63 protein-coding genes and 2 tRNA genes (2 of these 65 running past the window's edge) are annotated in these 52,619 nt (G+C 63.2%); 42 read left to right on the top strand and 23 right to left on the bottom strand.

Annotated features, from left to right (window positions below):
- The 5 genes from WIX39_RS22660 to WIX39_RS22640 all read left to right on the top strand — a co-directional run.
- Positions 1-91 carry the 3' portion of a hypothetical protein gene (locus tag WIX39_RS22660; RefSeq protein ID WP_409195881.1) on the top strand. The gene continues 257 nt to the left of window position 1, outside the view, so the window shows 91 of its 348 coding nt (coding positions 258-348); its start codon lies beyond the left edge, outside the window; the stop codon is at positions 89-91.
- An 11-nt stretch (positions 92-102) separates the two neighbouring features.
- A complete protein-coding gene (locus WIX39_RS22655; protein ID WP_409195880.1) occupies positions 103-462 on the top strand; it encodes a hypothetical protein in 360 nt (119 codons plus the stop codon).
- Positions 459-653, top strand: a complete 195-nt coding sequence (locus WIX39_RS22650) for a hypothetical protein (RefSeq protein WP_409195879.1) — start codon at positions 459-461, stop codon at positions 651-653. Before WIX39_RS22655 ends, WIX39_RS22650 begins: the two co-directional genes overlap by 4 nt.
- 140 nt (positions 654-793) lie before the next feature.
- Complete coding sequence (locus WIX39_RS22645; protein ID WP_409195878.1) at positions 794-1,138, top strand: hypothetical protein; 345 nt, start codon at positions 794-796, stop codon at positions 1,136-1,138.
- Positions 1,139-1,167: 29 nt separating this feature from the next.
- Positions 1,168-1,347 (top strand): hypothetical protein, encoded by a 180-nt coding sequence (locus WIX39_RS22640; protein ID WP_409195877.1) that lies wholly within the window; start codon positions 1,168-1,170, stop codon positions 1,345-1,347.
- A 63-nt stretch (positions 1,348-1,410) separates the two neighbouring features.
- Here the strand turns inward: WIX39_RS22640 and WIX39_RS22635 are convergent, their stop codons facing one another.
- Complete coding sequence (locus WIX39_RS22635; RefSeq protein ID WP_409195876.1) at positions 1,411-1,680, bottom strand: hypothetical protein; 270 nt, start codon at positions 1,678-1,680, stop codon at positions 1,411-1,413.
- Between the two features lie 163 nt (positions 1,681-1,843).
- Between WIX39_RS22635 and WIX39_RS22630 the strand changes: the two genes are divergently transcribed.
- From WIX39_RS22630 to WIX39_RS22580, 11 genes are all read left to right on the top strand, one after another.
- On the top strand, positions 1,844-2,974 hold the full coding sequence (locus tag WIX39_RS22630; protein ID WP_409195875.1) for a tyrosine-type recombinase/integrase: 1,131 nt from the start codon (positions 1,844-1,846) through the stop codon (positions 2,972-2,974).
- Positions 2,971-3,126 (top strand): hypothetical protein, encoded by a 156-nt coding sequence (locus tag WIX39_RS22625; protein ID WP_409195874.1) that lies wholly within the window; start codon positions 2,971-2,973, stop codon positions 3,124-3,126. Before WIX39_RS22630 ends, WIX39_RS22625 begins: the two co-directional genes overlap by 4 nt.
- 62 nt (positions 3,127-3,188) lie before the next feature.
- On the top strand, positions 3,189-4,679 hold the full coding sequence (terL, locus tag WIX39_RS22620; RefSeq protein ID WP_409195873.1) for a phage terminase large subunit: 1,491 nt from the start codon (positions 3,189-3,191) through the stop codon (positions 4,677-4,679).
- 39 nt (positions 4,680-4,718) lie between these two features.
- The gene (locus WIX39_RS22615; protein ID WP_409195872.1) at positions 4,719-6,344 is read left to right on the top strand and encodes a phage tail fiber protein; all 1,626 of its coding nucleotides are present in this window, start codon (positions 4,719-4,721) and stop codon (positions 6,342-6,344) included.
- Positions 6,345-6,352: 8 nt separating this feature from the next.
- The gene (locus WIX39_RS22610; protein WP_409195871.1) at positions 6,353-6,946 is read left to right on the top strand and encodes a hypothetical protein; all 594 of its coding nucleotides are present in this window, start codon (positions 6,353-6,355) and stop codon (positions 6,944-6,946) included.
- Between the two features lie 3 nt (positions 6,947-6,949).
- Positions 6,950-8,929 (top strand): phage tail fiber protein, encoded by a 1,980-nt coding sequence (locus WIX39_RS22605; RefSeq protein WP_409195870.1) that lies wholly within the window; start codon positions 6,950-6,952, stop codon positions 8,927-8,929.
- Entirely contained in the window at positions 8,926-10,230 is a 1,305-nt protein-coding gene (locus tag WIX39_RS22600; protein ID WP_409195869.1) for a LamG-like jellyroll fold domain-containing protein, read from the top strand. Before WIX39_RS22605 ends, WIX39_RS22600 begins: the two co-directional genes overlap by 4 nt.
- Positions 10,231-10,274: 44 nt before the next feature.
- Positions 10,275-10,529, top strand: a complete 255-nt coding sequence (locus tag WIX39_RS22595; RefSeq protein WP_409195868.1) for a hypothetical protein — start codon at positions 10,275-10,277, stop codon at positions 10,527-10,529.
- Positions 10,526-10,738: a hypothetical protein gene (locus WIX39_RS22590; RefSeq protein ID WP_409195867.1), complete on the top strand. Its 213-nt coding sequence runs from the start codon at positions 10,526-10,528 to the stop codon at positions 10,736-10,738. The genes WIX39_RS22595 and WIX39_RS22590 overlap by 4 nt, the downstream gene beginning before the upstream one ends.
- Complete coding sequence (locus WIX39_RS22585) at positions 10,728-11,153, top strand: glycoside hydrolase family protein (RefSeq protein ID WP_409195866.1); 426 nt, start codon at positions 10,728-10,730, stop codon at positions 11,151-11,153. Before WIX39_RS22590 ends, WIX39_RS22585 begins: the two co-directional genes overlap by 11 nt.
- Before the next feature lie 18 nt (positions 11,154-11,171).
- Positions 11,172-11,990, top strand: a complete 819-nt coding sequence (locus tag WIX39_RS22580) for a hypothetical protein (RefSeq protein ID WP_409195865.1) — start codon at positions 11,172-11,174, stop codon at positions 11,988-11,990.
- Between the two features lie 10 nt (positions 11,991-12,000).
- On the opposite strand, the gene WIX39_RS22575 is transcribed toward WIX39_RS22580, so the two are convergent.
- The 4 genes from WIX39_RS22575 to WIX39_RS22560 all read right to left on the bottom strand — a co-directional run bounded on the left by WIX39_RS22575 (position 12,001) and on the right by WIX39_RS22560 (position 14,809).
- Positions 12,001-12,666, bottom strand: a complete 666-nt coding sequence (locus WIX39_RS22575; protein ID WP_409195864.1) for a hypothetical protein — start codon at positions 12,664-12,666, stop codon at positions 12,001-12,003.
- A gap of 10 nt (positions 12,667-12,676) precedes the next feature.
- Positions 12,677-13,177 (bottom strand): hypothetical protein, encoded by a 501-nt coding sequence (locus WIX39_RS22570; RefSeq protein ID WP_409195863.1) that lies wholly within the window; start codon positions 13,175-13,177, stop codon positions 12,677-12,679.
- A gap of 187 nt (positions 13,178-13,364) precedes the next feature.
- Positions 13,365-14,123 (bottom strand): 3-hydroxyacyl-CoA dehydrogenase, encoded by a 759-nt coding sequence (locus WIX39_RS22565; protein WP_106933854.1) that lies wholly within the window; start codon positions 14,121-14,123, stop codon positions 13,365-13,367.
- Between the two features lie 134 nt (positions 14,124-14,257).
- Entirely contained in the window at positions 14,258-14,809 is a 552-nt protein-coding gene (locus tag WIX39_RS22560) for a phasin family protein (protein WP_081268643.1), read from the bottom strand.
- 182 nt (positions 14,810-14,991) lie between these two features.
- On the opposite strand from WIX39_RS22560, the gene WIX39_RS22555 reads away from it, so the two are divergent.
- Positions 14,992-15,918, top strand: a complete 927-nt coding sequence (locus tag WIX39_RS22555; RefSeq protein WP_409195862.1) for a histone deacetylase family protein — start codon at positions 14,992-14,994, stop codon at positions 15,916-15,918.
- On the top strand, positions 15,915-16,358 hold the full coding sequence (locus WIX39_RS22550; RefSeq protein WP_081268645.1) for an acyl-CoA thioesterase: 444 nt from the start codon (positions 15,915-15,917) through the stop codon (positions 16,356-16,358). The genes WIX39_RS22555 and WIX39_RS22550 overlap by 4 nt, the downstream gene beginning before the upstream one ends.
- 71 nt (positions 16,359-16,429) lie before the next feature.
- Here WIX39_RS22550 and WIX39_RS22545 read toward each other — a convergent pair whose 3' ends face one another.
- Positions 16,430-16,837 carry a hypothetical protein gene (locus tag WIX39_RS22545; protein WP_081268646.1) on the bottom strand — a complete coding sequence of 136 codons (408 nt, stop codon included), beginning with the start codon at positions 16,835-16,837 and terminating at the stop codon, positions 16,430-16,432.
- Between the two features lie 52 nt (positions 16,838-16,889).
- Entirely contained in the window at positions 16,890-17,123 is a 234-nt protein-coding gene (locus WIX39_RS22540; RefSeq protein WP_081268647.1) for a CsbD family protein, read from the bottom strand.
- Positions 17,124-17,303: 180 nt separating this feature from the next.
- On the opposite strand from WIX39_RS22540, the gene pncB reads away from it, so the two are divergent.
- The 5 genes from pncB to WIX39_RS22515 are packed head-to-tail and all read left to right on the top strand — an operon-like array spanning position 17,304 to position 23,553.
- Positions 17,304-18,524 carry a nicotinate phosphoribosyltransferase gene (pncB, locus tag WIX39_RS22535; RefSeq protein ID WP_081268648.1) on the top strand — a complete coding sequence of 407 codons (1,221 nt, stop codon included), beginning with the start codon at positions 17,304-17,306 and terminating at the stop codon, positions 18,522-18,524.
- Between the two features lie 49 nt (positions 18,525-18,573).
- On the top strand, positions 18,574-19,986 hold the full coding sequence (locus WIX39_RS22530) for a sodium:proton antiporter (RefSeq protein WP_409195861.1): 1,413 nt from the start codon (positions 18,574-18,576) through the stop codon (positions 19,984-19,986).
- A 28-nt stretch (positions 19,987-20,014) separates the two neighbouring features.
- A complete protein-coding gene (locus WIX39_RS22525; protein WP_106933858.1) occupies positions 20,015-21,001 on the top strand; it encodes a 2-hydroxyacid dehydrogenase in 987 nt (328 codons plus the stop codon).
- Between the two features lie 24 nt (positions 21,002-21,025).
- Positions 21,026-22,393: a DNA recombination protein RmuC gene (locus WIX39_RS22520; protein WP_106933859.1), complete on the top strand. Its 1,368-nt coding sequence runs from the start codon at positions 21,026-21,028 to the stop codon at positions 22,391-22,393.
- Positions 22,390-23,553, top strand: a complete 1,164-nt coding sequence (locus WIX39_RS22515; RefSeq protein WP_106933860.1) for an MFS transporter — start codon at positions 22,390-22,392, stop codon at positions 23,551-23,553. Before WIX39_RS22520 ends, WIX39_RS22515 begins: the two co-directional genes overlap by 4 nt.
- A 30-nt stretch (positions 23,554-23,583) precedes the next feature.
- Here WIX39_RS22515 and WIX39_RS22510 read toward each other — a convergent pair whose 3' ends face one another.
- The 3 genes from WIX39_RS22510 to earP form a co-directional block, all read right to left on the bottom strand.
- Positions 23,584-24,447 (bottom strand): TIGR00730 family Rossman fold protein, encoded by an 864-nt coding sequence (locus tag WIX39_RS22510; protein ID WP_081268653.1) that lies wholly within the window; start codon positions 24,445-24,447, stop codon positions 23,584-23,586.
- 119 nt (positions 24,448-24,566) lie between these two features.
- Entirely contained in the window at positions 24,567-25,121 is a 555-nt protein-coding gene (efp, locus tag WIX39_RS22505; protein WP_081268654.1) for an elongation factor P, read from the bottom strand.
- 153 nt (positions 25,122-25,274) lie between these two features.
- Entirely contained in the window at positions 25,275-26,345 is a 1,071-nt protein-coding gene (gene earP, locus WIX39_RS22500; RefSeq protein WP_409195860.1) for an elongation factor P maturation arginine rhamnosyltransferase EarP, read from the bottom strand.
- A gap of 74 nt (positions 26,346-26,419) precedes the next feature.
- Between earP and WIX39_RS22495 the strand changes: the two genes are divergently transcribed.
- The 4 genes from WIX39_RS22495 (at position 26,420) to WIX39_RS22480 (ending at position 31,413) form a co-directional block, all read left to right on the top strand.
- Positions 26,420-27,847 carry a M20/M25/M40 family metallo-hydrolase gene (locus tag WIX39_RS22495; protein ID WP_409195859.1) on the top strand — a complete coding sequence of 476 codons (1,428 nt, stop codon included), beginning with the start codon at positions 26,420-26,422 and terminating at the stop codon, positions 27,845-27,847.
- 87 nt (positions 27,848-27,934) lie between these two features.
- Positions 27,935-29,902 (top strand): excinuclease ABC subunit UvrC, encoded by a 1,968-nt coding sequence (gene uvrC / locus WIX39_RS22490; RefSeq protein WP_409195858.1) that lies wholly within the window; start codon positions 27,935-27,937, stop codon positions 29,900-29,902.
- Positions 29,903-29,962: 60 nt separating this feature from the next.
- Positions 29,963-30,529 (top strand): CDP-diacylglycerol--glycerol-3-phosphate 3-phosphatidyltransferase, encoded by a 567-nt coding sequence (gene pgsA / locus WIX39_RS22485; protein ID WP_106933864.1) that lies wholly within the window; start codon positions 29,963-29,965, stop codon positions 30,527-30,529.
- Entirely contained in the window at positions 30,526-31,413 is an 888-nt protein-coding gene (locus WIX39_RS22480) for a DMT family transporter (protein ID WP_106933865.1), read from the top strand. The genes pgsA and WIX39_RS22480 overlap by 4 nt, the downstream gene beginning before the upstream one ends.
- A 20-nt stretch (positions 31,414-31,433) precedes the next feature.
- Here WIX39_RS22480 and WIX39_RS22475 read toward each other — a convergent pair whose 3' ends face one another.
- Positions 31,434-32,393 (bottom strand): LysR substrate-binding domain-containing protein, encoded by a 960-nt coding sequence (locus WIX39_RS22475; protein WP_106933866.1) that lies wholly within the window; start codon positions 32,391-32,393, stop codon positions 31,434-31,436.
- 38 nt (positions 32,394-32,431) lie between these two features.
- Between WIX39_RS22475 and WIX39_RS22470 the strand changes: the two genes are divergently transcribed.
- The 6 genes from WIX39_RS22470 to WIX39_RS22445 all read left to right on the top strand — a co-directional run bounded on the left by WIX39_RS22470 (position 32,432) and on the right by WIX39_RS22445 (position 37,850).
- The gene (locus WIX39_RS22470; RefSeq protein WP_106933867.1) at positions 32,432-33,376 is read left to right on the top strand and encodes an alpha/beta fold hydrolase; all 945 of its coding nucleotides are present in this window, start codon (positions 32,432-32,434) and stop codon (positions 33,374-33,376) included.
- Complete coding sequence (locus tag WIX39_RS22465) at positions 33,373-34,458, top strand: tartrate dehydrogenase (protein WP_106933868.1); 1,086 nt, start codon at positions 33,373-33,375, stop codon at positions 34,456-34,458. The genes WIX39_RS22470 and WIX39_RS22465 overlap by 4 nt, the downstream gene beginning before the upstream one ends.
- Positions 34,459-34,678: 220 nt before the next feature.
- A complete protein-coding gene (locus tag WIX39_RS22460; RefSeq protein WP_007830705.1) occupies positions 34,679-34,951 on the top strand; it encodes an HU family DNA-binding protein in 273 nt (90 codons plus the stop codon).
- Between the two features lie 30 nt (positions 34,952-34,981).
- A tRNA-Val gene (locus WIX39_RS22455) sits at positions 34,982-35,057 on the top strand.
- Between the two features lie 77 nt (positions 35,058-35,134).
- Positions 35,135-37,060: a SurA N-terminal domain-containing protein gene (locus WIX39_RS22450; RefSeq protein ID WP_106933869.1), complete on the top strand. Its 1,926-nt coding sequence runs from the start codon at positions 35,135-35,137 to the stop codon at positions 37,058-37,060.
- A 115-nt stretch (positions 37,061-37,175) separates the two neighbouring features.
- Positions 37,176-37,850: a histidine phosphatase family protein gene (locus WIX39_RS22445; protein WP_106933870.1), complete on the top strand. Its 675-nt coding sequence runs from the start codon at positions 37,176-37,178 to the stop codon at positions 37,848-37,850.
- Positions 37,851-37,877: 27 nt separating this feature from the next.
- Here the strand turns inward: WIX39_RS22445 and WIX39_RS22440 are convergent, their stop codons facing one another.
- Both WIX39_RS22440 and WIX39_RS22435 read right to left on the bottom strand, forming a co-directional pair.
- Positions 37,878-38,222 carry a hypothetical protein gene (locus WIX39_RS22440; RefSeq protein ID WP_106933871.1) on the bottom strand — a complete coding sequence of 115 codons (345 nt, stop codon included), beginning with the start codon at positions 38,220-38,222 and terminating at the stop codon, positions 37,878-37,880.
- Entirely contained in the window at positions 38,222-38,470 is a 249-nt protein-coding gene (locus tag WIX39_RS22435; RefSeq protein WP_081268666.1) for a GlsB/YeaQ/YmgE family stress response membrane protein, read from the bottom strand. The genes WIX39_RS22440 and WIX39_RS22435 overlap by 1 nt, the downstream gene beginning before the upstream one ends.
- Before the next feature lie 149 nt (positions 38,471-38,619).
- Between WIX39_RS22435 and WIX39_RS22430 the strand changes: the two genes are divergently transcribed.
- The 3 genes from WIX39_RS22430 to WIX39_RS22420 all read left to right on the top strand — a co-directional run bounded on the left by WIX39_RS22430 (position 38,620) and on the right by WIX39_RS22420 (position 40,030).
- Positions 38,620-39,252 (top strand): YbhB/YbcL family Raf kinase inhibitor-like protein, encoded by a 633-nt coding sequence (locus tag WIX39_RS22430; RefSeq protein WP_106933872.1) that lies wholly within the window; start codon positions 38,620-38,622, stop codon positions 39,250-39,252.
- A gap of 85 nt (positions 39,253-39,337) precedes the next feature.
- A tRNA-His gene (locus WIX39_RS22425) sits at positions 39,338-39,413 on the top strand.
- Positions 39,414-39,685: 272 nt separating this feature from the next.
- Positions 39,686-40,030, top strand: a complete 345-nt coding sequence (locus WIX39_RS22420) for an H-NS family nucleoid-associated regulatory protein (RefSeq protein WP_081268668.1) — start codon at positions 39,686-39,688, stop codon at positions 40,028-40,030.
- 90 nt (positions 40,031-40,120) lie between these two features.
- On the opposite strand, the gene WIX39_RS22415 is transcribed toward WIX39_RS22420, so the two are convergent.
- On the bottom strand, positions 40,121-41,107 hold the full coding sequence (locus WIX39_RS22415) for an NADPH:quinone oxidoreductase family protein (RefSeq protein WP_081268669.1): 987 nt from the start codon (positions 41,105-41,107) through the stop codon (positions 40,121-40,123).
- A 127-nt stretch (positions 41,108-41,234) separates the two neighbouring features.
- Between WIX39_RS22415 and surE the strand changes: the two genes are divergently transcribed.
- From surE to rlmD, 5 genes are all read left to right on the top strand, one after another.
- Positions 41,235-41,993, top strand: a complete 759-nt coding sequence (surE, locus tag WIX39_RS22410) for a 5'/3'-nucleotidase SurE (protein ID WP_106933873.1) — start codon at positions 41,235-41,237, stop codon at positions 41,991-41,993.
- A 1-nt stretch (position 41,994) separates the two neighbouring features.
- Positions 41,995-42,768: a protein-L-isoaspartate(D-aspartate) O-methyltransferase gene (locus WIX39_RS22405; RefSeq protein WP_409195857.1), complete on the top strand. Its 774-nt coding sequence runs from the start codon at positions 41,995-41,997 to the stop codon at positions 42,766-42,768.
- A gap of 11 nt (positions 42,769-42,779) precedes the next feature.
- Positions 42,780-43,697, top strand: a complete 918-nt coding sequence (locus WIX39_RS22400) for a peptidoglycan DD-metalloendopeptidase family protein (RefSeq protein WP_409195856.1) — start codon at positions 42,780-42,782, stop codon at positions 43,695-43,697.
- A 121-nt stretch (positions 43,698-43,818) separates the two neighbouring features.
- Complete coding sequence (locus WIX39_RS22395; RefSeq protein WP_409196359.1) at positions 43,819-44,727, top strand: sigma-70 family RNA polymerase sigma factor; 909 nt, start codon at positions 43,819-43,821, stop codon at positions 44,725-44,727.
- Positions 44,728-44,768: 41 nt separating this feature from the next.
- Positions 44,769-46,205: a 23S rRNA (uracil(1939)-C(5))-methyltransferase RlmD gene (gene rlmD, locus WIX39_RS22390; protein WP_409195855.1), complete on the top strand. Its 1,437-nt coding sequence runs from the start codon at positions 44,769-44,771 to the stop codon at positions 46,203-46,205.
- 59 nt (positions 46,206-46,264) lie between these two features.
- On the opposite strand, the gene WIX39_RS22385 is transcribed toward rlmD, so the two are convergent.
- Positions 46,265-46,966, bottom strand: a complete 702-nt coding sequence (locus WIX39_RS22385; protein ID WP_081268675.1) for a Bax inhibitor-1/YccA family protein — start codon at positions 46,964-46,966, stop codon at positions 46,265-46,267.
- Between the two features lie 177 nt (positions 46,967-47,143).
- Here WIX39_RS22385 and WIX39_RS22380 point away from each other — a divergent pair, with 177 nt between their 5' ends.
- On the top strand, positions 47,144-47,551 hold the full coding sequence (locus WIX39_RS22380; RefSeq protein WP_081268676.1) for a GlcG/HbpS family heme-binding protein: 408 nt from the start codon (positions 47,144-47,146) through the stop codon (positions 47,549-47,551).
- Between the two features lie 186 nt (positions 47,552-47,737).
- Here WIX39_RS22380 and hemP read toward each other — a convergent pair whose 3' ends face one another.
- From hemP to WIX39_RS22340, 8 genes are all read right to left on the bottom strand, one after another.
- Positions 47,738-47,947, bottom strand: a complete 210-nt coding sequence (gene hemP, locus WIX39_RS22375) for a hemin uptake protein HemP (protein WP_081268677.1) — start codon at positions 47,945-47,947, stop codon at positions 47,738-47,740.
- 94 nt (positions 47,948-48,041) lie between these two features.
- Positions 48,042-48,455: an ExbD/TolR family protein gene (locus tag WIX39_RS22370; RefSeq protein ID WP_081268678.1), complete on the bottom strand. Its 414-nt coding sequence runs from the start codon at positions 48,453-48,455 to the stop codon at positions 48,042-48,044.
- A 5-nt stretch (positions 48,456-48,460) separates the two neighbouring features.
- A complete protein-coding gene (locus tag WIX39_RS22365; protein ID WP_081268679.1) occupies positions 48,461-49,174 on the bottom strand; it encodes a MotA/TolQ/ExbB proton channel family protein in 714 nt (237 codons plus the stop codon).
- Positions 49,175-49,196: 22 nt separating this feature from the next.
- Entirely contained in the window at positions 49,197-49,886 is a 690-nt protein-coding gene (locus tag WIX39_RS22360; RefSeq protein ID WP_431197050.1) for an energy transducer TonB, read from the bottom strand.
- A 113-nt stretch (positions 49,887-49,999) separates the two neighbouring features.
- Positions 50,000-50,272 (bottom strand): (2Fe-2S)-binding protein, encoded by a 273-nt coding sequence (locus WIX39_RS22355; protein ID WP_081270483.1) that lies wholly within the window; start codon positions 50,270-50,272, stop codon positions 50,000-50,002.
- 114 nt (positions 50,273-50,386) lie between these two features.
- Complete coding sequence (locus WIX39_RS22350; protein ID WP_106933879.1) at positions 50,387-51,067, bottom strand: Fe2+-dependent dioxygenase; 681 nt, start codon at positions 51,065-51,067, stop codon at positions 50,387-50,389.
- A 94-nt stretch (positions 51,068-51,161) separates the two neighbouring features.
- Positions 51,162-52,532 carry a sulfite reductase subunit alpha gene (locus WIX39_RS22345; RefSeq protein ID WP_106933880.1) on the bottom strand — a complete coding sequence of 457 codons (1,371 nt, stop codon included), beginning with the start codon at positions 52,530-52,532 and terminating at the stop codon, positions 51,162-51,164.
- Positions 52,529-52,619, bottom strand: the 3' end of a protein-coding gene (locus tag WIX39_RS22340; RefSeq protein ID WP_409195854.1) for an FAD:protein FMN transferase. 812 nt of this gene lie beyond the right edge of the window; only the last 91 of its 903 coding nucleotides appear in the window; its start codon lies beyond the right edge, outside the window; it ends in the stop codon at positions 52,529-52,531. The genes WIX39_RS22345 and WIX39_RS22340 overlap by 4 nt, the downstream gene beginning before the upstream one ends.

The raw sequence follows: 52,619 nt of genomic DNA, 5'->3' as shown, positions 1-52,619 counted from the left end.
CCGGTTGGATGAGTACAAGTGGCAGTTTGAGTTGATGGGCAAGGAGATGAAGAAGCTCGAAAAGGCCGAGAAGAAGGCAGGTGCAGCATGAGGGAAGGCCGAATGCAAACCTCATGGGGTAACGAAGCGCCTCCGTTCCGTCGTCTGATCGATCAGCGTGATGAGCTGATGTCGGATGAGCTTCGGCAGCAGTTGATCGACGACTTGTGGAAGCGAGCGGAGATCGACTCACACGCTCTCAACGAAGCGTCCTGGGCGTTGGTTGAGCAGTGGGATACCGCGCTCCATGAACTCAATGGGTTCGCGGTTATTGGTTCTCCCGCATTCCAGTGGCAGCTCAATCGTCTCAAGGAGATCGATCAAACGATTGAGAGCATGGAGGTTCCGACCCCGTTGTCCAAGAAGGAGCGGAAGAAGGCGTTCAAGAAGATCGCGAAGCGGATGAAAGGAGCTGCAGCATGATCGATGTGTTCACTGACGAGTGGGTGTTGATCGATGGTGTGCTCTACAAGAATCCACATCCGAAGAAGGGCGAGCCACCGCCTGCCCCACTCGACTTCGACCACGACTGCCCACATTGGCGCTCATTGGATGATAGTGAACGAGAAGAAGAGCTGCACCACATTGAAGGAGAGCGCGGACTCAACATCTGAAACTGGAAGTGTTTCTCGCTGGGGAACTGAGTAATTTCTTCGGTTTTCTGGCGACCTTCTCTAAATAAATGGGTCGGTGAGAACAGCACATGTGGTGCTCGACTCCCGACCCATTCATTTTTCTTGAGGAGCAAACAAAAATGAGCAACAACGCAGCAAGCAAGCACCCAGTCATCACGATCCGCGTGACAGAAATCTTCGGCCACATCGTCAAATACAAGCTCTGGCATGTCGGTGAGAAGGGCAAGGAGTTCTCGTTCGCTGGAATGATCCAGTCGGACAGAGACACGATTGCAACGATGGAGCCAGGTCGTGGCTATCAGGTTGTGCAGTCGGTGGACTCATTCAACTGCACGCACTGGACGGCGGCACACCCATACGCGGGCGGCAAGACAATCAAGGCAGACGCAATCATCGAACGTGTTGCGGCGAAGAAGGCAGAGCGCAAGTACAACGAAGCGTGGCTGGACACGGTTGAGTTCTGAGCCATAAGTACAAGATCAAGGAGAACAACATGAACGAACGATTGAAAAGCGACTTCGAGGACTGGAAGAGGCAGCCGGAAAACCAAGCGGGCGAAGTAACGTCAAGCCAGTTACGGCAGGCGACACAGAAGCTGAAGCAGTACGACTCAGATGGTGTGCCGGTGATGACCGCAGCGCTCGCAACGTTCCTGTTGCAGTACGAACAATAAAAAGGGGCCGCAAGGCCCCTTCGCTTTTGGTGGATGTGCTTCAGTACAGGACGTGCTGGCTTGTCAGTATTCGTCTGGCAGCAGCACCGTCGTCACTGATCGATCCCACTCAGTGATGATCCAGACCTTGACGTTCGTCCGTGGCAGGACATACGCGCTCAGCACACGCATCCCACCTTTGACAGCAGCATCATTCGCCTCGCTGTCTTCCTGATCGACAACGCCCCAATCGCCTTTCGCATGTCTCGTGATGTACGTGACAGGGTTCTCTCCGCTGTCATCGAACGCCCCGATAGCGCCTTTCGTGGCAACCACTTTTCCTAGATCAAGCATGTGCTCTCCTTGTTGATGAAGGGAGCACCGTCCTAGCTGAACCCTATTTCAACAACTGGGATCACCGCCGCGGTTTCGCTGGGGAGGGCAAGTCATTCCCGTTGTCCTTTTCATAAATACAGGGGAGGGTAGACCTACTCTCCACAGCAATGAAAGGCAACCAATGATTCGCAAACCGAAGAACTCATCGAACTTCCACTACAGGTTCAACTACAAGGGCAAGACCTACTCGGGATCTACAGGCACATCGAGCCGCCACCTCGCTACTCAGTACGAAAGCAAGGTTCGTGACGATGTGTTCAAGAAGGTTGCGCTCGGTGAAGTGGAAGAGCCTGATCGCATTACCCTGAGCAAGGCAATTGCTCTGTATCTCCACGACAACCGCCACACAACGATCCCGACGACGTACACCACATGCAGCACGAAGCTGTTCGGTCGCAAGCGATGCAACCGCACACACAAGATGGTTCGCATCTATGGCCTGAGAGACGAATCAATCGAGACGTACAAGGACAAAGACATCCAGAAGCTGATCAACGAACGTCGCAATGAGGGGAACAAGAACACGACGATCCTCTACGAACTGGTGTTCCTCAGTGTTGTGTTCAAGCACGTCAAGCGTCTCGGCTACCAAGTGCCAGACATCGACTTCGACGAACTCAAGAAGGCGAACAAGCTCAATGCGAACAGGGGGCGCCTGCGCTTTCTCTCAATGGCAGAAGAGAAGATGTTGCTGATTGAACTGTCGCGCACGCTCGAAGCCGACAACGATTTCACTAAGCTCTGTCGCGTCAACGCACTTCACTTCGCTGTGATGTTGCTCGACATCGGCTGCCGGATGGGTGAACTTCAGAAGCTCAAGTGGTCAGACATCGACATGGAAAAGCGACAGATTCAGCTGTATCGCTCGAAGGTCGACAACGAATCTGCTCTGGCGATGACGCACCGGGTGTATGAAGTGCTGGCAGATCGTCTTGCATCGAAGGCTGCAGATCAGACATTGGTGTTCGAAGGAATGACGAGCCGGACGAAGAACAAGCAGGCCAGCTTGCTGAAGTGCCGTGCCGCATTCAACAGCGCGTGCGAGAGAGCTGGCATCAAGGGTTGCTCTTTCCACACTCTCAGGCATACGCACGCATCACGTCTCGTTCAGGCAGGTGTCTCGCTGTACGTCGTTCAGCACCAGCTCGGCCATTCATCCCCAACGACTACGACCCGGTACGCACACCTCGCGCCACAACAGGCGACGCTGCAAGCGGCGAACGTCCTCAATCAGATTCAGGAAGCAGCATGACCAAGATCAAATCCGCGATGAACACGTTCTTCATGGGCGTCATGTACTTCCTTCTCATCTGCCTGTTCATCGACATGGCATGGATGTCGGTGAAGTGGGCTGTCAGCATCTGGGGTTCGCTGATCAATCTCGTCGTCAGTCTGTTCGCGTAGACCGCGTCCCTCGCTTTCCATAAATACCCCCTCGATGGCTACGGCCTCAGGGGGTATTTCTTTTGGCGAATAAGAAGCAAAGCTCGATCACATACGAGCAAGTTGACGGCACGACAGTAGGTTTCAGGGAGTTCTATGCGGTGTATGCCGTCATGGAAGGGTTCAGTTCCGTCCCGTCCTTTCACTGGGACATGGTTGACTTCCTGGAGAACGACGACCAGTGGCTGAACAACGTAGGGGTGATGCAGTGCTTTCGTGGGGCGAGCAAGTCATCCCTGACCGCAGCATGGATCGCGTGGCGTCTAGCGAAAGATCCAACGCTGCTGTTCCTGATCCAGTCTGCGGACGACGGCTTGGCGATGAAGATGTCTTCCGACATCTCCAAGATCATTTCGAACCACCCTCACTGCCAGCACCTTCTCAGCTCAAAGAACAAGTGGACGGAACGTGGCTTCCGGGTACGCGGAGCTACATCAGGCCGAAACCTCAGCGTCACAGCACGCGGCATCTTCTCCAACGTCACGGGCTTCCGTGCACACATCCTCGTCTATGACGACTGCGAGGTTCTGAACACGGCCAGGTCTGAGCCGCTGCGTGAAGACCTCCGCACGCGCATCTCTGAATCTGCGCGCCTGTTGCACCCGAACGGCAAGCGCTTGTTCATCGGTACGCCTCACGCCGTCGATTCGATCTACCCGGAGATGATTGACCGGGGAGCTTCTTCGTTCCGCGTGCCGTTCCTTGAGAACCTGACGGGCGAATGGCCGACGTGCACGGGTGTATCGAACTGGCCCGAGCGCTGGCCGCTGGAGCTGATTGAGCAGGTTCAACGAGCATGCCGGGGAAGGGCTGAGTTCTATTCCCAGTATCAGTTGATCCCGACGTTGGCGGAAGACAGCTACCTCGACCCTGCATTCATCCGCACATACAAGAGCGAACCCGAGTTCATTGAGGCGAATGGAAGCAAGCTCTATCGGATTGACGGCAAGAAGATCACTGCGCACTGTGCGTTCTGGGACCCTGCTAAGGGAAAAGTTGGCAGAGATAGTTCTGTGCTGGCGATTGTCTTCTGTACTCAAGAGGGCGACATCTACATCCACCGCACTGCTTCATTACAGGGGGAAGTGGATCGTCAGTGCGAGCAGATTCGAAAGCTGTTGATCGACTTCTGTGTCCCTACCTGCTACATCGAAACGAACGGTGCGTACTTCCTACCTGACTTGTTGCTCAAGCACACGGCAGGGCTAGGGATCGCCATCGACGGCAGGCATACGTCCACCAAGAAGTCCGAATCGATACAGACGGCCTACGAGACGCCGCTCAGTGCGGGCATCTTGTACGTGCATGAGAGCGTGATGGACACGCAGTTCCTCTCACAGCTACGTGACTTCAACCCTCGATTCATGAAAGGCAATGACGACTTCATTGACGCCCCAGCAAAGGCGATCCACTTGCTGCCTGTCAGGATCAGTCGCATCGCTCCAGACCCAGCGGGATTCGAACCCTACCGCCTGTACGGAACTGAGATTGAGATTGAGCGTGAGTACGCATGAGCGGCTACCCATAAATAAGTAAAACAACAAGGGGGGACGATGACAGTCTCAGTACAAGACCCAATCAAGAAATACATGGGCAATGGCTCGGCGGTGAGCTTCGCATACCCGTATCGCCTGCTCGATGCGGAAGACATGAAGGTGTACCTGAACGGGGTACTACAGGCATCCGGCTACACGATCACAGGTATCGACAACGCATCAGGTGGTGCAGTCATCTTCTCCACGCCTCCGGCGAATGGTGTGCTCGTGATCTTGCAGCGTCTCGTTTCGCTCGACCGCGACACCGACTACCAAGAAGCAGCAGCGATCCCTACCGATACGCTCGACCGTGACTTCGACCGCCTTTGGTTCGCGGTGCAGGACGGTCGTGCTGCTGCTCTGGAAATCGTTGGGGGTGACATCCTCGATGCGAAGAACCAGCGGATCATCAACCTTGCGAACCCGATTAATGCACAGGATGCAGTGACCAAGGTATGGACTGAGACGGCGATGACCTCTCAGTTGACGCAGGCTACGACGCAGGCTGGGATTTCTACAACCAAGGCGGCGGAGTCGGCAGCAAGTGCCGCAGCGGCGTTGGCGTCACAGAACGCGGCAGCAGCTTCCGCCTCAACCTCCAGCACGCAAGCCGGCATTTCGACAGCCAAGGCCGTAGAGGCAGCAGCAAGTGCGGCAGCAGCATTGGCATCACAGAACGCGGCAGCCACGTCAGAAGCAAACGCACTAGCGTACAAGAACACCGCAACTACACAAGCCGGCATTGCTACAACGAAGGCAGCAGATGCAGCCAGCTCTGCAGCGGCAGCGGCGGCGGATGCAGCGAATACAGCAGCGACATGGGAAGACGTTGTTGAAGCTTTGGCAAACGGCTCTGTTGCTGCGGTCAACGGTCGTGGTGGTCTCGTCATTCTGACCAAGGCTGATGTGGGGCTGACGAATGCGGACAACACGTCCGACATCAACAAGCCGATCAGCACTGCACAGCAAGCAGCGATCACTCAGGCGGCACCACCAGGTGCTGTCATGCACTTCGCAGGAACAGTGGTTCCTGCTGGCTGGTTGAAGCGAAACGGTGCGGCGATCTCTCGTACGGCCTATGCAGCGTTGTTCGCTGCAATCGGTACGACATTCGGCTCTGGGGATGGATCGACCACGTTCAATCTACCAGACGACCGTGGCAACTTTGACCGTGGCTGGGATGATGGGCGAGGCATTGACGCTGGCCGTGCGTTCGGTTCCGAGCAGGCATCAGACAACCTCGTGCACACGCACACAGCCAGCGATCCGGGGCACACGCATTCGACATCTGATCCCGGCCACGCACACGGAGTCTATGACCCGGGCCACGCACACAGCGCTTGGACAGACGCGCAGGGTCATCACGATCACTACTACACGACAGCACAGGTGTCAGGTGTTGGCACTGGAAGTGCAGGTCTCTTTGGGCGTTTGGTAGATGGCGACGTAGGGCGGAACACCAACGGCGCCGGTAGCCATGGTCACAACGTCGGCATAGGTGGCGCTGGAACCAACATCGGCATCTACGGCGCAGGAACAGGTCTGTCGATCGTTGCTCGTGTCACAGGCATCACAAATCAGAACTCAGGTGGGTCTGAAGCACGTCCTCGCAATCGTGCCTACATGCCCATCATCAAATACTAAGGCCAAGAATGACAAAGATCGTTCACTCCTTCCATCCAGACACACGCCTCTACACGGGGCCCATCACGCTAGACGATAGCGACCTCTCTCCACTTGAGCCGGGTGTGTACCTCATCCCCGGAGATTGTGTCGAAGCAGAACCGCCGTCATTCAATACCGGCCAGCGCATTCGTTGGTCAAAGGGGGCATGGGTCGTTGAGGACATTCCTGTACTTCCAGCTCCGATTGGCGTCAGCTCGATAGAGCCAGCTCCTATCAAGATCGATCCTGCCTCTTTCCTCAACCTTCCCACTCCAGCAGCCGAGACAACTGAGGACGAGAAGAAGCGACTAGTCTCCGCTGTGCAGAAGTACATGGACACAATGGCGCAGGGCTTTGGCTACGACAACATCAACAGTGCTGTTACGTACGCAGAAGAGCCAGCGGTCCAGAAGTTCCAAGAGGAGGGCCGCGCCTTTCGCGAGTGGCGTTCTGTCGTTTGGGCGCGCTGCTATGAATTGTTTGATGACGTTCAGTACGGACGTCGCTCGACTCCAACCGAGCAAGAACTGATCGCATTGCTTCCGCTCTTCGATCCCAACAAAGAACAAAAACAAGGGTAAGCGATGACGATCAGCGTTCAGAATCCAATCAACGAGTACTTGGGCAACGGCTCAGCTAAGACGTTCAACTACTCGTTCTACATCACAACGTCGGCGGACCTGAAGGTATACCTCAATGGCGTGCTGCAAGGCTCAGGCTTTACGGTCACGGGTGCAGACAACCAAACTGGTGGAACGGTGTTGTTCACCGTTGCACCTTCCAGCGGAACCCGTGTTCGTCTTCAACGTCGCATCGAGCTTGAGCGGAGCACCGACTATCAAGAGGCGGCCGCGATTCCAACGGCAACGCTTGACCGTGACTTCGACCGTCTATGGATGGCTGCACAGGACACGCGCATCGGCACATTGACGCTCAACCTCAGCAACACATGGGACGCGGGTGGCTATCGCATCGTCAATGTCGGTGACCCGGTCAATGCACAAGATGCTGTCACAAAGCACTGGATCGAAACGGCGCTGACAAGCCCAGTGGTTCAGGCGGCAGCAAGTGCCGCTGCCGCTCACACCAGTGAAGTCAATGGTGCATCGAGCGCCGCTGCTGCACTAGCATCTGCATCCGAGGCTGCAAATCGAGCAAACATAGCTAGCATGAAGGCCGATAGTGCTTCACTGTCAGCAGCCAATTCGGCAAGCAGTGAGACGGCTGCGGCGAACAGTGCCGAAGCGTCTGCCCTCAGCGCCGCGTCGATTGTTGCAAGCGTGGGTGATGCACAAGGGTATGCAAATGCTGCTGCGGTGAGTGCTGCTGACGCAAGTGCTTCAAAGAACAACGCTGCCGCTTCAGCCGTCGATTCTGCCGGTTCTGCTTCCGCTGCGTTGATCTCCAAGAACAGTGCGGCGACATCGGCAACAAGTGCCGCGAATGCTGCGACATCTGCTTCCGCATCGGAGGCAAGCTCACAAGCGATCCTCGAAGAGATCGAAGGATTGATCGGTGAGGGGTTTGCAGTCACGTCTGTGAACGGCCAGAGCGGTGATGTTGTTGTTGGAAAGGGAGACGTTGGCCTTGGCAATGTGGATAACACATCTGATGCGAACAAGCCGATCAGCACAGCCACACAGACGGCACTGAACGCCAAGGTTGCCTCTTCTGCGGTCGGTGTATCTGTAGCAAGCCTTGTCGGTGGTGTCGTCCCAGCTTCCCAGCTTCCCAGCTATGTAGACGATGTGATTGAGGCTGCGAGCTTTGCAGCGCTACCAGCTACCGGCGAGTCGGGAAAGCTGTACGTCACGTTAGACGACAACAAGATCTGGCGGTGGAGTGGATCAATCTATGTGGACATGACTCCGGCTGCCGGTGGCACTGTGGCAAGCGTGAATGGAAAGACCGGCGTTGTCGTTCTCGTCAAGGGCGACCTGAGCCTTGGAAATGTGGATAACACATCTGACGCGAACAAGCCGATCAGCACAGCCACACAGACGGCACTGAACGCCAAGGAAGGAACTATCGCTGTCGGTACAACTGCTCAGTACTGGCGTGGTGACAAGAGCTGGCAGACGTTGAATGCCACTGCGGTTGGTCTTGGAAACGTTACGAATACATCGGACGCGAACAAGCCTGTGTCCACTGCTCAACAAACGGCATTGAACTTGAAGGCGAACCTGGCAGGCGGCACGCCATTCACTGGCGCCGTGACGATCTCGTCCGCCGGATCACTTGTCGTTTCATCGAAGGCGCTCACGCAGCCCGTGACTGTGACGTATGGCACCACAACAACGATCAACTCAGCTTTGTCGAACGTCTTCCGCGTTGCGCTGACAGGGAACATCACGACACTCACGATCAGCAATGCTACAGATGGGCAGACGATCAGCATTCGCTTTGCACAGGATGCGACCGGGGGGCGTACGGTTGCTATTCCTTCTTCCGTCAAAGCAGCGGGTGCAATTGAAACGGGAGCGAACCGCGTTTCCGTGCTGACGCTTACCTATGTCTCAGCGGCTTCACGCTGGGAGGGTGGATGGAACGTGGTGCCAGCATGACCTTCTGCACACTTCCCTACATGGCATTTGGGACTGCTGCTCCGGTTGTCGATCCGTATGCTAGCTATGTTCGTTCCTTGATGCACTTCGACGGCAGCGGCACAGCGCTTGTCGATGTCTATTCTGGGAACACATGGGTTTCAAGCGGCACGGCCACACAGTCCACGTCGTCTCCGATCTACGGTAGCGCAAGCCTTCTGGTCGACAGCTCGGCAGATAGCAGCGCCCGGACATCGAACGCACCAGCGAACTTCAACTTTGGCACAGAGGACTTCACAGTAGAGATTGCGTTGAAGCTCGATGTCAGCCAACCCAGTTCGTTCCCCGTACTAATCGAGGCGTACAACGGATCTGCCGGGGGGGCCTATGACGATGGCAAAGTCGTCTGGCAGTTGTACTTCAATAACAACGCGGCAGGAAGCTACGACTTCTACTGGTGGACGCCTATTGGCGTTACGGTCAACAGTTCTTTTGTCACCTCTCCGCTTTGGGATGGCAACGTGCACTACGTTGCGTACAGCAGGGCAAGCGGTACAGGCTACCTGTACATCGATGGAGAGCAAGTAGGGTCAGGTTCAGACACGATCAACTACACAGGCGGCACTCGGCTGACGGTCGGGAGAAGCGATGGCGACAGCAATCAAGTGGTTGGTCTGATTGATGAGCTTCGCATCACCAAGGGGATCGGTCGGTACAGCGATTCGTCTTATACGGTGCAGACCACTGCGTTCCCTGACGCCGGAGTGGTCTATGTGCCGCCAGGGCCGATCACGACCGGTTGGGTCTCTCCTGGCACGGTTGCCGATTCAGGATCGACATGGACAAACCCCAACAACATCAAGGTGACAGACGGGAGCGAAACCGTTGGTGCAGTGACAGGCTGGTTGCTCGCTGGCTCGACGCTACGCCTCTCGAACTTCAACTTCGCATTGCCATCAAGCGCGGTTGTGTCGAAGGTCGAATACGAGTTCGTTGGATGGATCACTGCGAGTGCTGGCATCACTGCTGACTACGGCACCGACCTTTTCTTGCAGAAGGACGTAACGGCAGCAGGGGGCAACAACATGCCTGCTGTTCGGAACTTTGCGAATGCGACCAGTGCGACGTACGTACTGGAGGTTCCGCAGACGGCGACATTCAATGACGGATCGACGGTCAGTTCGGTTACTGCGGCCCAGTTCAACGCATCGTCTTTCGGTGTGCAGGTCAGCACGGGTTCAACGACTAGCAACCCGTTCAGCGGCGGCACTGTCACGATTCGGATCGACTCGCTTCGTGTGCGATTGACATACACGGCTTGAGAACGGGAACCATAAATAAGGGGATAACAACTATGTACATTTCTATGGCCACTCCTAACCCACAAACGATCAGCCTCACCAAGGCGGCTGCATCGATCCTCGTTCCTGTCATCACCGCTCTCATCATCGGCGGCTTCACTTTGATCTGGAAGATGGACAAGCTGACTGAGAACTTGACGTACCGTTTTGGCACGGCAATGTCTCAGATCAGAGTGCATGACGCCAAGCTCGAAGAGCTTGATCGCCGCATTCGTCTAATCGAAATCGAGATCGCGATCAACGCAAGAGGTCGCCGATGATCGTTATTCCCAACTTCTGGAAATCATGGAGCTGGCTCGCCGCAACTGTTGGCGTGTTGCTTCCTGAGATTCTTGAGATCGTTGCTGAGCACTCAGCACTGATTCCGTTCATCGAGCCGGAGTACAAGGATGCGATTCGCCTCTTGTGCTTGGTGCTCGTTGTCATCTTGCGCCCGATCCCTCAAAGGAGTCTTCGCAATGAAGGCTGAGCTGACGAAACAACTTCGACGCGATGAGGGCGAGGTGCTGTCCGCGTATCAGGACAGCCTCGGCTACTGGACGATTGGTGTTGGCCGTCTGATCGACAAGCGCAAAGGGGGAGGGCTGACCGTTGAGGAAAGCGCCTACTTGCTCAACAACGACATCGACAAACGAGTGGCCGAACTACGCAGTCGTCTGCCATGGACGCAGAAGCTAGACGATGTTCGCTTCGGTACCTTGGTCAACATGTCGTTCCAGCTTGGCGTCGATGGCTTGCTCGGTTTCAAGAACACACTCGCGCTGATCGAAGAGGGCAAGTACACATTCGCAGCCGACAACATGCTCAAGTCGAAGTGGGCAGAGCAAACGCCAGCACGCGCAAAGCGCCTGGCAGTTCAGATGCAAACTGGCGTCTGGCAATAACTTGATACGATGCCGTGCATGGCATCAAACCTCGACCGATTCAAGGCAGACCTCGATAAGCTAGCAAAAGAGGGCGACCGGTTGCTCATGATGATGGACTATGAATGCCGGCCTGATCGTATCAATGCCGCGTGGATTAAGGAGCACGGCCAGGAGGAGGGCGAAAGAATGATCGCGCGGGTCAAAGCCTTACCCAGTTTCAGGGCTGGATACCAGTCTTGGTACTCGGAGGCATTGGCCGTTGTCCGGCAGCTACTTCCGGATCGAACTGCAGACTTTGTTCGACATTACGAAAAGCCAAAAACTCGCAAAAGCCTCACGAATGAGAACTATCGGATCGAGGATTACCTACAGGGTTTGACGGTAAGTTCCCCCCTTGGTGAGGTTATCGTGAAAGTGTCCGCTGCGATGCCGCATTTTGAGCAGCAGGTAGCGATTCTGAAGTCCGCGTCCGCTCGGTTTGAAAGCTCGCTCTTTGACATCAAGCACATAGTTCAGGCTGATCTGCTTGACTCTGAGATTGAGACTGCTGAAGAGCTTGCGAAGTACAAATTTGTCAGAGCCGCAGGCGCGGTGGCAGGCGTCGTACTTGAACGCCACCTTGGGCTGGTTTGCGCGGATCGCAAGTGTTCGCCTCCCAAGAAGAATCCTACGATCTCAGATTTCAACGACGCGCTTAGAAACGCTGGCGCTATCGATGTGCCGCAGTGGCGGTTTATCCAACACTTGGCTGACACCCGTAATCTTTGCGATCACAGCAAGGTGCCCGAACCCACCAAGGAGCAGGTGGATGACTTAATCGCAGGGGTAAAGAAGATCGCGAAGACTGTCTTCTGAGCGGACCTGATCAGCTCTTTCTCGCTTTCCGCAACAGCGTGCGAGTGAGACGTTCTGATGCTTCCACATACGCAACCGCAGCTTCGACAGTGGGGATGGTTCTTGTGTGAACAACCTGATTGCGAAGTTCGAACATTTCTTTGAGCACTGTGATTTGCTCGTCATTTAAGACGCGCTCCTTTTCAAGCGCAACGATCCACGTGCCAGGTGAGCTTGTATGTCTTGGAGCAACGTAGACACCCCTTTCGCTGATCAATGAAAGCATTGCCCTCTGGATGTTCTCCCACGCGATCTGGATGGCGGCACCGGGATTCGCATAGAGCAGCAGTTTGTTGACTGGCTGGATAAGAGGCGAGGTGCTGACGGTGGCTTCTGAGAAATCAATGGGGGCGTGCTCTACGCCGGGTTCTGGCGGAGGCTCCTGTACTGGGGGGGGCTCTGGTTGGGGCAGCGCTGGATCAGTAACAGCCTCGACCTTATGTAGCGTCTCCTTGGCGGCAACCTCGAATTCACCTTCCAAGATTCCAAGCTTGAGCTTCTTCAGTGTTGGCATCAGTGCGAGCAGTTCCTTTCGGAAGAGCAGCACTGTTGTCAGAGCGACAGCAGGCCATGCCAGTGAGCCAACAAATTTTTCTATGAACTCGAGCCAGATCTTTAGAAGTTCGTGTTGTGGCATGGGCTATCGTTCAGAAGTCTTTGATGCAGGTGCTGCGGACTGTGTACGCAATCGAAGCGCCGCGCTTGAATCGTAGTGCGCCTTGTCCGTCCCGGCTTTCTGGCGAGGTACTCAGGCTGATCCTGTCGCCTTGGCTGTACCACTTCAAGAAAACTTCCGGAATGTATTGGCCTGGGGCTTGATAGACGGGCAACCGACGCACGACCACAGTTGGCTGACCATACTTGTCCAACATGTCGCTGAGTACGTTCGTGTAGTCCACGTCAGGGTCAATCGAGCGGTAGTAGTTGACCACGATCCCATTGCAGACAGTGAGCGAGCTATCAATCTGTTGCTGGTCCAGCTTTCCCATGATGTAGTTCAAGCCGTCGCCGGACTTGAGTTGCCACCCTTGCCGTGTCGCGTGAGTACTCAGTTCTTGAACTGACATGCCGGAGCGGATTCCATCGACATTGAAAGCATGAGCACTGGTCGCGAAGAGAACCGCGAGAGTGCAGGCCAGAAGTTTCATGAGGTGTCTGTCGGTTGACCCAAAGAAAAGGGGGATCGAAATCCCCCTGTCAAATCAGTGATCCCAATTTCAGCGCCTGCTCATCACGCATGATTCGTGGCGTTGATCAAAAGGGTAACCGCGATAGTGGCCCTGAATCAAATGGTAAGTAGTTGCTTCTCTACAACACCGCATGAACTCAGGGAATTCACCTAGGAGCCAGTCGAATCGCTCCGTCCAGACGAATCACCTCGCCGTTGAGCATGTCGTTCTCGATGATGTGCCTGGCCAGCTTGGCGTAGTCCTCGGGCGTGCCCAGGCGGGAAGGGAAGGGCACGCTGGCGGCCAGGGCGTCCTGCACTTCCTGCGGCATGCCGAAGAGCATGGGCGTGCCGAAGATGCCGGGGGCGATGGTCATGTTGCGGATGCCGCTGCGCGCGAGGTCGCGGGCGATCGGCAGCGTCATGCCGACGACGCCGCCCTTGGAGGCGCTGTAGGCCGCCTGGCCGATCTGGCCGTCGTAGGCCGCGACGGAGGCGGTGGAAATCAGCACGCCGCGCTCGCCGGTGGCTTCGGGCTCGTTCTTGCCCATGGCGTCGGCCGCCAGGCGGATCATGTTGAAGCTGCCGATCAGGTTGACAGTGACGGTCTTGCTGAACACCGCCAGCGCGTGCGGGCCGTTCTTGCCCACGGTCTTCTCGGCCGGCGCGATGCCTGCGCAATTGACCAGCCCGACCAGCTTGCCGAGCTTGAGCGCGGCGGCCACCACGGCCTGGCCGTCGGCTTCCTGGCTCACGTCGCACTTGACGAACACGCCGCCGATGTCCTTCGCAACGGCTTCGCCTTTGTCAGCCTGCATGTCGGCGATGACCACCTTGCCGCCGTTGGCGGCCAGCATGCGCGCCGTGCCTTCGCCGAGGCCCGAAGCGCCACCGGTCACGATAAAAACCTTGCCGTCGATCTGCATAAAAAGTCTCCTGGGATAAGCCTTTCATTATCGAAGACGCCCGCCAGGCCAAAAAAAAGGCCTCATCCGAAGATGAGGCCCTGAATTGGATCCGTGAGGACCCAAGGAGACAACTGGTGGTGGTGGTCGGCGGCTTAGCGCTTGCGCGAAGCGGTCGCGGTCTTCGCGGCGGCGACGGCTTGGTTCGACACGGCGTTGAAGTTGGCTTCGGCGACGTCCGACGCCTGCTTGACGGCCTTCTGAACCGATTCGAAAGCGTTGTTGGCTGCTGCCACGGCGCTCTTCATCACGGCGACGGCGGTTTCCGAACCGGCCGGGGCATTCTTGGAAGCGCTGTCGACGAGGCCGACGAAGGCTTGCTGGGCTTCGGTGGCCTTGGCTTCGAAAGCCTTGCCGAACTCGGCGCCGGTGCCTTGGGCGATGTCGTACAGGTGACGGCTGTAGGCGGCGGTCTTTTCAGCCAGGGGCTGGAACAGGCTGGCTTGCAGCGTGAGCAGTTCTTGCGCGTCCTTCACGCTCAGGGCGGCCTGGGCGGTGCTCTGGGCTTCGGCCAGGGCTGCCTTGGAAGCGGTCACGTTCAGTTCGACCAGCTTTTCGACGCCTTCGAATGCCTTGGTGGTCAGGCCGAACAGGGTTTCGAGGTTGGCTTTTTGGGCGGCGAGGATTTGGTCAGCGGTCAAGGCCATTTGAGATCTCCAGAAGGGATGATTGGGTGGTCGGTTCACGTTGCGCTGTCTCGCCGTCTATGTTGCGGTGCAGCATGGCCTCAAGTATAGGCAGCTGGTTTTTGCGGGCAAGGGGTTTTTGCTGCTCTGCAGCAATTTAGAACCCGTCTTCTAAATTCGGCCTGCCGCTCCAGAATGCAGCCATGCGCGCTTTCTATTCCGGCCAGTTCGTCCTGCCCCTGCCCGAGGGCCATCGCTTTCCCATGTCGCGCTACGCCATGCTGCGCGACCGCCTGCTGGAGCAGCTTCCGGCCGTGGTGATGGACGTGGCCCCGCGCGCCGGCGACGACGAACTGGCGCTCGCCCACACGGCCGAATGGATCTCCGCCGTCAGCGACGGCAGCGTCAGCCCGCAGGCGATGCGAGAGATCGGCTTTCCCTGGAGCGAGGCGATGGTGGAGCGTTCGCGCCGTTCCGCCGGCGCCACCGTCGCGGCCTGCCGCGCGGCCTTCTCGGAGGGCGTGTCGGCCAACATGGCCGGCGGCACGCATCACGCCTACGCGGACAAAGGCAGCGGCTTCTGCGTCTTCAACGACGCTGCCGTGGCTGCCCGGCTCATGCAGGTGGAGCACGCACGTGCCGGGCAGTTGCTCCGGGTGGCAGTGGTCGATCTCGACGTGCACCAGGGCAACGGCACCGCGAGCATCTTCCAGGGCGACCCGAGCGTGTTCACGCTCTCGCTGCACGGCCAGAAGAACTTTCCCTTCCGCAAGGAGACGAGCGACCTCGATGTCGAATTGCCCGACGGCTGCGGCGACGCCGAGTACCTTGCAGCGCTGGAGCACGCCCTCGGCGAGCTCGACCGGCGCTTCGCCCCCGGCCTCGTGATCTATCTCGCCGGCGCAGATCCCTTCGAGCGCGACCGCCTGGGCCGCCTCAAGCTCAGCTTCGACGGGCTGGAGGCGCGCGACCGGCGCGTGTTCGACTGGGCCTGGCAGCGCCGCCTGCCGATGGCGTTTGCCATGGCCGGCGGCTATGCCAGCGACATCGCGGAGACGGTGCAGGTGCAGGTCGGCACCTTCAGGGTGGCCCTGGAGTACTGGCGCCGCTGGCAAAATGCCGCGCGATGAGCGCCACCACCAAACCCACCCCGCACACACGCGACGGCTATCGCGCCTTTCGCAGCATCCCGACGCGCTGGGCCGACAACGACATGTACGGCCACGTCAACAACGTCGTCTACTACAGCTGGTTCGACACTGCGGTCAACGCGCTGCTGATCGAGCGCGGCGCGCTCGACATCCACCAGGGCCAGACCATCGGCTTCGTGGTAGAGACCCAATGCAACTACTTCGCTCCCATCGCGTTTCCCCAGACGGTGGAGGCGGGCATCCGCGTCGCGCAGGCCGGCCGCTCCAGCGTGCGCTACGAGATCGCGCTGTTCGCCGAGGGCTCTGACAGCGCGGCGGCGCAGGGCCACTTCATCCACGTCTACGTCGACCGCGCCACCCAGCGCCCGGTGCCGCTGCCAGAGGCCTTGCAGCAGGTGGTGGACTCGCTCAAGGCCTGAGCGGACAACCAGCTCTTCAACGAGAAACGGCGCCCGAGGGCGCCGTTCCGTCTGTTGAAGGCGCTCAGGCCTTACATCGTCTTCTTCATGGCCTTGATGTCGGCCTTGCCCTTGTCTTCGTCAGCCTTGGCCTGGTTCACGCAGGCGCTCTTGGCGTCGCCCTTCTGGTCGTCGCACTTTTCCTTGGCGACCTCGTAGGTGGCCTTCACCTTTTCCTCGGCGACCTTGCGGGCATGGCTGTCGCTCGGCTGGTATTGCTGTTCCAACTCGGCCTTGGCCACGTCTTCCTTGCCCTTGGCTTCCTTCTGGCAGACGTCCTTGGCGTTGTCCTTCATCGTGTCGCACTGGGTCTTGGCGACCTTGTAGTCGGCCTCGATCTTTTCCTTGGCGACCTTGTATTCGTCCTTGGTCATCGCACTGGCTTGCGTGGCGACGAAGCAGGTGGATGCGAGGGCGAGCATCAGCAGGTGTTTTTTCATTTGAGTTTTCCTTCAGGGAGATGTTGAAACAGGGTTCGGTTCAGCGAACGGCTCAGTAGCGCTCGAACCAGAGTGCATCGGGCGTGCGGCCGTCGCGGGATTCCCACTCCTTGACCTGCTTCTCCGCCTCATCGCGGCTGATGCCGTGGCGCTCCTGGATGCGGCCCAGCAGTTGGTCGCGCTTGCCGGCAATGACATCGAAGTCGTCGTCGGTCAGCTTTCCCCATTGCTCCTTGACCTTGCCCTTGAGCTGTTTCCAGTTGCCTTCGATGGTGTCCTTGTTCATGCGACTCTCCTTTGAGATGTTGATCCGGCGGACTGTTGCGCCGCCGTGAAGTCAATGTCGCCGGGTCGATTCACCCCCGTGGTAGGACGTGCTGTCCGGGCCTCGTAGGCAGAGGCCGACGCCTCCCGTGATAATCGAGCGGACGCCGAAAGTTTGAGACACCGCATCGCGTACAGCACCATGATCATTCACAGCCTGCTCGACACCGACCTCTACAAATTCACGATGATGCAGGTCGTGCTGCACCACTTTCCCGGGGCCCGGGTCGAGTACCGCTTCAAGTGCCGCAACCCCGGTGTCGACTTGGCCCAGTTCGCGGGCCAGATCCGCGACGAGGTGCGCAGCCTGTGCTCGCTGCAGTTCCGCGACGCCGAGCTCGCCTACCTGCGCTCCATGCGCTTCATCAAAAGCGACTTCGTCGACTTCCTCGGGCTCTTCAGGCTCAACGAGAAGTACATCAACATCATTCCCCAGCCCTCGGGCGAGCTCGAGATCCGCATCAAGGGGCCGTGGCTGCACACCATCCTGTTCGAGATCCCGGTGCTGGCCATCGTCAACGAGGTCTACTTCCGCAACACCCGCAAGAAGCCCGATTTCGAAGAGGGCCGCCGCCGCCTCGAGACCAAGATCGCGCAACTGCAGGACGAGGGCCTGGCCGACCTCAAGATCGCCGACTACGGCACGCGCCGCCGCTTCTCCAAGGACTGGCATGAAGAGGTCCTGCGCACGCTCACCGCTCGGCTGGGCGCCGTCACGCCACCGGCGGTGCAGCAGCCCACGGGCGCGCGGCTGCCGCAGCTCGCGGGCACCAGCAACGTGCTGTACGCCATGAAGCTCGGCCTGATTCCTCTGGGCACCATGGCGCACGAATACCTGCAGGCCTGCCAAGCGCTCGGCCCGCGGCTGCGCGACAGCCAGATCTTCGGCTTCGAGAGCTGGGCGCGCGAGTACCGCGGGGACCTCGGCATCGCGCTGTCCGACGTGTATGGCATGAGCGCCTTCCTGCGCGACTTCGACCTGTATTTCTGCAAGCTCTTCGACGGTGCCCGCCACGACAGCGGCGACCCGTTCCAGTGGGGCGAGCGCATGCTGGCGCATTACGTCGCCAACCGGGTCGACCCGCGCACCAAGACGCTGATCTTCAGCGACGGCCTCACGGTGCCGCGCACCATCGAGCTCTACCAGCAGTTCCGCGGCCGCTGCCAGCTGGCCTTCGGCATCGGCACCAACCTCACCAACGACCTGGGCTACGAGCCGCTGCAGATCGTCATCAAGATGATCCACTGCAACGACCAGCCTGTGGCCAAGCTGTCGGACACGCCGTCCAAGAACATGTGCGAGGACGAGAAATACCTGGCCTACCTGCGGCAGGTCTTCGAGATCGAACAACCCCCCGCCTGACGGCTGTACCCGCGCCCCGCCCCGCACGGTCTGGTACGGTACAGCCCCGATGAAAAAAACGATCCGACTGACCGCGGCCGCGGTGCCGCTGCTCCTTCTTCCCGCCCTGGCCACGGCCGCCGACTTCGACGGCGGCAAGCTGTCGCCGCTGTGGGGCGTGCCCTTCGCGGGCATCCTGCTGTCGATCGCGCTGATGCCGCTGCTTGCGCCATCGTTCTGGCACCACCATTACGGCAAGATGTCCGCGGCCTGGGCACTGGCCTTCCTGCTGCCCTTTGCCGCCACCTACGGCGCGACGCTGGCCGGCGTGCAGCTGGTGCATGCGCTGGTGGCCGAGTACATCCCGTTCATCATCCTGCTGACGGCGCTGTTCACCGTGGCGGGCGGCATCCATATCCGGGGCAACCTGCGCGGCGCGCCGGGGCTCAACACGGCCATCCTTGCCATCGGCGCGGTGCTGGCTAGCTTCATGGGCACCACGGGGGCCTCGATGCTGCTGATACGGCCGCTGATCCGCGCCAACGACAACCGCGTGCACAGGGTGCATGTGATCGTGTTCTTCATCTTCATCGTGTCGAACGCGGGCGGCTCGCTCACGCCGCTGGGCGATCCGCCGCTGTTCCTCGGCTTCCTGAAGGGCGTCAGCTTTTTCTGGACCGTGCAGAACATCCTGCCCGAGACGCTCTTCATCCTGGCCGTGCTGCTGGCGTTGTTCTATTTCATCGACCGCCACTACTACCGCAAGGAAGGCGTGCTGCCGGTCGACCCGACGCCGGACACGACAGGCATCCGCTTCGACGGCGCCGCCAACTTCTGGCTGCTGGGCGGCATCGTCGCGCTGGTGCTGATGAGCGGCTTCTGGAAGTCGCCCGTGGTGTTCGACGTGTTCGGCACCGAAGTCGGCCTGCCGGGCCTGCTGCGCGACGTGGGGCTGGCGCTGATCGCGGTGGTCTCGTACAAGCTCACCGCGCCCAAGGTGCACGCGGACAACCAGTTCGAATGGGGCCCGATGGCCGAGGTGGCCAAGCTGTTCGCGGGCATCTTCCTGACCATCATTCCGGTGATCGCGATGCTCAAGGCCGGCACGCAAGGCCCGTTCGGCGCGATCGTCTCGGCCGTGACGCGCGCCGACGGCCAGCCCGATCCGGCGATGTACTTCTGGGCCACCGGCTTGCTGAGTTCCTTCCTCGACAACGCGCCGACCTACCTCGTGTTCTTCAACACCGCTGGCGGCGATCCGGCCACGCTGATGACCACCTATGCCTCCACGCTGGCCGCCATTTCGGCCGGGGCGGTGTTCATGGGCGCCAACACCTACATCGGCAACGCGCCGAACCTCATGGTCAAGGCCATCGCCGAAAGCCGCGGCGTGCGCATGCCGAGCTTCTTCGGGTACATGGCGTGGTCGATGGCGATCCTGGTTCCGCTGTTCGTCATCTGCACCTTCATCTTCTTCCGCTGATCTTCTTCCTTCGACAAGAGACAACATCATGAGCAAGCCCAAGATCCTGGTCGCGCGCGCGATCTTTCCCGAGACCATCGAGCGCCTGTCGCAGCATTTCGAGGTCGAGTCGAACCAGTCCGACGAAAGCTGGAGCAAGGATCAGCTCATCGCCAGGCTGCAGGGCAAGGCGGGCGCCTTCACCACCGGCAGCGAGCGCATCGACGCCGCCGTGCTCGACGCCTGCCCCGACCTGAAGATCTGCGCCAACATGGCGGTGGGCTACAACAACTTCGACGTCGACGCGATGGCCGCGCGCGGCGTGCTCGGCACCAACGCGCCCGACGTGCTGACCGAGACCACCGCCGACTTCGGCTTCGCGCTGCTCATGGCCACGGCACGCCGCATCACCGAGAGCGAACACTTCCTGCGCGCGGGCAAGTGGCAGAAATGGAGCTTCGACATGTTCGCGGGCTCCGACATCCACGGCTCCACGCTGGGCATCATCGGCATGGGCCGCATCGGGCAGGGCATTGCGAAGCGCGGCGCGCACGGCTTCGGCATGAAGGTGGTCTATCACAACCGCTCGAAGCTCGACGCCTCGCTCGAGGCCGAATGCAAGGCCAGCTACGTGAGCAAGGAAGAGCTGCTCAAGACCGCCGACCACGTGGTGCTGGTGGTGCCGTACTCGGCGGCTTCGCACCACACCATCGGCGCGGCGGAAATCGCGCTGATGAAGCCGACGGCCACGCTCGTCAACATCGCGCGCGGCGGCATCGTGGACGACGCGGCGCTGGCTGTTGCATTGCGCGAAAAGCGCATCGCCGCCGCCGGCCTCGACGTGTTCGAGGGCGAGCCCAAGGTCCATCCCGACCTGCTGACCGTGCCCAACGTGGTGCTCACGCCGCACATCGCCAGCGCCACCGTGCCCACGCGCCGCGCGATGGCCGACCTGGCAGCCGACAACCTCATCGCCTACTTCGGCGGCAAGGGACCGCTGACGCCGGTCACGCCCGTGCCCGCCGCCGGCAAGTAAGAAGCAAGAGGCGACAACCAGACCTTGGACACTGCCCTTATCCTGATCGGACTGGCCGTACTCGCGGCCGTCCAGCTCGTGCTGCTGATCTGGCTGCTGGCCCGCCGGCAGCCCCCGGCCGACCACGGCGACCTGCTGCGCGTGCTTGCCAACATCGGCTCGGCCAACGAGCGCACCGAACGCGAACTGCGCCGGGAAATCGCCGACAGCTCGCGCGGTGCCCGCCAGGAAACCACGCAGGCCTTTGCCACCTTCCAGCGCGCTCTGGTGCAGCAGGGCGCCGAAGCCACACGCACCCAGAACGCGCAGCTCGATGCCTTCTCGCTGCAGCTCGCGTCGCTGCAGAAGACGCTGGCCGACACGCTCAATACGCAACTGCAGGGCCTGAGCGAATCGAACGCACGCCGTCTTTCGGAGGTGCGCGCGACCATGGAGTCCCAGCTCGCGCAGCTGCAGCAGACCAATGCCGCCAAGCTCGACGAGATGCGCAAGACCGTCGACGAGAAGCTGCAGAGCACGCTCGAAACCCGCCTGGGCGAAAGCTTCAAGCAGGTGGCCGACCGGCTCGAGCAGGTGCACAAGGGGCTCGGCGAAATGCAGACGCTGGCCGTCGGTGTCGGCAGCCTGCAGCGCGTGCTGACCAACGTGAAGACGCGCGGCGTGTTCGGCGAGGTGCAGCTCGAGGCCTTGCTCGAGCAGGTGCTCACGCCCGACCAGTTCGCCAAGCAGATCGAGACCAAGCCGCGCAGCGGGCAGCGCGTCGACTTTGCGATCCGCTTTCCGGGGCGTGGCGAGGAGGGCGCGCCCGTGTGGCTGCCGATCGACGCCAAGTTCCCGCGCGACGACTACGAGCGCCTGATCGACGCGCACGAGCGTGCCGACGCGCCCGGCGCGGAGCTGGCCGCCAAGGCGCTGGAGGCGCGCATCCGTACCGAGGCCAAGTCGATCGCCGACAACTACCTCGCCGCGCCGCACACCACCGACTTCGCCATCCTCTTCCTGCCGGTCGAGAGCCTCTACGCCGAGGTGCTGCGCCGCCCCGGACTGATGGACGCCATCCAGCGCCAGCACCGGGTGACGCTGGCCGGCCCGACCACCTTGCTCGCCATGCTCAACAGCCTGCACATGGGCTTTCGCACGCTCGCGCTGGAGCAGCAGGCCTCCGAGGTCTGGAAGGTGCTGGGCGCGGTCAAGACCGAATTCGAGCGCTACGGCGACTGGGTCGCGCGCATCAAGGAACAGGTGGCCAAGGCGTCGGACACGCTCGACAAGGCCGACACGCGCGCCAAGCAGATGCGCCTGGCATTGCGCAAGGTCGAGGCCCTGCCCGAGGCGCAGTCGCAGGCGCTGCTGCCGCCCACCGCCGACAGCGAGGGCGACGACACCCCGTGAAAGGCTCCGAGCTTCTGCGCGTCATCGGCGCCCAGGTCTGCCTGCACGCCACCATGGCCGGCATGCGCCTCGCCACACCGCTGCTGGCGCTGCAGCAGGGCTACAGCGCGGCGGCGGTCGGCGTGCTGATCTCGCTGTTCGCGCTGACCCAGGTGTTCCTGGCGTTGCCCGCGGGGCGCTTTGCCGACCGGCATGGCTTCAAGCGGCCGCTGTGGCTGTCGGTGATCGCGGCGGTGGTCGGCGCGGGGCTGGTGGTGGTGTTCCCCGTGTTCCCGGTGATGTGCCTGTCGGCCTTGCTGACCGGCGGCGCCACCGGCGCGACCGTCATTGCGCTGCAGCGGCATGTGGGCCGCTCCGCCCATCACCCGACGCAGCTCAAGCGCGTGTTCAGCTGGCTCGCCATTGCGCCTGCGGCAGCCAATTTCGTCGGGCCTTTCCTGGCCGGCATGCTGATCGACCACGCAGGCCGCGCGCCGGCGGACATGCTGGCCTTCCGCGTCTGCTTCGCGGTGATGGCCGCGCTGCCGCTGGTCTGCTGGTTGCTCGCACGCGGCGCTCACGAGCCGCCGCCCACGCCGCCGCTGGCCGGTGCCGTGCCCACGCGCGCCTGGGACCTGCTGCGCGAGCCGATGTTCCGGCGCCTGCTCTTCGTGAACTGGCTGCAGTCGTCGAGCTGGGACGTGCACGCCTTCGTGCTGCCGGTGCTGGGGCACGACCGGGGCATCAGCGCTTCGGTGATCGGCTCGATCCTCGGCGCTTTCGCGGTCGCGGCGGCCGTCATTCGGGTGGTGCTGCCGGTGATCGCATCGCGCGCCTCGGAGCGCGGCGTGATCCTGAGCTCCACCGTGGTGACGGCGCTGGTGTTCGCGGTCTATCCGCTGCTCGACGCGGCCTGGGCCATGGGCGTGTGCTCGGTGATCCTGGGCTTTGCGCTGGGCGCCGTGCAGCCGATGGTGATGAGCATGCTGCACCAGATCACACCGCACACGCGGCACGGCGAGGCGCTGGGGCTGCGGCTGATGACCATCAACGCGTCGAGCGTGGCGATGCCGATGCTCTTCGGCTCGCTCGGCGCGCTGATCGGCATTGCCGGCGTGTTCTGGGTGGTCGGCGGCGTGCTGGCGCTGGGTGCGCGCGCCACCTGGGGCCTGAAGGCCTGAGATGGCGCCGCCGCCTGCGGCGGACCCGGGTCAGAGCTTGTAGAAGCGCTTGATCGCGTTCCAGGCGTCGTCCGGCGCGTCGACGTACTCGAAGAGCTTCACGTCGCCCGGCGAAATGACGCCCTCGTCGACGAGGAAGTCGAAGTCGATCAGCCGCTTCCAGTAGTCCGAGCCGAACAGCACGATCGGCACCGGCTTCGACTTCTTGGTCTGCACCAGCGTGATCACCTCGAACAGCTCGTCGAGCGTGCCGAAGCCGCCCGGGAATGCCACCAGCGCCTTCGCACGCATCATGAAATGCATCTTGCGGATCGCGAAGTAGTGGAACTTGAAGCTCAGCGCCGGCGTGACGTACGGATTGGCTTCCTCCTCCATCGGCAGCGCGATGGCCAAGCCGACCGAGAGGCCGCCGCCTTCATGCGCGCCGCGGTTGGCCGCCTGCATGATGCCGGGGCCGCCGCCGGTGCAGACGAACAGCTTGTCCTGCGGCTCCTTGTCGTTGCTGTACTGCGCGACCAGCTTGCCGAAGGCGCGTGCCTTCTCGTAGTAGTGCGAGTTGCGCGCGAGCCGGCGCCAGCGCTCGGAGGCGGCCGCATCGCCGGCCGCATCGGCCTGCGCGATCATGGCAGCGGCGTCTTCCTCGCTGCGGAAACGCGCGCTGCCGAACACCACCACGGTGTTCTCGATGCCGTGGGCGCGCTGCTCGACGTCGGGCTTCATCAGCTCGAGCTGCATGCGGATGCCGCGGGTTTCGCGGCGCAGCAGGAATTCGGGGTCGGCGAAGGCGATGCGCGAGGGATCGGGGTCGAGCGGGAGGCCCTGGTCGGCGTGGGACTGGAGCGTGGCCCAGGCGTCGGCCAGGCGTTTGTCGTGAAGATCGTGCGTGTTGTTCATGAAGAAACGGGACAGATGGACCTGCGTGATTGTGCAGCGTTGCAACCAGTGTGCCCGGAAACGAAAAAGGCTCCTTGCGGAGCCTTTCTACAGGGTGGTGGTCGATCGGCCGGTGAGGCTCAGACGCGCTTGCGGTATTCGCCGGTGCGCGTGTCGATTTCGATCTTGTCGCCTTGCGAGACGAACAGCGGCACGGGCACTTCGAAGCCGGTGGCGATCTTGGCGGGCTTCATGACCTTGCCCGAGGTGTCGCCCTTGACGGCGGGTTCGGTCCAGGTGATTTCGCGCTCGACGCTGGTCGGCAGTTCGACCGAGATGGCCTTGCCGTCGTAGAACACCACTTCGACGGCCATGCCGTCTTCGAGGTAGTTCAGGGCGTCGCCCATGTTCTCGGCTTCGACTTCGTACTGGTTGTATTCGGCGTCCATGCAGACATACATGGGGTCGGCGAAGTAGGAGTAGGTGCACTCCTTCTTGTCCAGCACGATCTGGTCGATCTTGTCGTCGGCCTTGAAGACCACTTCGGTGTTGAAGTTGGCGATCAGGCTCTTCATCTTCATGCGCACGGTGGCGGAGTTGCGGCCGCCGCGGCTGTATTCGGTCTTGAGGACGACCATCGGGTCCTTGCCGTGCATGATGACGTTGCCGGCGCGGATTTCTTGAGCGATTTTCATAACAGGGTCTCTGGATGTTGGCCGCTCGGTGCGCGGAGCCATCGACGGTATGTGCCGGTGTTGCTGGCCCCGCGGTACATGTCCCGCGGCAGGTTTAGCGGAGAGCATCACGGACCGAAGGAATCCGGGCCGAAATCCGCAAAGCCCGCTATTTTAGCTTTTTTGGCCGACCATTTCCTGCAGTTGCGTGACGAGATCGTCCTGCGCGAGCAGGCGCTCGCGGGCATTCCGGGCGGTTTCGCGCCACGGGCCCTGCATTTCCAGCGGCGGCAACGGCCCGTCGCCGAAGCCGTTCCAGGCGTGGTGAAAAAGCCGCAGCGAGTGCGGGGCGCCCAGCCAGTCCAGCCAGGCGCCGAGCTTGACGTGGTGCGCGTCGTCATCCTGCGGGTAGATCTGCCAGACCAGCGGCGCGCCCGCCCAGAGCCCGCGTACCAGCGAATCCTCGCCGCGCACGAAGTTCAGGTCGCAGGCCCAGAGCAGGTGGTCGAAATCGGGCTGGGTGAGATAAGGCAGGTATGAAATTGATAGCGCGCCGCGCGCTTCTTCCGCGCCGAGCAGTGCCCTGACCGCCTGAGCGGCGCGCCCGGCCGTCACCAGCAGCCGCGTGTGTTCAGGGCCGTGCGCCAGTTGTGCCAGCAGCGCGGCCAGCGCTGGCGGCTCGTAGCAGAACAGCGACACCAGGCGCTCGCCGGCTTGCCACGGAATCTGCCGTTCGGAAAGCCACCGTGTGCGGTCGAAGCCGGCCTGCCGCGCCGCAAGGTCGGTCTCCCGGAGCAGGCCGCCGGTCGCTGGCGTGAAGCCAGGGTAGAAGAAGCGCTTGGTCAACCCTGCGCCCGGACCCCGGAATACCGGGGAGGGCAAGCCGTGCAGCCGTTCCACGTACGGCTCGGCCGACAGGTATTCGAGATTGATCCAGGCCTTGCCCGGTGTTTCTGCAAAACGCGCGATCAGCTCCGGCGCCGGTTCGCAGCCGAAGGCCTCGACCAGCACGTCGGGCGGGGGCTGCGCCACGGCTGCCTGCAGCGCGGCGGCATCCAGCCAGTCGATCACTCGCACGCCTTCGTGTCCCGACGGCGCCATCCAGCGCAGCGCGGCCGCGTCGTCGATCCACAGCCGCACGCTTTGGCCGCGTACCGCCAGTTGGCAGGCCAGCCGCCAGCAGACGCCCAGGTCGCCGTGGTTGTCGATGACCCGGCAGAAGATGTCCCATTGCCTCGATTGCATAGGTCGCGAGTGTGCCCGTGTTCCGCGGCGTCGCTTGCTATGCTGGCCGGCACAACAACCACCGGAGAGAGACCATGAGGATGCAGACCTTCCGCGTCGTGAAGACCGTGCTCGCCGCGTCGCTGGCCCTATGCGGCATGACCGCCGCGCTGGCGCAGACGCCAACGCCGCCGCCATCGCTCACGCCGCAGCAGCAGCGCTTTCACGACATCTACAAGGAGCTGGTGGAAATCAACACCACCCATTCGGCGGGAGACAACACGGTGGCCGCGCGCGCCATGGAAAAGCGCCTGATCGAAGCGGGCTTCGCGCCGGGCGACATCCAGATCTTCGAGCCGTTCCCGAAGAAGGGCAACCTGGTGCTGCGCTTCAAGGGCGACGGCAGCAAGAAGCCGCTGCTCCTGCTTGCCCACATCGACGTGGTCGAGGCCCGCCGCGAAGACTGGAAGACCGATCCGTTCAAGCTGCAGGAAACCGGCGGCTACTTCACCGCGCGCGGCTCCATCGACGACAAGGCCATGGCCTCGGCGCTGGTGTCGGTGGTGGGGCAGCTCAAGCAGGAAGGCTTCAAGCCGAAGCGCGACATCATCCTCGCGCTGACCGCCGACGAAGAGCGCGGCGACGCGCTGAGCAACGGCGCCTTCTGGCTCATCAACAACAAGCCCGAACTGCTGCAGGCGGAGTTCGGCATCAACGAAGGCGGTGGCGGTGAACTGCGCGGCGGCAAGCCGAACCTGCACCGCATGCAGGTGGCCGAGAAGATGTACACCACCTACATGCTGGAAGTGCGAGACGTCGGCGGCCACAGCTCGGTGCCGACCAGGAGCAACCCGATCTACGCGCTGTCGGCGGGGCTGGAGCGGCTGGGCAATTTCAATTTCCCGGTCAAGCTGGCCGATGTCACCAAGACCTACTTCGCGCGCAGCGCGCCGTTTGCCACCGGCCAGCTGGCCGACGACATGCGCGCGGTGGGCGCTGGCAACCCCGACCCCTCGGTGATCGAGCGCATGTCGGCCAATCCGGCCTACAACGCGCAGTTCCGCACCACCTGCGTCGCGACGATGGTGCAGGCCGGCCACGCCGAGAACGCGCTGCCGCAGTCGGCCAAGGCCACGGTCAACTGCCGCATCCTGCCGCACGACGACCCCGACGAGGTCGAGCGCCTGCTGACCCAGGCGGTCGGCAACGACAAGATCGTGGTGCGCAACATGGGCAAGCCGCTGCGCAGCCCGGCATCGCCGCTGAACGGCGACCTGGTCAAGACGGTGGAGTCGCTCACCCAGCAGATGTGGCCGGGCGTGCCCGTGGTGCCGGCCATGAGCACCGGCGCCACCGACAGCCGCTTCATGCGCAATGCCGGCATCCCGATGTACGGCGTGACCGGCATGTTCCTGGAGCCCGCCGATGCGCGCGCCCACGGGCTGGACGAGCGCATAGAGATCCAGCGCCTGTACGACGGGCGCGAGTTCCTGTACCGGCTGGTCAGCGAACTCGCGAAGTAGGCATTCCTCGGCGGGGCTCGTTCCAGCCCTGCCGGTTTTGGGACGGGCGCTCTGCCGGGCCGTGCGCCGCACGCCACAATAGCCGCCATGTCAGACGTGCATTCCGATCAATTGCTCAGCGAAGTCGCGGCCTTGCCGCAGCTGCCCGGGGTCTATCGCTATTTCGACGCCGCGGGCGCGGTGCTGTATGTGGGCAAGGCGCGCAATCTCAGGAAGCGGGTCGCCAACTACTTCCAGAAGAGTCACGGCGGCACCCGCATCGGGCACATGATCTCGAAGATCGCGCGCATGGAGACCACGGTGGTGCGCTCCGAGGCCGAGGCGCTGCTGCTCGAGAACAACCTGATCAAGACGCTCAAGCCGCGCTACAACATCCTGTTTCGCGACGACAAGAGCTACCCCTATCTCAAGATCGCGTCGCACCAGTTTCCGCGGCTGGCCTACTACCGCGGCGCGGTAGACAAGAAGCACCGCTATTTCGGGCCATACCCCAGCGCCTGGGCAGTGAAGGAGTCGATCCAGCTGCTGCAGAAGGTGTTCCGCCTGCGCACCTGCGAAGACACGGTGTACGCCAACCGTACGCGGCCCTGCCTGCTGTACCAGATCAAGCGCTGCAGCGGACCCTGCGTCGGGCACATCGCGCCGGACGCCTATGCGCAGGACGTCGCCAGCGCCGAGGCCTTCCTGATGGGCGACACGCAGCTGGTGCTCTCCAAGCTGGAGCAACGCATGATGACGCACGCCGAGAAGCTCGAGTTCGAGCAGGCGGCCGAACTGCGCAACCAGATGTCGGCCATCTCGCGCGTGCTGCACCAGCAGTCGATCGAGATCGCCTCCGACAAGGACGTGGACATCCTGGCCGTGAAGGTGCAGGGCGGCAAGGCCTGCGTGAACCTGGCCATGGTGCGCGGCGGCCGCCATCTGGGCGACCGGCCGTACTTTCCCGTGCACGTGGAAGACGCGGCGCAGATCCATCACGGCGAGCTGGACGGCGACGAGGGCGACGATGCAGCTCCCGTGGCGGCCGACCCTATCGAGGTGCAGGTGCTCGAGGCCTTCATCGCCCAGCACTACATCGACGTGCCGGTGCCGGCCACGCTGGTGCTGAGCCAGCAGGTGAGCCGCGAGCTGATCGAGGCGATCTCGCAGCAGTCCGGCTCCCGCGTGACGGCCGTGTTCCAGCCGCGCGAGCAGCGCCGCCACTGGCTCGAGATGGCCGAGACCAACGCCGGCCTGCAACTGGCCCGGCTGCTGGCCGAAGAGGGCTCGCAGCAGGCGCGCACCCGCGCGCTGGCCGACGCGCTCGAGCTGGCCTCGGACGACCTCGACAACTTCCGCGTCGAGTGCTTCGACATCTCGCACACGGCCGGGGAGGCCACGCAGGCCTCCTGCGTGGTGTTCGAGCACCACGCCATGCAGAACAAGGAGTACCGCCGCTACAACATCGACGGCATCACGCCCGGGGACGACTACGCGGCCATGCGCCAGGTGCTGCACCGCCGCTACGGCAAGCTGGCCGAGGCGATGGCGGCCGAGACCGACGCGCTGCCGCCCGGCGACGCCGAGAGCGACGGCACCGAAGCCCCGCCGAAGCCCCGCACCGCGCGCATGCCCGACCTCGTGCTGGTCGACGGCGGCAAGGGGCAGGTTTCGATGGCGCGCGAGGTGTTCGGCGAACTGGGCCTGCCGCTGTCGCTGATCGTCGGCGTCGAGAAGGGCGAGGGCCGCAAGGTCGGGCTCGAGGAACTGGTGTTCGCCGACGGCCGCGAGAAGGTCTACCTGGGCAAGGACTCGGCCGCGCTGATGCTGGTGGCACAGATCCGCGACGAGGCGCACCGCTTCGCCATCACCGGCATGCGGGCCAAGCGCGCCAAGGTGCGGGTGGGCGGCAGCCAGCTCGAAGACATTCCGGGCATCGGGCCGAAGCGGCGGGCGCGGCTGCTGCAACGCTTCGGCGGCATCCGCGGCGTGGCCGCGGCGAGCGTGGAAGACATCGCCTCGGTCGAGGGCATCGCCTCCGACCTGGCGGAAGAGATCTACAAGGCGCTGCACTGAGGCGATTGCCCTCAACCGGTCGCCGGTCGAGGGGTAACGCCGCCATGACACAATCAAGCGATGTTCTGGACCTTACCGACCATCATGACCTGGACGCGCATCGTCGCGATCCCTTTGATCGTCGGCGTGTTCTACCTGCCGATGGCCGAGCCGATGCGCAACCTGATCGCCACGGTCATGTTCATCGTCTTCGCGGCCACCGACTGGCTCGACGGCTTCCTGGCCCGCAAGCTCAACCAGACTTCGGCCTTCGGTGCCTTCCTCGACCCGGTGGCCGACAAGTTCCTGGTCTGCGCGTCGCTGCTGGTGCTGGTCCACCTGCAGCGCGCCGACGTGTTCGTGGCGCTCATCATCATCGGCCGCGAGATCGCGATCTCGGCGCTGCGCGAGTGGATGGCGCAGATCGGCGCCAGCAAGAGCGTGGCGGTCCACATGATCGGCAAGGTCAAGACCACCGTGCAGATGGTCGCCATCCCGTTCCTTCTGTATGACGGGCGTCTCTTCAAGGTGATCGACACCGGTCTCTGGGGCCAATGGCTGATCTGGATCTCGGCCGTGCTTACCATCTGGTCGATGGTGTACTACCTGCAGAAGGCCATTCCCGAAATCCGGGCGCGCACCAAATGACCTCGGCGGTTCCGGCCCGCAATGCGGGCTGGCTGCGGGCGATGCCCGGGGTCTTCGTGCTGATCTGGAGCACCGGCTTCATCGTCGCGCGCTACGGCATGCCGTATGCGCCACCCCTCAAGTTCCTGGCTGTGCGCTATGCGCTGTCCCTGGCGTGCTTCGGCGTTTGGGTAGCGCTGGCGCGGGTCGCGTGGCCGAAGCAGCGCGCCCAGTGGGGGCACCTGGCGGTCACCGGCATCCTGATGCAGGCGGGCTACCTCGGCGGCGTATGGGCCGCGGTGCACGAGGGCATGGGTGCCGGGCTGGTGGCGCTGCTGGTCGGAATCCAGCCGGTGCTGACGGCGGTCTGGATGTCGTTCAACGGCGGGCGCATTTCCAAGCGGCAGTGGGGCGGGCTTGCGCTGGGTTTCGCCGGGCTGGTCCTGGTGGTGTCGCGCAAGCTCGGGCAGGGCGGCGAGGTGAGCGCCCTGACGATGGGCCTGGCGCTGATGGCGCTGGTCTCGATTACCGCGGGCACGCTGTACCAGAAGCGCTTCGTCGCGCCCTGCGATGTGCGCAGCGCAAGCGCGGTGCAGATGGCGGCGGCGCTGCTCGTCACGCTGCCGTTCGCGGCGCTGGAGCCGCAGCATATCGAGTGGAACCTGCAGTCGGGCGGCGCGATGGCCTGGTCGGTGCTGGCGCTGTCGCTGGGCGGGAGTTCGCTTCTATATATGTTGATACAGCGCGGCACCGCCACCGCCGTCACCAGCCTCCTGTACCTGGTGCCGCCCTGCACGGCGGTGATGGCGTGGCTGCTGTTCAGCGAGCCGATCACGCTGGTGACCGTGCTCGGCATTGCGCTCACCGCCGTCGGCGTGAGCCTGGTGGTGCGCAGCGAACGCTGAGCCGGCCGGCCCCGGTCTATTCAGCGTGCGCCGGCCTTGCCCGGCTTCCACGGTTCCGCCCGAAACTGCTCCGCGAGGTGATCGACCAGCAGCCGCACGCGGCGCGGCGTCTTCGGCCGCCATGGGGCGACCCAGTGGATGTCGGCGTCCGCCATTGCGTAATGCGGCAGCACGCGTACCAGTTCGCCGCTGGCGAGCTGCGGCGCGATGTCCCACAGGCTGCGCAGCATCACGCCATGCCCGGCCAGGCACCAGTCGCGCACCATCTCGCCCGAGTTGCTGGCAAGGCGGCCCTGCACGCGCACCCGCGCCGTGCTGCCGTCGCGCGCATGGCGCAGGCTCCACAGCGTGAACTGGCGCTGGTTGACCTCGCCGTTTTCACGCGCGACCAGGCAGTCGTGCGATGCCAGCGCCTCGACCGTGGCCGGCATGCCGCGGCGGGCCAGGTAGTCCGGTGACGCCGCCAGCACGCGCTGGTTGCGCGCGATGCGCCGCGTGACCCAGTCGGCCGCGCGGGGCTGCTGCACGGCCCAGAGCCAGATGGCGCCGTCGTAGCCTTCGGCGCCGAGGTCGGGCAGCTGCTCGGTCAGCAGCAGCTCGATCTGCAGTGCCGGGTGGCGGGTCTGGAAAGTGGCCAGCGCGGGCCCGAGCCAGCGCCGCCCGAATCCGAATGTGGCGGCAAGGCGGATCGTGCCGGCCAGCTCGTTCTGCCGCTCGCCGAGTTCGCTCTCGAGCGCGGCAAAGCCCTCGAGCAGCGTCTTCGCATGCAGGCAGACGGCCTCGCCCTCGGCCGTGACGCTGAGGCGCCGCGTGGTGCGATCGAACAGGCGCTGGCTCAGCCGCGCCTCGAGCGCGCCAAGCCGCTTGGTGATGACGGAAGGCACGACATCGAGCGTGTCGGCGGCGCCGGCCAGGCTGCCCTGGTCGCGGATGGCCAGCACCAGCGCCAAGTCGCCACGGTCCATCAAGGGGGAATTCATGCCGGAATGGAAAGTATGAATTGGCCGATTGTTGCTTGATGGCGGCGAGGGCGCAACGCACAATCGCCGACGTGACGACCTCGTTCCTCTCCTTCCCCACTTTCGACATTGCGCGCGACGGCGTGCGCATGCACGGCCGCATCGGCGGGCAGGGTGCGCCGCTGCTGCTGCTGCACGGTCATCCGCAGACGCATGCGATCTGGCACCGCGTGGCGCCGGCGCTGGCCGAGCGCTTCACCGTGGTCGCCCTGGACTTGCGCGGCTACGGCGATTCGGGCCGGCCGGCGGCCGATGCCGAGCACCGTGTCTACAGCAAGCGCGAAATGGCGCTCGACGCGCTCGCCGCCATGCGGCACCACGGCTTCGAGCGCTTCGGCGTGCTGGCGCATGACCGCGGCGCGCGCGTGGCGCACCGGCTCGCGGCGGACCATCCGGCGGCGATCGAGCGCATGCTGCTGCTCGACATCGCGCCCACCCTCGCCATGTACGAGCAGACGTCCGAGGCCTTTGCCAAGGCCTATTGGCACTGGTTCTTCCTGATCCAGCCGCCGCCGCTGCCCGAGGCGCTGATCGCCTCCGACCCGGTGCGCTACGTGCGCAGCGTGATGGGCGGGCGGCATGCGGGGCTGGCGCCGTTCGCGCCCGAGGTGCTCGCCGAGTACGAACGCTGCGCCGGCATCGCGGGCACGGCCGAATCCATCTGCGAGGACTACCGCGCCTCCGCAACGATCGACCTCGTCCATGACCGTGCCGACATCGCGGCCGGGCAACGCCTTGCACAGCCGTTGCGCGTGCTGTGGGGCGAGCATGGCGCGGTCGGCAAGGCCTTCGACGTGCTGGCGCTTTGGCGCGAGCGCGCGGCCGAGGTGTCGGGCCATGCCCTGCCTTGCGGCCACTACGTTCCCGAGGAGGCGCCCGACGCATTGCTGGCCGAGGCGCTCGAATTCTTTTCCCTTCCCCTACAAGCAGGAGCCACGTCATGAGCACCCAGAGAATCGCAGTCATCGCCGGCGACGGCATCGGCAAGGAAACCACGCCCGAGGGCCTGCGCGTGCTCGAGGCGGCGGCCACCAGGTTCGGCATCGACCTGAAGTTCGACCACTTCGACTTCTCGAGCTGGGACTACTACGAGAAGCACGGCCAGATGCTGCCCGACAACTGGAAGGACCAGATCGGCGGCCACGACGCCATCTTCTTCGGCGCGGTCGGCTGGCCCGAGAAGATCCCCGACCACGTGTCGCTCTGGGGCTCGCTGCTGATGTTCCGCCGCGAGTTCGACCAGTACATCAACCTGCGTCCGGCGCGCCTGATGCCCGGCATCATCGCGCCCGTGGTGCGGCGCGACGGCACGCCGCGCGAGCCCGGCGAGATCGACATGTACATCGTGCGCGAGAACACCGAGGGCGAGTACTCCAGCATCGGCGGGCGCATGTACCAGGGCACGTCGCGCGAGATCGTGGTGCAGGAAACCGTGATGTCGCGCGTGGGCGTCGACCGCGTGCTGAAGTTCGCATTCGAGCTCGCGCAGTCGCGGCCCAAGAAGCACCTGACCAGCGCCACCAAGTCGAACGGCATCTCGATCACCATGCCCTACTGGGACGAGCGCGTGGCCGAGATGGGCAAGAGCTATCCGGGCGTCACGCTCGACAAGTTCCACATCGACATCCTCACCGCGCACTTCGTGCAGCGGCCCGACTTCTTCGACGTGGTGGTGGCGAGCAACCTGTTCGGCGACATCCTGTCGGACCTGGGGCCAGCCTGCACCGGCACCATCGGCATCGCGCCGAGCGCCAACCTCAATCCCGAGCGCACCACGCCCTCGCTGTTCGAACCGGTGCACGGCTCGGCACCCGACATCGCGGGCAAGGGCATCGCCAACCCCATCGGGCAGATCTGGTGCGGCGCGATGATGCTGGAGTTCCTGGGCCACAAGCAGGCGCACGACGCCATCCTGTCGACCATCGAGAAGGTGCTCGCGCCCCAAAGCGGAGCGCCGCGCACCCCGGATATCGGTGGCAATGCGAGCACCTCGGACCTTGGCAAAGCCATCGCAGAAGCGCTTTGAACCGCAAGGGAAAAGGAGTTCACGAAAGGCCCCTAAAATCGCGCGCTCCGCTGATCGGCAAGGCGCCGTGTCTTATTGACACCCTGCAGACCAGTGGTTGTAATCCTCGCTGGCAGTGCGCTGCCGAGGCGTCAGGCCTGCCAGGTTCTTGAGTCGCACACATCGCGGCCAGGTCGCAGCTGACGAAAGCCGACCAACTTTTTTTCTACAAGGGGCCCTTGTGAACAAGACCGAACTGATTGAGCACATCGCAAAGAACGCCGACATCTCCAAAGCCGCAGCGACCCGCGCGCTCGAATCCACGATCGGCGCCATTCGTACCACGCTCAAGAAGGGCGGCTCTGTTTCGCTCGTCGGTTTCGGCACTTTCGCAGTCGGCAAACGCGCTGCCCGCACGGGACGAAATCCCCGCACCGGCGACGCGATTAAAATCAAGGCCGCCAAGATCCCGAAGTTCCGTCCAGGCAAGGCGCTGAAAGACGCGCTGAACTAAGGCGTTAGACTCGGAGAACAAATTCCGGTGGGGTGCTTAGCTCAGTTGGTAGAGCGGCGCCCTTACAAGGCGTAGGTCGGGGGTTCGAGCCCCTCAGCACCCACCACCACCAGATGCAAAGGCGAACCGCAAGTTCGCCTTTTTTATTGCCGTCCGACAGCCGTCGAAAAAGAGTGTTCAAGCATGTTTGAAGCCTTCCGCAAGCACACCAAGATCGTGATGATTTTCTTGTTCTTGCTGATCATTCCCTCGTTCGTGTTCTTCGGGGTCGAACGCTACCAGGGGTTCGGCGGGGACGAGAAGGTTGCGCGCATCGAAGGTCATGACATCACTCGCCCCGAGTGGGACCAGCAGCACCGCGTCGAAACGGACCGCATCCGCCAGCAGTCTCCCAACGTCGACCCGACGCTGCTCGAGTCCGATGCGCTGCGCTACGCCACCCTGGAGCGCATGGTGCGCGACCGCGTGCTGGCGGCAGCTGCTTCCAAGGCCAACATGACGGTGTCGGAAGACCGCCTCTCGCGCATCTTCGCGCAAGACCCTGGCCTGGCCTCGTTCCGCACGCCCGACGGCAAGTTCGACCGCGATACCTTCCAGCGCGTGACGGGCCGCACGCCCGAACAGTACGAAGCTTCCGTGCGTGCCGACATGGCAACGCAACAGGTCATGCTGGGCATTTCGGGCACGGCCTTCACGCCGCCGGCACTGGCCGCCACCACGATCAACGCCTTCTACGACAGCCGCGAAATCCAGGTCGCGCGCTTCGGCCCCGAGGCATTCGCCTCGAAGGTGACGGTGAGCGATGCCGACATCGAGACCTACTACAAGGACCACTCGGCGCAGTTCCAGGCACCGGAGCAGGCCAACATCGAGTACCTTGTGCTCGACCTCGACGCCGCCAAGAAGAACATCAACGTCAGCGAGGCCGATCTCAAGTCCTACTACGACCAGAACTCCGGGCGTTTCGGCACGAAGGAAGAACGCCGCGCGAGCCACATCCTGATCACCGCGCCGTCTAGCATGCCCGCAGCCGATCGCGCAAAGGCCAAGGCCAAGGCGGAAGAACTGCTGGCCGAGGTGAAGAAGGCGCCGAACACCTTCGCCGACGTGGCGCGCAAGAACTCGCAAGACCCGGGCTCGGCAGAGAAGGGCGGCGACCTCGACTTCGTCACCAAGGGCGCGATGGTCAAGCCTTTCGAAGACGCGATGTTCTCGCTCAAGAAGGGCGAGATCAGCAACGTGATCGAAACCGAGTTCGGCTATCACATCATTCACCTGACCGACATCAAGCCCGCAGTGGTGCCGCCTTTCGAACAGGTGCGTGCGACCATCGAGAACGAGGTGCGCTCGCAGCAGGCCACGCAGGAATTCGCGAAGGCGGCCGAGGTCTTCACCGACGCCGTGTACCAGACGCCCGACAGCCTCAAGCCCGCGGCCGAGAAGCTGAAGCTCACGATCCAGACCGCCAACAACGTGGCGCGCACGCCCGTGCCGGGTGCCAAAGGCCCGCTGGCCAGCCGCAACTTCCTGAACGCGTTGTTCGCTCCTGATTCGCTGCAGCGCAAGCAGAACACCGAGGCGATCGAAGTCGGCTCGAGCCAGCTCGCATCGGGCCGCGTGACGACGTACACGCCGGCGCATCCTGTGCCGCTGGCCGAGGTCAAGGACAAGATCCGTGCTCAGATCGTCAACGAGCGTGCTGCGGTGCTGGCCAAGGCCGAGGGTGAAGCAAAGCTCGCCGCATGGACGGCCAAGGCCGACGGTGCGACCTTCGGCGCGCCCATGACCGTGTCGCGCCGCGATGCGGCATCGCAGCCGCTGCCGGTGATCGACGCCGCGCTGCGTGCCGACGCCGCCAAGCTGCCGGCGCTGGTTGGCGTGGACCTGGGCGCGCAAGGCTATGCCGTGGTTCGCGTGACCAAGGTCGTCCCGCGCACGCCGCCGCCGGCCGAACTCGCGAAGCAGGAGCAGGCGCAGGTCGGCCAGTCGGTGGCCGCCGCCGAAGACGCCGCGTACTACGACATGCTGAAGGACCGGTACAAGGCCCAGATCCTGGTGCCCAAGCCGGCGGACCCGCTGCCTGGCGCAGCAGCAGCAGCCGGTCGCTGACCCGCAGCAAGAGTCTTTTCGACGCAAGACACGGCCCGAGCCAATGGCTCGGGCTTTTTCGTTTTGGTCGCACGAGGGACAAGCGGCGAACACGCTTCTTGCCAGAATCCCGCACATGGGAACCCTCTATCTCGTGCGCCACGGTCAAGCCAGTTTTGGTGCCGCCGACTATGACAACCTGAGCGAACTCGGGCACCGGCAGTCCGTTCGGCTCGGCGAGTACTGGCGCGAGCGCGGCATGGCTTTCGATGCGGTGATCACCGGCACGCTCAGGCGCCATCGCCAGACCTGGGAAGGCATCGCCAAGGGGCTGGGCCTTTCGCGCGACGACGTGCTGCCGTGGCCTGGGCTCAACGAGTACGACAGCGAGGCCGTCATTGCCACGATCCATGAAGGCAAGCTGGAGAAGCCCGATTCACCCGAGATGTACCGTCATCACTTCCGCTTGCTGCGCGAAGGATTGGGTGCCTGGATGCAGGGCAAGACCAAGCCTGCAGGCATGCCCAGCTATGTCGACTTCCTGGCGGGCGTGACCACAGCGCTCGACCACGTGCGCGACAAGCATCACGGCGCGCGAGTGCTGGTGGTGTCCAGCGGCGGCCCGATCAGCACCGCCGTCGGCCATGTGCTGGGGACGAGCGCCGAAACCACGATCGAACTCAACCTGCGCATCCGCAACACTTCGGTCACGGAATTCGCGTTCACCCCGAAGCGGCACATGCTGGTCACCTACAACACGCTGCCGCATCTGGACGGCCCGGCTTACGAAGACTGGGTGACCTACGCCTGAGTGCCTGGTCGTGGTTCGCGGGCTGGCTCAGGCCTGCCATACGCCGTAGCCGGCCTTGCGCAGCATGATGCCGAGCTCGACTTCCATCGAACGGGCGTCTTCGTACGGCATCGGGTTGTAGCGCTCGTAGAGCGCGGGCAGCAGGCGCAGGCCGAATTCCTCGACGAAGCTGTTGGCCTGGATGCCGGCCTTGTGCTTGTCGAAGCGGATGTCGGGGTCCAGCCCCGTCATGCCCACATAGACGAACGGCTTGCCGAGTTGGTAGTCGGGGTTGGCACGACGAAAGCGGCTGTTGTTCCAGACGCGGTCGTCGAGTTCGACCACATAGACGTGGTGCTTTGCGCGTGGTTTGCGGGGTGCCCGCGGCGGCATCAGCTCTTGCGCTTGATCAGGCCGTAAAGAATCAGCAGCACGATTGCGCCCAGCACCGAAGCGATGAAGCCGGCGCCCTGTCCGGCGATGTACCAGCCCATCGCCTGGCCCACGTAGGTTGCGATCAGTGAACCGGCAACGCCGATGATCGTGGTGATGATGAAGCCAGCGGAATCGTCCCCGGGCTTGACGGCGCGCGCCACTAGACCCACGACGAACCCGATCAGAATAGTCCAGACGATGCTCATGAAATTCCTTTGGAGGTGAGTGGCACTGGCGAAAGCCGGGCGGTACGCGCGGCCCTCTTTCATGATAGCGGAGCGATGTGGACCGCCGCGACACCGAGGGCGCGCGGCGTCCTACAGGAGGCGACGCAGCGCGGCGGTATACCCGTCGCATGCTGGAAAAATTGCCTGATGTCATTGGTCACGCGCTGCAGGGCGTTCGCGCGGGGCTGGACAACATCGTTTTTAATGCGCTCGGCATGCGGGAAGGCATGGCCACCATCGCCGTCACGAGCATGGCGTTCGTTGACCATGCGCCCATACCCGCGCGCTATACCGCCGACGGGGAGGGCGTGTCGCCGCCCCTGCAATGGACGGATCTGCCTGCGGGCACGGCTGCGCTGGTGCTGATCGTGGAGGACGCTGATTCGCCGACGCCCAACCCGCTCGTGCATGCCATCGTCGTGGGGCTGCCGCCCGAGAGCGGCTCTCTTGCCGAAGCTGCCATACCGAGCCCGGACAACGATGGCGCCGGCCTGCATGTCGGACGCAATTCGGCATTGCAGGCGATGTGGCTGCCGCCCGATCCGCCTCCGGGGCATGGAGAGCATCGCTACGCATTCCAGGTGTTCGCGTTGGGAGAGTCGCCCGAGTTCTCCGATACGCCCGGCCGGGAAGAGGTCTTCGAAGCCTTGCGTGCGAGCGCCATCGCCAGCGGCCTGCTGATCGGCACCTGCGAGCGGCCCGATGGCTCCATCAAGATCGAGGAAAGCGCGCCCGCCACAGGTCCGCTGGCGGCGGGTTGAGATGCACGAATGCGACTTTCGAGCAATCGAGTTGAAGTCGATCGTCAAAACGACGATTTTTAACGCTACAATCTGAGGCTCTGCGGTGGCTGTAGCTCAGCTGGTAGAGTCCCAGATTGTGATTCTGGTCGTCGTGGGTTCGAGTCCCATCAGCCACCCCAAAATATCTCCTTTGTGCTATTGCTCAATAGCAATCAAAGGATTACACCGCCGGACTTGCTCCGGCGTTGTCATTTCCGGCACCGTTTTCTGCGGCGCGCCATCTCTCATTTTCCTCCGCTGATTCGCATATCCCGTCCAGGGTTGGCGCAACTTTACGTTGCGAGTTGTTGCATTAAAGCAATGAACTGCAGGTTTTTTGATCCCGAGGCACGTGCGTGACAAATGTAAATTGAATTAAAATCCGCTCGTTTTCAATTTCAGGAGTCCAACAATGGCTTCGACCCTCGCAGATATCAATTCCCAGATCAAGAAGCACGACGAGCAGATTGCGCAATTGCGCAAGCAGGCTGAAGACCTGCGCAACCAGGAGCGCGCTGGCGTGATCGAAGAGTTGCGCAAGAAGATTGCCGAATATGGGTTGACGGCTTCTGATCTGAAACTGACGGGCCGCGCCACCGCCGCCAAGCGCAGCACTGGCGCCGCTCCGGCAAAGGCAGCCGCCAAATACCGCGGCCCGACGGGCGAAACCTGGTCGGGTGGCCGAGGCCGCAAGCCGCGTTGGGTGACTGAAGCATTGGCAGCCGGCAAGTCGCTCTCCGATTACGAGATCAAGTAAGTGCCTGCGCTTTCGGTGGCAGGCAACTGCCCAATAAAAAAGCCCGCATCCGCGGGCTTTTTTATTGGGCGATGACGCGCTGCAGTCCGTTCAGTTGACCATCACGAGTTTGCCTTTGACGCCGCGCGAACCCATGTGGGCATAGGCGGCCTTCAATTCCGCCATCGGCATCGTGCTGTCGATCACCGGCTTGATCTTTCCCTGGCCGTACCACTGAGCCAATTCGGCCATCATCTGTGCATTGGCCTTGGGTTCGCGCTTGGCGAAATCGCCCCAGAACACGCCGACCAGCGAGGCGCCTTTCAAGAGCGTCAGATTCAATGGCAGCGACGGAATGGGGCCGGACGCAAAACCCACCACCAAATAGCGGCCCCGCCATCCGATCGAGCGAAACGCCGGCTCCGCAAAATCACCGCCGACCGGGTCATAAATCACATCCGGGCCTTTGCCGTCGGTCGCGGCCTTGATGGCATCGCGAAAACCGTTGGGCAGCGCGTGAGTGGTGTAGTTGATCGTCGCGTCGGCACCAATGGAGCGGCAGAGTTCACATTTCTCGTCGCTCGATGCAGCTGCAATGACCTTGGCGCCCGCGGCCTTGGCAATCTGGATGGCCGCCGTGCCCACGCCGCCAGCGGCGCCGAGCACCAGCACGGTTTCGCCGGCCTTGAGTTGGGCGCGGTCCATCAGCGCATGCCAGGAGGTTGCATAGATCATGATGAAAGCGGCCGCGTCGACGTATCCGAAGCCTTCCGGCAGCGGCATGCACAGCGCGGCGGGTGCCAGCGTGTGGGTGCCGAATCCACCGGTGCCCGACAGGCAGGCCACGTTCTGGCCGACCTTGAGGTGGGTGACGCCTTCGCCGACCGCCTGCACGACGCCTGCGTACTCGGACCCCGGCACGAAGGGAAGCGGCGGCTTCATCTGGTATTTGTTCTGCACGATCAGCAGGTCGGGAAAATTAAGGCTGGCCGCCTTGATCTCGATCAGCACCTGGCCGGGGCCCGGGGTCGGTGTCGGCAGTTCCTTCCAGGTCAGCGCATCGACGCCGGTGGGGTTTTCGCAAAGCCATGCGTGCATGCTCGGGTCTCCTTCGTGTGAGTCGGGTGAGGGCAATGAATGCGGGCGATGATAGGGGCCGCGGCAGGGCGGCCTTGTCCCTGCTGCGACGCACCCGGCGCCTACAATCTGGCGCATCCAGGACACCATGAAGATACTTATTTCCAACGACGATGGCTTTCAGGCGCCGGGCATCGTCGCTTTGCACGACGCGCTGAAGGACATCGCCGACGTCGAGGTGGTGGCCCCCGAACACAACAACAGCGCCAAGTCGAACGCGCTCACGCTCGCAGCGCCGCTCTACGTGCGCGAGGCGCACAACGGCTTTCGCTACGTGACCGGCACGCCGGCCGATTGCGTGCACATCGCGCTCAAGGGCCTGCTCGACTACCGGCCCGATCTGGTGGTCTCCGGCATCAACAACGGTGCCAACATGGGCGACGACACCATCTATTCGGGCACTGTCGGCGCGGCGATGGAGGCCTATCTTTTCGGTATCCCGGCCATCGCCTTCTCGCAGATCGAGAAAGGCTGGGCCCACGTGGATGCGGCCGGCCAGGTGGCGCGTCGGCTGGTGCAGCAGATCGAGCGCGAGCGCATGCTCGGCGGCGCGCCGTTCCTGCTCAACGTGAACGTGCCGAACCTGCCGTTCGACCAGCTCAAGCCGGTCAAGGTCTGCCGCCTCGGTCGCCGACACGCGGCCGAGAAAGTGATCACGCAGGACAGCCCGCGTGGCGAAACCATGTACTGGATCGCCGGCGCGGGTGGTGCAAAGGACAGCGGCGAGGGTACCGACTTCCACGCCACCGCCGCGGGCCACATCGCGCTGACGCCCTTGCAGATCGACCTGACCGACCACGCCAACCTCGGCCAATGGCGCGAGACGGTGGCCCGTCTCGGCAACTGACATGGCCACGCAGCGGCCCAGTTTCCCCGTTCGACTGACACCCACAGCTTCTGCCGCCACGCGCGGGCGCATGCCCGCCGCGCCGGTCAAGCCCATGGTGCCGTCCACTCCCTCCATGGCTTCGGACGCGGTGCGCGCGCGCATGGTGCAGAAGCTTGCGGCGCAGGGCATCTCGGATCCGCGCGTGCTCCGCGCGATGGGTGCCGTGGAGCGGCATCGCTTCGTCGACAGTGCGTTGGTCAACCAGGCCTACGAAGACACGAGCCTGCCCATCGGGCTGGGACAGACCATTTCCAAGCCCAGCGTGGTGGCCCGCATGATCGAACTGCTGCTCGGCGCGCCGGCGCTGGTCGGCAAGCCGCAAGACAAGCTGGGCCGCGTGCTGGAGATCGGCACCGGCTGCGGCTATCAGGCTGCGGTGCTCGATCATGTGGCCGCCGAGGTCTACAGCATCGAGCGCCTGCGCGGGCTGCACGAGCGCGCACGCACGAATCTGCGGCACTTACGCCTGGCCACGGTGCATCTCATGCTGGGCGACGGAATGATCGGCTATGCCAAGGGCGCGCCATATGCCGGCATCATTGCCGCGGCGGGTGGCGAGGCCGTACCCGAAGCCTGGATCACGCAACTCGCGGTAGGCGGCCGCATCGTGGCGCCGACCCATTCCGCGAACGGCGGTCAAGCACTTGTCGTCATTGACAAGACCCCGCGGGGGTTGGAGCGGCTCATTCTTGAGGCGGTCCACTTTGTCCCCCTAAAATCGGGGATTGCTTGAAGGAATAACAAATGCAGGGTATTGGCAATCGGAATTGGTTCGCTGGCATCACGTTGGCTTTTGTGCTCGTGATCGCGGGCTGTTCCACGCCGCGTGGGCCGGCGCCGGTCGAAGACCGCGGCACCATGACTCGCGCCCCGGCCCCCGGCACGGTTCCTGGCGGCCCGCCGATCACCACCGACGCGAACGGCAAGCCGCTTGCCGGCATTGAAAACTACGGCAAGCCCGGGTACTACGCAGTGCGTCCGGGCGACACGATTCGCCGCATCGGCATCGAGACAGGGCAGCGCTGGCAAGACATCGTGCGCTGGAACAACATCGACAACCCCGACCTCATCGAAGTCGGCCAGGTGCTGCGCGTAATTCCCCCGACCGGCTCGAGTACTTCCGTCGCCGCGGCGCCTTCGTCTTCAGCAACCAGCGGTTCCGAGGGCGCGGTCACCAAGCCCGTGACGCCGCCTCCCGTCATCGCGCCGGTAACGCCCGCCACCGGCGCAAGCAAGCCGCCGGCTCCCGTCACTGCATCTCCGGCAGGTCCGGGCAGCGGCGCGTCGGGTGACGAAGACCTCGGCTGGATCTGGCCCGCGAGCGGTTCGCTGATCGCAGGCTTCGACGAAGCCAAGAACAAGGGCTACGACATCAGCGGCAAGGCGGGCGACCCGGTGCTGGCCGCCGCCGATGGCCGCGTGGTCTACGCCGGCGCCGGTCTTCGCGGCTACGGCAACCTGATCATCCTGAAGCACAACAACACCTACCTGACCGCTTATGCGCACAACCAGGCGCTGCTCGTGAAGGAGGACCAGTCGGTTCAGAAGGGCCAGAAGATCGCCGAAATGGGCAGCAGCGATTCCGATCGCGTCAAGCTGCACTTCGAGATCCGCCGCCAGGGCAAGCCCGTCGATCCATCGCGTTACCTGCCCAGCCGGTGATGCCATGGCTGCCTCCCGCCCCCGCCGCACGCCGCCTGTGCGCGGGTTGGCGGGCAAGGGCAGCGCGTTTCCGCCTTCCGCGGACCCTGCCGGCGAGCCGCCCGAGCAAGACCTGCGCTCGATGGAGGGCACGGCCGCACAGCCCAATGGTACGACGGCCGATTTGATCGGTGGTGAGGGCGCCGACGCCCTCACCATCTACCTGCGCCAGGTTCGCCGCACCGAACTCTTCACTCCCGCCGAGGAATACCAGGCCGCATGCGCCGCGCGGGCCGGCGACTTTGCCGCGAGGCAGTCGATGATCGAGCACAACCTGCGGCTCGTCGTGAGCATCGCCAAGGGCTATCTCGGGCGTGGCGTGCCAATGTCCGACCTGATCGAAGAAGGCAACCTGGGGCTGATGCATGCCATCGGCAAGTTCGAGCCCGAACGCGGCTTTCGCTTCTCCACTTACGCGACCTGGTGGATCCGGCAATCGGTCGAGCGCGCCGTCATGACGCAGGCTCGGGCGATCCGCTTGCCGGTGCATGTGGTGCGCGAACTCCAGCAGGTTCTGCGTGCCCGGCGCACGCTCGAAGGCGACGCCGAATTCCTTGCTCGCCGACCCGACGGCGTGCGCGTGGAAGACATCGCAGCGCTGCTCGGGCGTGACGTCCAGGCGGTGGCCGACCTGTTGGCTCTGGCAGAGGCGCCGCGCTCGCTCGACGCGGGCGATGCGCGCGGCGACGACGGCTTCACGCTGGCCGACACCGTGGCCTCCGACGACGAACAAGGCAGCCCCAGTAGCACCACGCACGCGCACGAAGTCGAGCGCCTGCTCGACCAGTGGGTGCATGCGCTCGACGCGCGCGAGCGGGAGGTGCTGGAGGGCCGCTATGGCCTGCACGACCGCGAGCCCGAAACCCTCGAGGTGCTGAGCGTCCGGCTGGGTCTCACGCGCGAGCGCGTCAGGCAGATCCAGAACGAGGCGCTGGCCAAGATGCGCCGACAGTTGGCGCGCTCCGGGGTCGGTCGGGACGCGCTGTTCTAGGTGCTTTCAGGGCGCTTCGCCCGCGCTGAGACAATCGGGGGATGACGGAATCCATCGAAGAAAAGAAAGTCCCCACGAATCCCGGTGAAGAATGGCTGCAGGTCGAGTCGCTCGACCTCGACGCACAGGGCGTATCGCACAAGGCCGACGGCATGGTCGTGTTCATCGAAGGCGCATTGCCCTTCGAAGAGGTGCAGTTCAACGTCCATCGCCGGAAGAACAACTGGGAGCAGGGCACGGTCACGGCCATCCGCCGTGAATCATCACAGCGCGTGCGCCCGGGCTGCCCGCATTTCGGCCTGCACACCGGCGCCTGCGGCGGCTGCAAGATGCAGCACCTGGACCCGGCCGCCCAGGTGGCCGTGAAGCAGCGTGCGCTGGAAGACAACCTGTGGCACCTCGGCAAGGTCAAGCCCGAGAACCTGCTGCGGCCGCTCGAAGGCCCGGCGTGGCACTACCGCTACCGCGCGCGGCTGTCGGTGCGGCACGTGGTCAAGAAGGGCACGGTGCTGATCGGCTTTCACGAGCGCAAGAGCCGCTACCTGGCCGACATGCAGGTGTGCCCGGTGCTGCCGAAGCAGGTCAGCGAAATGCTGATGCCGCTGCGCGCGCTGATCGGCTCGCTCGACGCGCGAGATACCTGCCCGCAGATCGAACTTGCCTGCGGCGACGCACCGGACTCCACCAGGCTCGGAACCATCGCGCTGGTGCTGCGGCACCTGGAGCCGCTGTCACGCGCCGACATCGACCGCCTGAAGGCCTTTGCAGCGCAGAACGAGGGCGTGCAATGGTGGCTGCAGGCCAAGGGGCCTGACACGGTCAAGCTGCTCGAGGAGGGCGGCACGCCGCTGGCTTACCGGCTGCCCGAATTCGGCGTCACGATGCCTTTCAAGCCGACCGACTTCACGCAGGTCAATCCGCACATCAACCGAGCGCTCGTGGGCAAGGCGCTGCGCCTGCTCGACGTGCAGTCCGACGAGCGCGTGATCGACTGGTTCTGCGGCCTCGGAAACTTCACGCTGCCGCTGGCGAGCAAGGCGCGCGAGGTGCTGGGCATCGAGGGCAGCGACACGCTGGTGGCGCGCGCCACCGACAACTACAGGACCAACCAGCCCGCGAGCTCCGCCCGTCGTGCGCTGTCACCCGCAAAGTTTGTCGCGCGCAACCTGTTCGAAATGACGCCGGCCATGCTGGTTGCAGACGGCAGCGCCGACAAATGGCTGGTCGATCCGCCGCGCGAAGGTGCGTTTGCGCTTGCCAAGGCCATGGCCGACCTGCATCAGCAGCCCGAACTGCGCACCGACGGCTGGACGCCGCCGAAGCGCATCGTGTATGTGAGCTGCAATCCGTCGACACTGGCGCGCGATGCCGGCCTGCTCGTGCACCAGGCGGGCTACCGCTGCACCTTTGCGGGGGTGGTCAACATGTTCCCGCATACGGCGCACGTTGAGTCGATCGCGGTGTTCGACCTGGAATGAGAAAAGGGCCCCTCGCGGGGCCCTTCTTCGTGGTGGGCGGCCCTCTCGGGGCCTATAGCTCAGTCGCGTTCGCCACCGAAGATGCCCAGCAGGGCCAGCAGGCTCTGGAACACGTTGAACAGGTCCAGGTAAAGCGCGAGCGTGGCGGTGATGTAGTTGGTTTCGCCGCCGTCCATGATCTGCTTCAGGTCATAGAGCATGTAGGCCGAGAAGATGCCGATGGCGGCCACCGAGATCACCAGCATGCCGGTGCTCGAGCCCACGAACACGTTGATGATGGCGCCGAACATCAGCACCATCGCGCCGACGAACAGGAACTTGCCCATGCCCGACAGGTCGCGCTTGATGACCGTGGCCAGCGAGGCCATTACGAAGAACACGCCGGCGGTACCGCCGAAGGCCGTCATGATGAGTTCCGAGCCGTTCTTGAAGCCCAGCACCATCGCGATCAGGCGCGACAGCATCAGGCCCATGAAGAAGGTGAAGCCCAGCAGCACCGGCACGCCGGCTGCGGAGTTCTTGGTCTTCTCGATAGCGAACATGAAACCGAACGCGCCGCCGAGGAACACGATGAGGCCGAGGCCGCCCGTGAGCGAGCGTGTGATGCCGGTGCTGACGCCGACCCAGGCGCCCAGCACGGTGGGCAGCAGGCTGAGCGCGAGCAGCCAGTAGGTGTTGCGCAGCACACGCTGGCGTTCTGCCTGGGCCAGCGGCTGGCCGTAGCCGGTGGAGGTGTCGAGGGTGGTAACGCGGTCGTTCATGGCCGGAGCTCCTGTGGTTGCTGCTAAGACGCAGTTGGGGCGCATTCTAGGGGGCTGCAAGAGCAGGTTTCGATAAAGACCGTATGCAGGATGTTCCCAAGCTTGGCACCTGCCCGAAGGCACTGCTGGCTGCGTGGCCGTTATGCTGTGGGGTTTTTACGCAACCTGAGCCAAACCATGAAGACCAAGTCATTCCTCGAACTCGCCGACGTCAAGACCATTGCCGCAGCGGCAGAAGCCGAGGCCCTCAAGAACAACTGGGCTGTCACCATCGCCATTTCGGACGACGCCGGCAACCTGCTCTGGCTGCAGCGCCTGGACGGTGCCGCTGCTCTGTCTTCGCACATCGCCCCCGCCAAGGCCCATACGGCTGCCATGGGCCGCCGCGAGAGCAAGGTCTACGAGGACATCATCAACGGCGGCCGTACCGCATTCCTGACCGCGCCTGAAGTGCAGGGCCTGCTCGAAGGCGGCGTGCCGATCGTGAAGGACGGACACGTGATCGGCGCAGTCGGCGTGAGCGGCGTGAAGTCGAATGAAGACGCGCAGATCGCCAAGGCGGGTATCGCGGCGCTCGGCCTCTGATTCTTTTCGGAATCGCATAAAGCAAAACGCCGACTTCAAGGTCGGCGTTTTCTTTTTAAAGGCTTCAGCGTGAAAAAAAGCTTGGCTAGTCGGCGAACCGTTGGCTAGCAAAAAACGACCCTTCGGAGATGAATCTCCTTGAGTCGCCCCACGATGAAACTTGCGCGAGGGGCGGGCTGAACGACCTTACTTGGTCAGGATCAGCTTGCCGAGTTTGGTGGCTTGAAGCCGATAGAGGGAACCGTTGTGCATGATGCCCACGGTCTTGCTTCCCTTCAGAAGCTCCGTGCTTTCGACCATCGGGACCGGACGCGTTGCCTGGATCGAATGGCCGCCACCCGACTGGTCGAGCGAAGGATGGTTCAGAACAGAAAAGGCGTTGGGGGTGGCTGGCATTTGAAGTTCCCTTATCGAAGCGATGACTGAATGATAATGATTCGCAATAAAAAATCAATAGCCGCGATCAACTTTTTTTCGATCGCGATTCAGCTCACTTCGTATCGGGCTCCGTGATGAAGCCGATCTTGCGCACGCCGGCTTCGCGAGCCTCGGACATGGCCTTGGCCACGCGCTCGTAGCGCACGGCCTTGTCACCGCGGATGTGCAGTTCGGGCTGAGGGTCCTTGGCGGCTTCGGCGGCCAGGCGGCCTGGCAACTCGCTGTCGTCGATCTTCTGCTCGTTCCAGTAGTACTCGCCATTGGCCGTGATGCTGAACAGGATGTTCTGCGGCTTGGGCTGTTCCGGCTCGCTGGTGGCGCGCGGCAGGTCGATGTTGACCGCGTGCTTCATCACCGGCACGGTAATGATGAAGATGATCAGGAGTACCAGCATGACGTCGACCAGCGGCGTCATGTTGATCTCGTTCATGACCTCATCGGGCTCGTCTTGGGTTCCGAAAGCCATGATGCTCAGCCCTTCTTGAGCGGAACCACGATCGCTTCGGTGCCGCTCTGGACGCGGGCGCCGGTCACGAAGTAGGCGTGCAGGTCGTGGGCGAAGGCGTTCAGCTTGGTCAGCACGAACTTGTTGCCGCGCACCAGCGCGTTGTAGCCGAGCACCGCGGGAATGGCCACCGCCAGGCCCAGCGCCGTCATGATCAGTGCCTCACCGATCGGACCGGCCACCTTGTCGATGGTCGCCTGGCCGGCCGAGCCGATGCTCATCAGCGCGTGGTAGATGCCCCAGACCGTGCCGAACAGGCCGATGAACGGCGCGGTCGAGCCGACCGACGCCAGGATCGCCAGGCCGGTCTGCAGGCGAGCGGTGAATGCGTCGATGCCGTTGCGCAGGGAGCGCGTGATCCAGTCGCTCACGTCCAGCGCGTCATGCAGGTGGGCCTTGGTGTTGCGGTGGTGCGCCGCGGCTTCGCGGCCTTCGAGGGCCAACGCGCGGAACGGGTTGCTGTCGTCCTTGCCGAGTTTGTTCAGCGCGGTCGCGAAGTCCTCGCTGTGCCAGAAGTCCTGCGAGTGCTTGGCAAGGCGCTTGTAGCGGATGACGTCGAGTGCCTTGATGATGATCACGATCCATGACGCAAGCGACATGCCGATCAACAGCACAGCCACGGCCTTGGTGACGAAATCGCCTTGGTTCCAGACGTTCATCAAGCCAAATTGGGAATCCATACGAAGTTGCTCCAGAGAAAAATTAGTTCAGAACGTAGTTGACGGGGGCGTCATAGGACATGGCCTGCACCACTCCATTGACCTTGCCGGGAACGAACCGGCATTTCAGGATGTATTCCACGGCGGCTTCATCGAGACGGTCGAAGCCGCTGGATTTCTTGACCTCGGCGCTCTTGGGCAGTCCGTCGACGCCGACGAGCACCCGCACGATGACCTTGCCCTGTTCGCCGAGCCGTTTGCTCATGGCCGGGTAGGTGGCCTTGGGGTTTTGCAGATAGTCGGCGTTGCTCGACGGCAACTGCACGGCGGGCGGTGCCGGCGGAGCAGGTGGCGGTGAGGGCGGCGCTGGGGGCGCGGGCGGTGCCGGAGGAGCGGCCGGGGGCGGCGGCTCCGTGACGCCGACAGGTGCCTGGGGTGCCGGAGTGGGCTTCGGCTCGCGAATGGCCTGGGGGCGCGGCGGAGGCGGCGCCTTCGTCACCTTGGGCTGAGGCGGCGGCGGGGGTGGAGGAGGGGGATCGGCCTTCGGTTTCGGCGGCTCGACGAACTGGCTCAGGATCTCGACCGGAATCACCACTTCGGCAGCGCGCCGGAGCAACCCGCTTTGCAGTGCCCAGAGCGCGGCCGCATGAAAGACGATGACGCTGCCGGCAATGACGACATTGCGGGAAAGGCCGAGGACGGAGGGGGGAGGGGCAAAGCGATCAGACACGATCAACCATTCGAATGCGGGCACTCAAGAAAGTGCCACGATTGCAGCAAAACCGCTACGAAGACGCTAACTGCGCTATTTTCGGAAAATCCACCAGACCGAGCCTGCGACCAGGATCAGGCTGCCGCCGAGTGCCGAGACGAGTTCCATGCCTTGCTTTCCTTGATGGAGTTGGCAAGCTGGATCGCCCTCGGACCCGGTTCGCAATTCAAGGCGGCGACCGGGTGCGAAGCGCTGCACTGCGCGACGATATCGCGCGCACAACCTTCACACTGGCCACACTGGGTGGCCACGCCGAGTTCGAATTGGACTTCGTCGAAGGTCATGCCCGCGCGCACGTGACGTGCGATTTCGCGGTCGGAGACTCGGCGGCAGACGCAAACGATCATGGCGGTGAAAGCGGCAGTTGGCTGGCTGTTGGATGTGGCTGATTATAAATAAGAATTTATCGCATTTGCAATAACTATGGTGTTACCGATTCCTGCAACACCCGCTTTCAGGCGTCAGATGTCCGACCAGAGCCGCAGAAGGTTGTGATAATGGCCGGTGAGCGCCACGGTTTCCTCGCACTCGCCAAGCCGCGCCCGCAGCTTCTGGATGCTCTGATCCAGTTCGAAAAGCATGCCGCGCTGCTGGTCGCTGCGCACCATGCTCTGCAGCCAGAAGAACGAACAAACCCGCGCGCCCCGGGTAACGGGATGCACCCGGTGCAGGCTGCTGGCCGGATAAAGAATGAGATCGCCGGCAGGCAGCTTCACTTCGTGCGAGCCGTAGGTGTCGATCACCTCCAGTTCGCCGCCGTCGTAGTCCTCCGGCTCGCAAAGAAAGAGGGTGCAGGACAAATCGGTCCGCAGTTGCTCACCACTGCCGGGCACGGCTCTTACCGCACCGTCGACATGCACTCCGTAGTTCTCGCCGCCTTCGTAGCGGTTGAACAGCGGCGGCACGAAGCGCAACGGCAGCGCGGCCGAGAAGAAGAGGGCATTCCGGGCCAGCGCCGCCAACACCGTCTTGCCGAGCTCGCGGCCGACCGGCGATTGTTCCGGCAATTGCCGGTTGCGCTTGACCTGGGCACCCTGGTCGCCGACGGTCTCGCGGCCATCGGTCCATGGGGCGGCGTCGAGCGCGACGCGCATCTGGCGAACCTGGTCGGGGCTCAGTACCCCTGGCACATGCAGCATCATTTGTAGGGAATCCCGCAGTCAAAAAAGCTCCGGCATGGGCCGGGGTTCCAGTGTCGCACCGCCTCGGACGAGCCCGGCTGCGGCGGCCGATCGTTCAATAGACGTCGCGACGGTAGCGCCCGCTCGCCGATAGTTCACTGACCAGGTCCTCGCCGGCGATCTGTCGCAAAGCGGCGTCCACGCCCGAGGCCATACCCCGCAGGCTCCCGCAGACGTAGATTGCCGCGCCGTCCTTCAGCCACTGCAGCAAGGTGTCGGCCGATTGCAGCAGCCGGTGCTGTACGTAGAAGCGCTCCGGCTGGTCGCGCGAGAACACCATGTCGAGGCGTCGAAGCACGCCTTGCGCCTGCCAGGCGTCGATTTCGTCGCGGTAGAGAAAGTCGTGGGCTTGCTGGCGCTCGCCGAATACCAGCCAGTTTTCGTGCTGGCCCGTGGCGGCCCGTGCGCGCAGGTGGGCGCGCAGCCCCGCGAGGCCCGTGCCGTTTCCTATGAGGATCAGCGGCCGGGCTTCGTTGCCATCGAGGCGAAAGCCGCGATGTGGCCGCAGGCGCACGGCCACGCTGTCACCGACCACGAGGGTGGACGTGAGCCGGCCCGACGCGGCGCCCAGCGTGCCGTCGGGATGCTGTTCCTGCCGCACGAGGAGTTGCAGTTCGCCGTCGGAATGCAGGGATGAGATCGAATAGTCGCGAGGATGCGAGGGATCGCTCGCGACCGCCACTTGCGCCAGGTCGCCGGAGGCCCATTGCGGCATCGGACCGGCCTGAGGCACCAACCCCAGATGAAAGACCGGGGCGCCGGCGCTGCCGGGGTTGAGCAGTTCCCGGCTGGTCAGCCGCCATTGCGCGAAGGCGCTGCCTGGCTCTTCGGCGGAGGGCGCGGCATCCGCCGAAGAACCCCACCGGGCTTGCCATACGGCCAGTGCGGCCGGATCGCTGTTGTCGACCTCGACACGCTCGAACTCGCGCTCGGCGCCCGCAGCTTGCAGCCATTCGTCGAGCGCACGCCCGAAGCCGCAGAAGTTGGCATATTGCCGGTCACCCAGCGCCAGCAAAGCGTAACGGAGCGACCCCAATGGCTGCGGCGAACCCATCACTTGCTCGCAGAAGACGCTGGCGCCGTCGGGCGCATCGCCTTCGCCGTAGGTGCTTGCGATGAAGACGGCTTTGCGGGCGGCGACGAGGGTCGCGGCATCGAGCGTGTTCATCTCCATCACCCGCACAGCAGTGCCGGCCGCTCGCAACTGCCTGGCCGTCTGCCAGGCGATGGTTTCCGCCTGGCCTGTCTGGCTCGCGAAACCCACGAGCGTGGGCAGCTCGTCGCGGCTGCCGGCCGACAGCGCGGCGGCGGCACGCAAGGCAGCCGCTTTTCTGCGGCGCTCGCGCATATAGATGGCGGTGCACAGCGCGCCATAGGCGATCACGGAAGAGCTCGCGCCGAGCGCGCGCCAGGCGGCCTCGTTCATGACCGGGCTTGTGCGGGCCAGTCGCTCGTGGCTCGCATAGTGGGCGACGGATTGCCATGACTCACGAACAACGCGGCAACACCGTGC

The organism is Variovorax sp. AB1(2024), from assembly GCF_037482385.2.
GTDB lineage: Bacteria > Pseudomonadota > Gammaproteobacteria > Burkholderiales > Burkholderiaceae_C > Variovorax.
The sequence above is the reverse complement of the archived record's forward strand: the minus strand, read 5'-3'. Positions and strand labels throughout refer to the sequence as shown.

Bases quoted from the DNA above. Each gene is read 5' to 3' on its own strand.
- WIX39_RS22630 (WP_409195875.1), top strand. From the start codon at position 1,844: ATGATTCGCAAACCGAAGAACTCATCGAACTTCCACTACAGGTTCAAC.
- WIX39_RS22440 (WP_106933871.1), bottom strand. From the start codon at position 38,222: ATGCCGCCGCGGGCACCCCGCAAACCACGCGCAAAGCACCACGTCTAT.
- WIX39_RS22540 (WP_081268647.1), bottom strand. From the start codon at position 17,123: ATGAACAAGGACACCATCGAAGGCAACTGGAAACAGCTCAAGGGCAAG.
- earP (WP_409195860.1), bottom strand. From the start codon at position 26,345: ATGCAATCGAGGCAATGGGACATCTTCTGCCGGGTCATCGACAACCAC.
- WIX39_RS22570 (WP_409195863.1), bottom strand. From the start codon at position 13,177: ATGAAACTTCTGGCCTGCACTCTCGCGGTTCTCTTCGCGACCAGTGCT.
- WIX39_RS22655 (WP_409195880.1), top strand. From the start codon at position 103: ATGCAAACCTCATGGGGTAACGAAGCGCCTCCGTTCCGTCGTCTGATC.
- WIX39_RS22400 (WP_409195856.1), top strand. From the start codon at position 42,780: ATGCAGGGTATTGGCAATCGGAATTGGTTCGCTGGCATCACGTTGGCT.
- WIX39_RS22495 (WP_409195859.1), top strand. From the start codon at position 26,420: ATGAGGATGCAGACCTTCCGCGTCGTGAAGACCGTGCTCGCCGCGTCG.
- WIX39_RS22590 (WP_409195867.1), top strand. From the start codon at position 10,526: ATGATCGTTATTCCCAACTTCTGGAAATCATGGAGCTGGCTCGCCGCA.
- WIX39_RS22550 (WP_081268645.1), top strand. From the start codon at position 15,915: ATGAGCGCCACCACCAAACCCACCCCGCACACACGCGACGGCTATCGC.
- WIX39_RS22415 (WP_081268669.1), bottom strand. From the start codon at position 41,107: ATGCACGCATGGCTTTGCGAAAACCCCACCGGCGTCGATGCGCTGACC.
- WIX39_RS22575 (WP_409195864.1), bottom strand. From the start codon at position 12,666: ATGCCACAACACGAACTTCTAAAGATCTGGCTCGAGTTCATAGAAAAA.
- WIX39_RS22405 (WP_409195857.1), top strand. From the start codon at position 41,995: ATGGCCACGCAGCGGCCCAGTTTCCCCGTTCGACTGACACCCACAGCT.
- WIX39_RS22640 (WP_409195877.1), top strand. From the start codon at position 1,168: ATGAACGAACGATTGAAAAGCGACTTCGAGGACTGGAAGAGGCAGCCG.
- WIX39_RS22475 (WP_106933866.1), bottom strand. From the start codon at position 32,393: ATGAATTCCCCCTTGATGGACCGTGGCGACTTGGCGCTGGTGCTGGCC.
- pncB (WP_081268648.1), top strand. From the start codon at position 17,304: ATGATCATTCACAGCCTGCTCGACACCGACCTCTACAAATTCACGATG.
- WIX39_RS22580 (WP_409195865.1), top strand. From the start codon at position 11,172: ATGGCATCAAACCTCGACCGATTCAAGGCAGACCTCGATAAGCTAGCA.
- WIX39_RS22345 (WP_106933880.1), bottom strand. From the start codon at position 52,532: ATGAACGAGGCCGCCTGGCGCGCGCTCGGCGCGAGCTCTTCCGTGATC.
- WIX39_RS22555 (WP_409195862.1), top strand. From the start codon at position 14,992: ATGCGCGCTTTCTATTCCGGCCAGTTCGTCCTGCCCCTGCCCGAGGGC.
- WIX39_RS22645 (WP_409195878.1), top strand. From the start codon at position 794: ATGAGCAACAACGCAGCAAGCAAGCACCCAGTCATCACGATCCGCGTG.
- hemP (WP_081268677.1), bottom strand. From the start codon at position 47,947: ATGCCAGCCACCCCCAACGCCTTTTCTGTTCTGAACCATCCTTCGCTC.
- WIX39_RS22365 (WP_081268679.1), bottom strand. From the start codon at position 49,174: ATGGATTCCCAATTTGGCTTGATGAACGTCTGGAACCAAGGCGATTTC.
- WIX39_RS22635 (WP_409195876.1), bottom strand. From the start codon at position 1,680: ATGCTTGATCTAGGAAAAGTGGTTGCCACGAAAGGCGCTATCGGGGCG.
- WIX39_RS22560 (WP_081268643.1), bottom strand. From the start codon at position 14,809: ATGGCCTTGACCGCTGACCAAATCCTCGCCGCCCAAAAAGCCAACCTC.
- WIX39_RS22355 (WP_081270483.1), bottom strand. From the start codon at position 50,272: ATGATCGTTTGCGTCTGCCGCCGAGTCTCCGACCGCGAAATCGCACGT.
- WIX39_RS22595 (WP_409195868.1), top strand. From the start codon at position 10,275: ATGGCCACTCCTAACCCACAAACGATCAGCCTCACCAAGGCGGCTGCA.
- WIX39_RS22385 (WP_081268675.1), bottom strand. From the start codon at position 46,966: ATGAACGACCGCGTTACCACCCTCGACACCTCCACCGGCTACGGCCAG.
- WIX39_RS22450 (WP_106933869.1), top strand. From the start codon at position 35,135: ATGTTTGAAGCCTTCCGCAAGCACACCAAGATCGTGATGATTTTCTTG.
- WIX39_RS22480 (WP_106933865.1), top strand. From the start codon at position 30,526: ATGACCTCGGCGGTTCCGGCCCGCAATGCGGGCTGGCTGCGGGCGATG.
- WIX39_RS22430 (WP_106933872.1), top strand. From the start codon at position 38,620: ATGCTGGAAAAATTGCCTGATGTCATTGGTCACGCGCTGCAGGGCGTT.
- pgsA (WP_106933864.1), top strand. From the start codon at position 29,963: ATGTTCTGGACCTTACCGACCATCATGACCTGGACGCGCATCGTCGCG.
- WIX39_RS22615 (WP_409195872.1), top strand. From the start codon at position 4,719: ATGACAGTCTCAGTACAAGACCCAATCAAGAAATACATGGGCAATGGC.
- WIX39_RS22525 (WP_106933858.1), top strand. From the start codon at position 20,015: ATGAGCAAGCCCAAGATCCTGGTCGCGCGCGCGATCTTTCCCGAGACC.
- WIX39_RS22510 (WP_081268653.1), bottom strand. From the start codon at position 24,447: ATGAACAACACGCACGATCTTCACGACAAACGCCTGGCCGACGCCTGG.
- WIX39_RS22470 (WP_106933867.1), top strand. From the start codon at position 32,432: ATGGCGGCGAGGGCGCAACGCACAATCGCCGACGTGACGACCTCGTTC.
- uvrC (WP_409195858.1), top strand. From the start codon at position 27,935: ATGTCAGACGTGCATTCCGATCAATTGCTCAGCGAAGTCGCGGCCTTG.
- rlmD (WP_409195855.1), top strand. From the start codon at position 44,769: ATGACGGAATCCATCGAAGAAAAGAAAGTCCCCACGAATCCCGGTGAA.
- WIX39_RS22530 (WP_409195861.1), top strand. From the start codon at position 18,574: ATGAAAAAAACGATCCGACTGACCGCGGCCGCGGTGCCGCTGCTCCTT.
- WIX39_RS22600 (WP_409195869.1), top strand. From the start codon at position 8,926: ATGACCTTCTGCACACTTCCCTACATGGCATTTGGGACTGCTGCTCCG.
- WIX39_RS22465 (WP_106933868.1), top strand. From the start codon at position 33,373: ATGAGCACCCAGAGAATCGCAGTCATCGCCGGCGACGGCATCGGCAAG.
- WIX39_RS22420 (WP_081268668.1), top strand. From the start codon at position 39,686: ATGGCTTCGACCCTCGCAGATATCAATTCCCAGATCAAGAAGCACGAC.
- surE (WP_106933873.1), top strand. From the start codon at position 41,235: ATGAAGATACTTATTTCCAACGACGATGGCTTTCAGGCGCCGGGCATC.
- WIX39_RS22445 (WP_106933870.1), top strand. From the start codon at position 37,176: ATGGGAACCCTCTATCTCGTGCGCCACGGTCAAGCCAGTTTTGGTGCC.
- WIX39_RS22370 (WP_081268678.1), bottom strand. From the start codon at position 48,455: ATGGCTTTCGGAACCCAAGACGAGCCCGATGAGGTCATGAACGAGATC.
- WIX39_RS22350 (WP_106933879.1), bottom strand. From the start codon at position 51,067: ATGATGCTGCATGTGCCAGGGGTACTGAGCCCCGACCAGGTTCGCCAG.
- efp (WP_081268654.1), bottom strand. From the start codon at position 25,121: ATGAAAATCGCTCAAGAAATCCGCGCCGGCAACGTCATCATGCACGGC.
- WIX39_RS22605 (WP_409195870.1), top strand. From the start codon at position 6,950: ATGACGATCAGCGTTCAGAATCCAATCAACGAGTACTTGGGCAACGGC.
- WIX39_RS22625 (WP_409195874.1), top strand. From the start codon at position 2,971: ATGACCAAGATCAAATCCGCGATGAACACGTTCTTCATGGGCGTCATG.
- WIX39_RS22380 (WP_081268676.1), top strand. From the start codon at position 47,144: ATGAAGACCAAGTCATTCCTCGAACTCGCCGACGTCAAGACCATTGCC.
- WIX39_RS22610 (WP_409195871.1), top strand. From the start codon at position 6,353: ATGACAAAGATCGTTCACTCCTTCCATCCAGACACACGCCTCTACACG.
- WIX39_RS22585 (WP_409195866.1), top strand. From the start codon at position 10,728: ATGAAGGCTGAGCTGACGAAACAACTTCGACGCGATGAGGGCGAGGTG.
- WIX39_RS22650 (WP_409195879.1), top strand. From the start codon at position 459: ATGATCGATGTGTTCACTGACGAGTGGGTGTTGATCGATGGTGTGCTC.
- WIX39_RS22565 (WP_106933854.1), bottom strand. From the start codon at position 14,123: ATGCAGATCGACGGCAAGGTTTTTATCGTGACCGGTGGCGCTTCGGGC.
- WIX39_RS22395 (WP_409196359.1), top strand. From the start codon at position 43,819: ATGGAGGGCACGGCCGCACAGCCCAATGGTACGACGGCCGATTTGATC.
- WIX39_RS22435 (WP_081268666.1), bottom strand. From the start codon at position 38,470: ATGAGCATCGTCTGGACTATTCTGATCGGGTTCGTCGTGGGTCTAGTG.
- WIX39_RS22545 (WP_081268646.1), bottom strand. From the start codon at position 16,837: ATGAAAAAACACCTGCTGATGCTCGCCCTCGCATCCACCTGCTTCGTC.